Raw genomic sequence first — 55,476 nt, 5'->3', positions numbered from 1 at the left:
TGAGCCATGATCAAACTCTTCAGTTCAATACTGCTTGGGTTTTGAGAAAACCCTAAACTTGGCTCAGCAATCGCAAAACTTTCAAATTAATGAAAGGTAACTCTCGAATTAACGAGTGTTGCTTTGTGATGCTGATAATCAGTTGACTATCAGTCTTACCTCACAAGCACCCACACGAATTGCTTGATTCAGTTGTTAAAGAACAGTTGGTTAAGCCTTTCGTCTCAACCGAGGCGCGCATTCTACAGCAGCCTCTCTATCTGTCAAGCTGTTTTTCGAATTTGTTTCCGGAGAAACTTCTTTCTACTCAACCACTTGCGCCTTCGATCTGAACTTCTTCTCTCCAGCGGGAGGCGCATTCTACAGCGTTCAAAACCGCTGTCAACACCTCTTTTCTACCGCTTTCGATCCATTCGACCGAACCACCAACAGGACTAAACCACCACCCTGTCGACCGGCGCGCATTCTACACGCCAGATCCAGCTTTGCAAGCCCTTCATTCAACTTAACTTATTGATTAACAAGAAGTTTTTGAAGCGCTTCATCGCTGAAGTGGCGCGCATTCTACATCCAGCAGAATGCGCGTCAAGCTTTAATTGCAGTTTTATTACTCAGCCTTGAGGGTGATACGCGCAAAGGCCTTCTTGCCGGCCTGACAGACATGAGCAGAACCCAGCTTGAACAGGAAGGTGCGATCAACCGCTTCACCATCGACGCGCACGCCCCCCGAGCCCAACAGGTCGCGGGCAACCGCAGCATTTTTCACCAAGCCTGCCTTATTAAGGACGGACGAGATCGGCATATCTTCAGCCGATACCAGTTCGACCTCGGGCAGATCTTCCGGCAGCTCGCCATCCTTCATACGGTTGCCAGCGGAACGGTGAGCATTGGCCGCAGCCTCTTCACCATGAAAGCGCGCCACAAGCTCTTCGGCCAGCTTGATCTTGATATCACGCGGGTTCGCGCCCTGCTCGACATCGCGCTTGAACTGCTCGATCTCCTCCATGGAGCGGAAGCTGAGCAGCTCGAAGTATCGCCACATCAGCGCATCAGGCATGGACACGAGTTTGTTGTACATCACACCCGGCGCTTCCTGGATGCCCACGTAGTTGCCCAGAGACTTGGACATCTTCTTCACGCCATCGAGACCTTCCAGCAACGGCATGGTGACGATGCACTGCGACGCTTGCCCATAGGCTCTCTGCAACTCGCGCCCCATCAGCAGATTGAACTTCTGATCGGTGCCGCCCAGCTCGACATCGGCCTTCAGCGCTACGGAGTCATAGCCCTGCACCAGCGGATAGAGAAACTCGTGAATGGCGATCGGCTGGTTGCTGCTGTAGCGCTTATCGAAGTCATCACGCTCCAGCATGCGCGCCACCGTGTACTGCGACGTCAGACGAATGAAATCGGCAGGCCCCATCTGGTCCATCCAGGTGGAGTTGAAGGCCACCTCGGTCTTGGCCGGGTCGAGAATCTTGAAGACCTGCTGCTTATAGGTCTCGGCATTATCCAGAACCTGCTCACGGGTCAACGGCGGACGAGTAGTGCTCTTACCGCTGGGGTCGCCGATCATTCCGGTGAAATCCCCAATCAGGAAGATCACCTGGTGGCCGAGCTCCTGGAACTGACGCAACTTATTAATAAGGACGGTATGGCCGAGATGCAGATCTGGAGCAGTCGGGTCGAAACCCGCCTTGATCCGCAGCGGCTGACCACGCTTGAGCTTTTCGACCAGCTCAGCCTCAACCAGAACCTCTTCCGCACCGCGCTTGATCAGCGCCAGCTGCTCTTCAACCGACTTCATAAAATGACTCACAATGACCTTGTTCAAAAGGGAACCAACCATACAAGAACGCCGACAAATCACAAGTTTTGCTCAGCGTAAGGCAGACCATGCTCCGATCATCATCTGCAGGGTTGCCTCCCGGCGGTTTTGGTTATATTTTATACAGTTAGTGCATATTCATCATGCTCTTCTTTTAATCTTCATCTTTTCACTTCAAAAAGCAGCCCTATGACCTCTACATCTAAAGCGCCGCCACTCTATCCAAAGACCCATATTCTTGCAGCGAGCGGCGTGGCCGCGCTGCTCAGCCTTGCCCTCCTGGTTTTTCCTTCGCGTGAAGTCGAGGCACAGAAAACCTTCATAGACCTGGATCTGGGCAACGATGCCGAGATGGTGCTGCAGGAAAAGGATGACCTCCGAGCGGGACTACCAGTACCAGGCGCCGCCTCGCCATTCGCCGAGATCGAGCAAGGCACCGACACCGCCGAAAACAGCGCACAAGACGCTGACGAAGACCTCCTAGAAACAGCTGACTCCTCTCCTCCCGCCGATCCCAACCACCACAACATCACGGTCAGTAATGGCGATACGCTTTCCACCGTGTTTGCCAAGGTCGGCTTGAGCGCCAACGACCTGCATGAGGCTCTGAACAGTAATAAAGAGGCCAAACAATTCAGCCGCCTTAAAGTGGGCCAGGTGCTGGATTTCGAGCTGAACGAAGACGGCAAGCTGAAAAGCCTGCAGAGCAAGCTCAGCGACCTGGAAACCATTCGCCTGAGCCGTACCGATAAAGGCTTCGATTTCCAGCGCGATCAGGTCAAGCCTGAGGTGGTCACCGCTTACAGCCGTGGCGTGATCAACAGTTCGCTGTTCCTCTCCGCCAAACGTGCAGGCCTGTCGCATAGCCTGACCATGGACCTGGCCAACGTATTTGGTTACGACATCGACTTCGCCATGGATATTCGCGAAGGGGACGAGTTCGAAGTGATCTACGAAGAGAAGGTGGTCAACGGCAAACGTGTCGGTACCGGCAATATTCTCTCGGCGCGCTTCACCAACCGCGGCAAGACTTACACCGCCGTGCGCTACACCAGCAAGCAAGGCATCACCAGCTACTACAACGCCAATGGCGAGAGCATGCGCAAGGCATTCATCCGTACGCCGGTGGACTTCGCTCGCATCAGCTCGCGCTTCTCCACTGGGCGCAAGCACCCGATCCTGAACAAGATTCGCGCGCACAAGGGTGTCGACTATGCCGCGCCACGTGGCACGCCGATCAAGGCTGCCGGTGACGGTCGCGTAACACTGGCAGGTCGCAACGGAGGCTACGGCAATACCGTGATCATCCAGCACGGCCAGCGCTACCGTACTCTTTATGCCCATATGCAGGGTTTTGCCAAAGGTGTTCGCAATGGTTCGAACGTCAAGCAAGGCCAGATCATCGGTTACATTGGCACCACCGGGCTCTCCACCGGCCCTCACCTGCACTATGAATTCCAGGTCAACGGCGTACACGTAGATCCACTCAGCCAGAAGCTGCCGATGGCCGACCCGATTGCAGCGAGCGAAAAGCAACGCTTTATGCAACTGAGCAAGCCGCTGATGGCGCGCATGGACCAGGAAAAGACCACCATGCTAGCCGCTAACCAGCAGTAAGCCGTGCCCCTCTATATTGGTGTGATGTCCGGCACCAGCCTGGACGGGCTGGACATCGCGCTGATCGATCAGGATCAGCGCCCCAAACTCCTCGCAACGCTCTACCGCCCCATGCCAGAACAACTACGTAGCGACCTGCTGGCGCTGTGCACCTCGGGCGATGATGAGCTGGCGCGCGCAGCTATCGCAGAACAGCGCTGGGTCGAATTGGCCGCTGCCGCCATCAACGAACTCCTGCAGCAACAGAACCTTACCGCACAGCAGATTCGCGCCATCGGCAGCCATGGCCAGACCGTGCGCCATGAGCCTGCACGCGGCTTCACCATTCAGATCGGCAACCCGGCACTGCTGGCCGAGCTCACCGGGATTTGCGTGGTCGGCGATTTTCGTCGCCGCGATGTGGCAGCCGGCGGCCAAGGCGCTCCCTTGGTGCCTGCTTTTCACCACGACCTGTTCGGCAACAGCCAACGTCATGTCGCCGTGCTCAATGTCGGCGGCTTCAGCAACCTCAGCCTGCTTTCGCCCGGCCAGGAGGTTCTGGGATTCGACAGCGGCCCTGGTAACGTTCTGCTCGATGCCTGGATTCAGTATTGCCAGGGCCTGACCTATGACCGTGACGGCGCCTGGGCATCCAGCGGCAAGGTAGACGCCGCGCTACTGTCGCGACTACTGAGCGATCCCTTCTTCGCCACCCAGGGTCCGAAGAGTACCGGCCGCGAGCTATTCAACCTCGACTGGCTGCTGGCCCATTTGCATGGATCACCGCGCCTGGCCAACGAAGATGTACAGGCGACCCTGGTAGAACTCACCGCACACAGCATCGTCAGCGCCTTGCGCAACGCGCAAGCTCACACCGGCGTCCTGCTGGTGTGTGGCGGCGGCGCTCACAACGCTTGTCTGATGAAGCGCCTGAGCGAGATGCTGCCTGAAACCGAAGTCAGCAGCACCGCAGCTGCAGGTGTTGACCCGGACTGGGTCGAAGCCATGGCCTTCGCCTGGCTGGCGCATTGCGCCCTTGAGGGCATTGCTGGCAATCGCCCGAGCGTGACCGGAGCCAGCGGCCTGCGCGTGCGCGGCGCCATCTACCCGGCCTTAAAACGAAAACGCCGCGCTAGAGCGCGGCGTCTGTAATCAGGCGAAGCATTCAGATCGAGAAGGACGACCCGCAACCACAGGTGGTGGTGGCGTTGGGGTTCTTGATCACGAAGCGCGAACCTTCCAGCCCCTCCTGATAGTCCACCTCGGAGCCCGCCAGATACTGGAAGCTCATGGCATCGACCACCAAGCTTACACCTTCACGCTCGACGATGGTGTCATCCTCGGCTACTTCCTCATCGAAGGTGAAACCGTACTGAAAGCCCGAGCAGCCGCCGCCCGTGACGAACACGCGCAGCTTCAGGCGCGGATTGCCCTCTTCATCGACCAGGTTCTTCACCTTGCCGGCCGCGCCCTGGGTGAAGTGCAAGGGGGCAGGGGTGAAGGTTTCGACGCTCATTCTGGACTCCCGGCGCTATGCGCCATACTGCTTTGGGCGTGCATTATCCGCTTGCCCGACGAAATTGGTCAACTATTGCTCGATTTCCAGCGTCGCCGGAAGCTCGAGTGGCCGCTCACCATCCTTGAGGTGACAGAGGCGCCCTTCGATCTGCGCCCCCATGGCCATCTCCATCAGGCCGTAATGCAGGTTACCGCGAACCCGGGAGCGCGAGCCTAGTTCCAGATGGCCGCTGGCGAACACATCACCATTCACCTCGCCATCGATCACTATATGGGGTGCACGTATCTCACCTTCAACCAGGCCGCCCGCGCTCACGCGCACCAGACCTTCGGTAGCCAGCAGATTACCGGTGACCCGACCATCCACTTGCACTGCGCCCTGAAAGCGCATGTCGCCTACCAGCTCAGCGCCAGCGGCAATCAGGCTGGTCTTACCGCTGAAACGCTGCAAGTCGGGTTTGGTCTTGTCTTTACTCCACATGAGTGGCTATCGCTCCTGATTTTATCCATTCGAATGTACGGCTCAGCGGCTTGTCGCCCTCGACCTCCGCCTGAACCTTGACCTGACGCGGCTCGAAGCCCTCAGGTAGTTGTAGTTCGCCAAAACGACCCGCCTCGGGGAAGGACTGGAAGTGCCTGAAAGAGAACGCAATGCTGCTCTCGCTGACCTCATCGGACAGCGCCGCCAGCTCCAGCGCAGCCGGCTTACCGTTTTGCTGCCCCTCGATCGTAATGCGCAAACGCCCCTGCAATGCCTCATCACTGGCGCCGACTCGGCTCATCAGCAATTTGTAGCGGAATCGTAACGGCACGTCCGTGGCTTGCAACTCAAAGGCGCGAATGCGGATGCCTTCACGCCGACTGGCAGGTGCCAGCACACCTTTGTAGAAGGCCAGGTCCTGCTGTTGCTTGAAGATCTGCTCCTCCAGCAACTTGATGGTGCGACGATTCTGCTCCATGGCTTGCTGAGTGACTTTGTCGCTACTACCGACCACAGCCAGACGCTGGCGTAGCAGTTCCAGCTCCTGCTCCTGTTCGGCAACGCGAGTCAACAACGCATATGGCTCTTCGGCTGCCTGCGTAGGCTGCACTTGTGGCCAGTACCAACCCAGGGCAAAGGCCGCCGGCACAGCGAGCACCAGCAGCAGTTGCAGCCAGCGACGCCTGCGCTCACGGCGCGGATCGCTGAGGCGGACCTCCCAGCCAGGTATCACGGCAGCAGGGCCGCGTGCGACAGGCCGAGGCGCTCGTCGAGACCGAAAAGAATGTTCATGTTCTGCACCGCCTGACCGGATGCGCCCTTGACCAGGTTGTCGATCACCGAGAGCACCACCACCAGATCGCCGCCTTGCGGACGGTGCACGGCGATGCGGCAAACATTGCCTCCGCGCACGCTACGGGTTTCCGGGTGGCTGCCCGCCGGCATGACATCGACGAACGGCTCGCCGGCGTAACGCTTCTCGAACAGCGCCTGAAGATCGACCGAGGTATCGGCCACGCGTGCATAAAGGGTCGAGTGAATGCCGCGAATCATCGGCGTCAGGTGCGGGACGAAGGTCAGGCCAACATCACTACCAGCAGCCTGGCGCAGCCCCTGGCGAATCTCCGGCAGGTGGCGATGGCCCTTGACCGAGTAGGCCTTCATGCTTTCACCTGCCTCGCAGAACAGCGAGCCGACGCTGGCGCCACGGCCCGCGCCGCTGACGCCGCTCTTGCAATCGGCGATCAGGCTGCCGGCATCCGCCAGCCCGGCTTCGAGCAGCGGGATCAGACCGAGTTGAGTCGCGGTCGGGTAGCAACCGGGGACGGCGATCAGGCGCGCGGTCTTGATCGCCTCTCGGTTGACCTCGGGCAGACCATATACCGCCTCACTCAGCAGCTCGGGCGCGCCATGAGGCTGGCCGTACCACTTGGCCCACTCCTCGGCGTCCTGCAAACGAAAATCGGCGGACAGATCGATCACTCGCGTGCCTGCGGCCAGCAGTTCACCCGCCAGCGCGTGAGCCACGCCGTGGGGGGTGGCGAAGAACACCACGTCACAGGCGCCCAACGTGGCTACGTCCGGCACGCTAAAGGCCAGATTCGGATAGTGACCGCGCAGGTTGGGGTACATCTCATCAACGCGCAGGCCGGCCTCGGAACGGGAAGTGATCACGGTCACCTCTGCCTGCGGGTGTTGCGCCAGCAGACGCAGCAGTTCGACACCGGTGTAGCCCGTGCCGCCGACGATACCGACCTTGATCATCACATGCCCCTTTGCAAAAGCCATTGGAAAGCTGCCGATGATAAAGCCGCATCGGCCAAGCTCCAACCACGGAGGTGACGCAGGGCGTCAGCTGCCTCTACTATCGAGGCCATTTTTCAGCGCGGGAAGCGAAAATGCTCTATCTCTGGCTCAAGGCTCTGCACATCATCGCCATGGTCTGCTGGTTCGCCGGCCTGTTCTATCTACCGCGTCTGTTCGTCTATCACGCCATGAGCAGCGACGCCGCCAGCCACGAACGATTCTGCATCATGGAGCGCAAGCTGTATCGCGGCATCATGATGCCGTCGATGATCGCCACCCTCGGTCTGGGCATCTGGTTGCTCAGCCTCAACTCGGCGTACTACTTCACGCAAGGCTGGATGCACGCCAAGCTTACGCTGGTGGTGGCCCTGGTGATCTATCACCACCTCTGCGGGGCTCAGCTCAAGCGCTTTGCTCGCGGCGAGAACAGCCGCAGTCACGTGTTCTATCGTTGGTTCAATGAAGCCCCGGTACTGGCACTGCTGGGCATCGTCATCCTGGTCGTTGTCCGCCCCTTCTAAGGAACTCGCCATGTCTCTGCCTGCCCTGCTCGAAGAACGCCTGCACCTGCCTTTGGTAGCTGCACCGATGTTTCTGGTGTCCAACCCGGCGCTGGTCAGCGCCTGCTGCAACGGCGGCATTGTCGGCAGCTTTCCGGCGCTGAACCAGCGCGAGAGCGCCGGTTTCGCCGCCTGGCTCGACGAGATCGAAGCCAGCCTGGCGACCAACGCCGCACCCTACGCCGTCAACTTGATCGTGCATGACAGCAACCCACGCCTACAGGCGGATCTGGCCATCTGCGTCGAACGCCGCGTGCCAATCGTCATCACCAGCCTGGGCGCGGTGAAGGAAGTGGTCGATGCCGTGCACAGCTATGGCGGCCTGGTGTTCCATGACGTGACAACCCGCCGCCATGCCGAAAAAGCTGCCGAGGCTGGCGTGGATGGCCTGATCGCAGTGGCAGCTGGCGCTGGCGGCCACGCCGGCACCTGGAGCCCCTTCGCCCTGCTGGCCGAGATTCGTCAATTCTTCGACAAGACCGTGCTGCTGTCAGGCTGCCTCAACCACGGCCACGAGATCCTCGCGGCACAACTGCTCGGTGCCGACCTGGCCTATATGGGCACCCGCTTTATCGCCACCCAGCAAAACAATGCCTCCGAAGACTACAAGCACATGATTCTCGGTGCCCGGGCCGCCGATATCATCCATACGCCGGCTGTGTCCGGTGTGCCGGCAAGCTTCATGCGCCAGAGCCTGCAGCAGGCCGGCTACGACTTGAAGCAGCTGCAGAACAAGGCCGATATCAACTACGGCGAGAAGCTCAAGCCGATGGATGAAGAAGCCAAGGCCTGGAAGACCGTCTGGTCGGCCGGCCAGGGGGTCGGTGGCATTGACGACCTGCCATCGGTGGAGGAGCTGATAGCGCGCCTCGACCGCGAATATCGCGCCGCACTCTCGCGCAGTCAGCAGTTGGGGCAATACTGGCCGCGATGAAACGCCGCCACCTGCTCGGTCTAAGCGCGCTCGGTCTACTCGGCGGTTGGGCGTTGCGCCCAACTGATCGCGGTCGTGAGCATGACGCCTACTTCGCCGAGCTCAACCGGCAGTTGCAGCGCGATAGCGACGGCATCCCTACCCTGCTGCTCGACCTTGATCGCCTAGACGCCAACGCCGACCTGCTGGCCGCAAGACTGGGCGGCCGCCTCCAGCTGCGCCTGGTCGCCAAGTCGCTGTCCAGCACCGGCCTGCTGGAATACCTGGCCAAGCGCCTGCAGACCCAGCGTTTCATGGTCTTTCATCAGCCACAGCTCAATCGCCTGGCCAGGAGCTTTCCACAGGCCGATCTGCTGCTTGGCAAACCTTTGCCGGTAGCTGCAGCCCTGAACTTCTATCGCCAGCTTGCGTATCATCTGGATTTCGATCCCGACCACCAGGTGACTTGGCTGATCGACAGCCAGCAACGTCTGGTGCAGTACAGTGAGCTGGCCAAGGCGCTGGGGCGACCGCTGCGCATCGCACTGGAAATCGACGTTGGCCTGAAGCGTGGAGGTTTCGCCACGCCGCTGGCATTGGCTCAGGCGCTACAGCTGCTTCGCCAGCAGCCGGCACTGCGACTGCAAGGGCTGATGGGTTATGACGCGCACGTCGCGCACAGCCCGCCCTGGCAGAACCCGTTGCGAGCATTCAGCGAGACCGATGAGCGCTATCGACTATTCATCAGCAGCGCCCAGCAATTCAGCGATCTTTGGCCGGCAAAGCCGCTGCTCAACGGTGCTGGCAGCCTGACCTACCCGCTGCACAGCCAGCAGGAGACTTCGCTCAATGAAGTCGCTGTCGGTTCAGCCCTGCTCAAGCCCGCGGAGTTCGACACGCCACTGCTGGAGGAGCATCAGCCAGCCCTGTGGATCGCCAGCCCCGTGCTCAAGGCGGTCGACGGCGCCCTGCCCTATCTGCAACCGCTGCAACCTTTGATCAGTGCCTGGAACCCCAACCGCGAGCATGCGTACTACCTCTATGGCGGTCGCTGGCCGGCGCAGCCTGTTTCACCTGCGGGGCTCGACTACGACGACCTGTATGGCCGTAGCGCCAATCAAGAGCGCCTGATCGGTGGTAACGGTGCACAACTGACGAGCAACGACTGGGTATTTCTGCGCCCAGCGATCAGCGAAGGCGTGTTGGGTGATTTCAGCGAAATACGTCTACTACGCCGCGGCCAACTGGTCGGCCGCTGGAGCACAATAGGCAACGCCTGAAAAATGCCAGCCCATGGCGCCTCAGGCCGCTTGTATATTGGCCACGCGGCACTCTAGGCTTATGCCTCGCCTGAGTTGACCAGGCACTTTGCTCCCCCACCCTTCCCGCCGACAAGGAAGCTCGCATGAACCCACCGCGTTACAAGATCGTGTTCGACGGCCAACTGATGCCCGAGGCGTCATTGGAAATGGTCAAGACAAACCTGGCACGCCTGTTCAAGAGCGACCTTGCTCGTATCGACGGTCTGTTCAATGGAACGCCGGTGGCGCTCAAGCGTGATCTGAGCGAAAGCGAGGCAGGGCAGTACCTCAGCGCCCTGCAGAAGGCGGGTGCCAACGTGCGCATAGAGCTGGATCAGGCCGCCAGCCTGAGCCTGGTGCCGACCGAAGCTGAAACCGAGCAGGCTGCGGACGCGGCCACACCGCACATGACCTGTCCCAAATGTGGTCATCAGCAGGCCAAGGCGAGCGAGTGCTCCGCCTGCGGCATCATCATCGAGAAATACCTCGCCCGTCAGGCTCAACTGGCCGAAGCTGCTCCAGCCACAGCGCCTGCCGCAGCGACTGCATCGCCCTATGCGCCGCCACAGGCGAATGTCGCCGAACAATTGCCGCAGTACTCCGAGCTCAAGGTCCTCGGCGTCAGCGGCCGGATCGGCCGCGTGCGTTACCTCGGCTGGCTGATGGCGATGACACTGTGCTTCATCCCGATCATGTTGATCGGTACCGGCATTGCAGCGATGTCCTCGACCCTGGCCATGCTGGCGCTGGGCATCGTCAGTATTGCCGCGGTGGTGATCGGTATCTTCATCGGCGTGCAGCGTCTGCATGATATCGGTTGGTCCGGCTGGTTGCTGCTGGTGCACCTGATCCCGGTAGTCGGCAGCGTGTTCGCCCTGCTGATGCTGATCATCCCGGGCACTCAAGGCGTCAACCGCTACGGCCCGCCACCGCCCCCCAACAGCACCGCAGTCAAGGTACTGGCCTGGTTGTTCCTGCTCATCCCCATCAGCGGCATCGTCGCTGCCATCGCCATTCCCCAGTATCAGGGCTATGTCGAGCGCGCCGCCGAGTATCAGGAGCAGTAATTCCCGACCATGCGCAGCTATGCATTGATCACCGGCGCGTCCAGCGGCATTGGCCTGGCCTTGGCCGAAGCCCTGGCACGCCGGGGGCGCAACCTGATCCTGGTGGCGCGCCGGCGTGATGCGCTGGAAAGCATCGCCTGCGAGCTGGCCCAGCGCTTCGGCGTCGAGGTGCTGTTTCGACTCTGCGACCTGAGCGAGCCGCTGCAACTGTCCGGCCTGTTGCTGGAGCTTGAGGAAGGCCAGTGGCACGTCGACCTGCTGGTGAACAACGCCGGCCTTGGCTGCGCAGGTCCGTTCCTGGAACAGGACTGGAGTCGCGAGCTGGAGCAACTGGAAGTCAACGTGCTGGCGTTGACCCGCCTGTGTCACGCACTCGGTCAGCGCATGGCCGAGCACGGCAGCGGGCAGATTCTCAACGTCGCCTCGGTCGCGGCCTTTCAGCCCGGCCCCTGGATGAGCAGCTACTACGCCAGCAAGGCCTATGTACTGAATTTTTCCGAGGGTTTGCGCGAGGAGCTGAGAGGCCGCGGCGTGCGTGTATCAGTACTCTGCCCTGGCCCGACCCACAGCGCCTTCTTCCGCGCCGCGCAGATGGACGTCGCGCGGATCGCCGGCAGCAAGCTGATGATGAGCGCGGAGGAAGTCGCGCTGATCACGGTTCGCGCACTGGAAAAGAACCGCGCCATCATCATTCCCGGCTGGCGCAACCGCCTGCTGGCCCTGAGCCCACGCCTCGGACCGCGCTGGCTGGTGCGCAAGCTCAGTGGTCGCCTGACCCGTCCCTTCACCGGCGCCTGATTGGCTGTTCAGCCGGCATTGACCGTCCGCCCATCGGCCCACTCCCGCAGCGCCATCAATCGCTCTGCCATCACCACCGACAGCGGCGCCGTGCTTTGTAGTGCGCGTAGCAGCAAGCCCTGATCGACCGCCTGCTGCTGCGCCTGACCTGCGTAGAGCGCACTGACCACCGCCTGCTCGATCTCGGCGCCGGAGTAGCCCTCGCTGGCAGCAGCCAGTTGCGCGAGATCGAAGGTGCCTGGCTCCAGTTCACGGCGCTGCAGGTGGATACGGAAGATGTCGGCCCGCACCTCGGCACTGGGCAGGTCGACGAAGAACAGTTCGTCGAAGCGCCCCTTGCGTACCAGCTCGGGCGGCAGACGGTCGATGGCATTGGCCGTGGCCACCACGAACACTGGAGCCTTACGCTCGGCCATCCAGGTCAGCAGGGTGCCGAGTACCCGCTGGCTCACGCCGCCATCGTGGTCGCCACTGGCAAGCCCTTTCTCCACCTCGTCCATCCACAGCACGCAGGGTGCCATCTGTTCGGCCAGACGCAGCGCCTCGCGCAGGTTGCGCTCGGTCTCGCCGAAGAACTTGTTGTACAGGCAAGCGAAATCCAGACGCAGTAGCGGCAAGCCCCAGAGTCCGGCCACTGCCTTGGCCGCCAGGCTCTTGCCGCCGCCCTGTACCCCGACCAGCATCACGCCTTTCGGCGCATCGAGGAGCTTGCCCTCGAGAAAGCCAGCCTGACGTTCAGCCAGCCAGCGTTTGAGATTGACCAAACCGCCGACTTCGGCGAAGCGTGCAGTGTCGTATTCGAAGCTGAGCACGCCCTCCAGATCCAGCAACTGGAACTTGGTCTTGTTCAGTTCGGGGATGTCTTCCTGAGTGATCGCGCCGTCGTCGCAGATCACGTTGCGCGCCAGCGCGCGTGCCTCGGCATGGCTCAGGCCGCGCAGATTCTTCACCACCTGCTGCAGCGTGCGGTTATCGGTGCGCACGCGGGCGCCGCGATTGCCCTCGCTCCAACGCGTCGCCTCGTCACGTACGATGCCCAGCAGTTCGTCTTCCGACGGCAGCGCGAGACTGAAACGTGCCGCGAAACGCTGCACTTCAGCAGGCAGTTTGAGCGCATGCGACACCAGCACCAGCGTCGGCTTGTGCGCTGCCTCGCTCATGGCGATTTCCTTGAGCAAGCGCACCAGCCTGGGGTTGTCATCAAGGAAGGGATGCAGGTCGCACATCACGTAGAGGTTCGGCTGCAGATCGGCCTTGATCATGCGCAGCGCCGCTTCCGGCTCAAGGGTCGGTGACTCGTCCACCGACGCGCCACCGAAGCCCAGCCGCTGCAGGCCCTCGGTCACTGACCAGGTATGCAGGCCGAGACCGCGCTTGATCGCCAGACCAGTCAGGGTTTCCAGCACGCGCAGCTCGTCCCAGGACTCGATCACCACCAGCTTGACCTTGGAGTCCAGCACCAGCCCAAGATCATGAATATCGTTCTTCAACACCGACTCCTTGTGAGATTTGGCCAGCCAGGCACGCAGGGTTACCATCCGCGGTTTAACAGAATCGAGAACTTACAGCATGGGCCGCCTGAACACGCAGATCGTGGCCGGAGGCATCACGCCGTGCAAGTGCTGAACGCGCGTCACATCACAGTATCCATGACCATCGCGGCCGGCCTGCTGGTTAACCTGCCGGCCGTCGCCATTGAAACCATCAGCGACCCGTTGCCCAGCGGTGCCCGAGGCCCCGAGATGGTAGTGATTCCAGCTGGCGAGTTTCGTATGGGGGATGCCAGCGGTCGTGGCAATGACAACGAGCGCCCGCCACGGGCGATTGCGTTCGATCAACCGTTCGCCATCGGCCGCTACGAAGTCACCTTCGCCGACTGGCAGAAGTACGCCGACGCCAACGAATTGCCCATGCCTGACAACGAGGGTTGGGGCCTTTCGGCGCAGCGCCCGGTGATTCATGTGTCCTGGCGCGACGCTCACGCCTACACCCAGTGGTTGTCACGCGAGACTGGCGCGCGCTATCGCCTGCCAACCGAAGCCGAATGGGAGTATGCAGCGCGTGGCGGCAGCCAGAGCTACTACTGGTGGGGCGACCAGCTCGACAGTAGCGAGCAGGCGCCACGCGCTCACTGCCGCGGCTGCGCCAGCTCGCGCCTGTTACGCAACAAGACGGCAGCCGTCGGCCAGTTCCCGGCCAACGGCTTCGGCTTGCATGACACCGCGGGCAATGTCTGGGAATGGACGGCCTCGAACTTCACCCAGCGCTTCGATGGTAGCGAAACGCAGAGTGCCAGCTTGCTCGACAACAGCCCGCGCGTAGTGCGAGGCGGCGCCTGGAACAGCGGCCCGGTCTATCTGCGCAGCAGCATGCGCGACCTCAAGCAACCGCATCACCGTGACTATGCGCTGGGGTTTCGCGTGCTGCGCGAGCTGCCCTGAGCGCGGACGACCTGGCGACTTTGCAGTAAACTAGTCAGCTTGTTTCTTCTGGAGGTGCCTTATGGCCAGCGAACGCCAGTATTCCCCCGTCGACCGCCTGCTACTGCAAGCCGATGCCGCGCTGCGCACGCTGTTGCCATTCAGCGGTGCCTCGGGCCGCCCCTCGCCCGCCATCGTGCAGAACGACAGCGAGCTGAGCAGCGAGGAGTCGCGTCACGTAGCCGGTCTGATGCGCATCAACCACACCGGCGAGGTCTGCGCCCAGGCGCTCTATCAGGGTCAGGCGCTGACCGCCAAACTGCCGGAAGTGCGTAGTGCCATGGAGCATGCGGCCGACGAGGAAATCGACCACCTGGCCTGGTGCGAGCAGCGCATCCGCGAACTGGGTAGCCACCCGAGCGTGCTGAACCCGCTGTTCTATGGCCTGTCCTTCGGTGTGGGCGCCGTCGCCGGCCTGGTCAGTGATCGCGTCAGCCTGGGTTTCGTCGCTGCCACTGAAGATCAGGTTTGCAAACACCTGGATGAGCATCTGGAACAACTACCCGAGCACGACACCAAGTCGCGCGCCATCCTCGAGCAGATGCGCGTCGACGAACAGCAACATGCCAACAGTGCCATGGCAGCCGGCGGCGTGCGTTTCCCGGCACCAGTCAAGTTCGGCATGACCTTGCTGTCGAAGGTCATGACCAAGAGCACCTACCGCATCTGAAACGAACGAGGGCGCCAATCGGCGCCCTCGTCATTTCCAGCGGACCTCAGCCCAGCTCAACGATTTCGTAGTCGTGGCTGATGTCCACACCGGCACGGCCCAGCATGATCGAGGCCGAGCAGTACTTCTCCGCCGACAGCTCCACCGCCCGCTTCACCTGAGCCTCTTTCAGCCCACGGCCCTTGACCACGAAGTGCAGGTGGATCTTGGTGAACACCTTGGGCTCCTCGCCTGCACGCTCGGCATCGAGGAACACTTCGCAGCTTTCTACCGGCTGGCGGCCCTTGCGCAGAATGCTGACCACATCGAAGTTGCTGCAGCCACCGAGGCCAATCAACAGCATCTCCATCGGCCGAACACCAAGGTTACGTCCACCGGCATCGGGCGGGCCGTCCATCACCACGGCATGGCCACTACCGGACTCGCCGAGGAACAGAGCTTCACCGGCCCATTGCACACGCGCTTTCATCGTTCTTGGCTCCCAGAGTGGAAAAGTCCGGCAGATTAGCACAGCCGGGCAGCAGTCCGATGTTCGTCGGTTACGCTAAAGTTCCGCCGGGTTATGTTACCCAGGTCGCAAAAAAGACCCCACTCATAGCGTGTCTGTTAAGCTGACGTCGGATTGCTGGCACACTTGGCCGGATAACAAATAAGAAATTGCCGTTGGACAAAGGCCTTCATTTTTTCATATTCGGGACTCGGGCATGGTTGCTATTACCCTTACACCTAAAATCAAGAATCTCGACAAGCTTCTCGCGCACTGTCATCGCCGCCGCTACACCTCCAAAAGCACCATCATCTATGCAGGTGATCGCTGCGAAACCCTGTTCTTCATCGTCAAGGGCTCGGTCACTATCCTCATCGAGGACGACGACGGGCGTGAAATGATCATCGCCTATCTGAACTCTGGCGATTTTTTCGGCGAGATGGGGCTGTTCGAAAAGGATGGTTCAGAGAAGGAACGCAGCGCCTGGGTGCGCGCCAAGACCGAATGCGAAGTAGCGGAAATCAGCTACGCCAAGTTCCGCGAACTGACTCAGCAAGACCCTGAAATCCTGTTCGCCCTCGGTAGCCAGATGGCCGAGCGCCTGCGCAATACCACGCGCAAGGTCGGCGACCTGGCCTTCCTCGATGTCACCGGCCGCGTCGCGCGCACTCTGCTCGACCTGTGCAAGCAGCCAGATGCCATGACCCATCCGGATGGCATGCAGATCAAGATCACCCGCCAGGAAATCGGCCGCATCGTCGGTTGCTCGCGCGAGATGGTCGGCCGTGTACTCAAGTCGCTGGAGGAACAGGGCCTGGTGCACGTCAAAGGCAAGACCATGGTGGTCTTCGGCACCCGCTGAAACCAGCCCAATAAAAAGCCGGCTTGATCGCCGGCTTTTTCATGCGTGCTATTCGGGGTCGGTGCCGATCACGGCTGGCCGTCCGCGCTCGGGAAAGAACAGGCGCTGCAATTCACTGCCGGGACTTTCCGCGCGCATGAAGGCTTCGCCGACCAGGAAGGCGTAGACCTCGTTGATCTCCATCAGCTCAACATCGGCGCGATTGAGAATGCCACTCTCGGTGACCACCAGGCGGTCACGCGGAATGCGTGGCAGCAGGTCGAGAGTGGTTTCCAGGCTGACATCGAAGGTATGCAGGTTGCGGTTGTTGATCCCCACCAATGGTGTGTCCAACGTATTCAGCGCCCGCTCCAGTTCGGCGCCGTCATGCACCTCGACCAGCACGTCGAGGCCGACATCCTTGGCAACAGAGGCCAGCTCGGCCATGCGCACGTCATCCAGGCAGGAGACAATCAGCAGCACGCAGTCGGCGCCCAGTGCGCGCGCTTCGACGATCTGATACGGATCGACCATGAAGTCCTTGCGGATCACCGGCAGCGCACAGGCAGCACGGGCCTGCTGCAGGTACTGGTCGGCGCCCTGGAAGAAATCGATATCGGTCAGCACCGACAGGCAGGTCGCGCCTCCCGCCTCGTAACTCCGGGCGATATCCGCCGGGACGAAGTCGGCGCGCAGCACGCCCTTGCTCGGCGAAGCCTTCTTGATCTCGGCGATCACCGCCGGCTGCTTGCGCGCCGCCTGCTCCAGCAGCGCGCGGGCGAAACCTCGCGGAGCGTCGGCACTGCGTGCAGCAGCCTCGGCCTCGGCCAGGCTGACCTGGGCACGGCGCGCGGCCACTTCCTCGAACTTACGGGCGACGATCTTCTCCAGTACGGTTGGTACGCTCACCCTTCGTTCTCCTGTTTGAATACCGCGGTAAAGGACACCAGCTCCTCCAGTTTCTCGCGCGCCAGACCGGTGTGCAGGGCGTCGTGCGCCAGTTGCATGCCTTCACGCAGGCTGCTGGCATGATCCGCAGCGTAGAGAGCCGCGCCAGCGTTGAGCACGATCATGTCGGCAGCCTTCTGGCCATTATCTGTCTTGCGCCGACCGAGAGCGTCGCGAATCAGTTCCAGCGATTGCTCGGCATTGTCGACGGTCAGCCCGATCAGGCTCTGGCTCTTGATGCCGAAATCTTCGGGCTGGATACGGTACTCGCTGACCACGCCATTCTTGAGCTCGGCGACGAAGGTCGGCGCAGCCAGGCTGACCTCGTCCAGACCATCCTGCGCATGCACCACCAGCACGTGCTCGCTGCCCAGACGCTGCAGCACTTCGGCCATCGGCCGGCACAGCGCCTGGCTGAACACACCGATGACCTGATGCTTGGCGCCCGCCGGATTGGTCATCGGGCCGAGCATGTTGAAGATGGTGCGCAGGCCCAGCTCGCGGCGTGGGCCAATGGCATGCTTCATCGCGCCATGATGCGACGGGGCGAACATGAAGCCGACGCCAACGCTCTCGACGCAGCGCGCCACCTGCTCGGGCTTGAGCCCCAGGTAGACACCGGCGGCCTCCAGCAGGTCAGCACTGCCGCTCTTGCCGGACACCGCACGGTTGCCGTGCTTGGCCACCTTGCCGCCCGCCGCCGCGACGACGAAGGCCGCCGCGGTGGAGACGTTGAAGATGTTCATGCCATCGCCACCGGTGCCGCAGGTGTCGACCAGGCGCTCGGCGTCGATTTCCACTGGCGAGGCCAGCTCACGCATGACGCTGGCGGCACCGACGATTTCGTCGATGGTCTCGCTCTTCATGCGCATGCCCATGAGAAAGGCGCCGATCTGCGCGTCGGTGCATTGGCCGGTCATGATCTCGCGCATGACCGCCTGCATTTCCTCGGTGGTCAGATCGAGTTGGGCGACGATGCGGTTGAGGGCTTCCTTGATGTTCATACGCGCACGCCTCCGGTCTGCTTGAGGAAGTTGGCGAACAGTTCGTGGCCCTGCTCGGTGAGGATGGACTCAGGGTGGAACTGCACACCTTCGATGTTCAGGGTCTTGTGGCGCAGGCCCATGATCTCGTCGACCGAGCCGTCTTCATGCTGGGTCCAGGCAGTGATTTCCAGGCAATCCGGCAGGGTTTCGCGCTTGACCACCAGGGAATGATAGCGGGTCACAGTGAGCGGGTTGTTGAGGCCGGCGAACACGCCCTTGTTCTCATGGAACACCGGGCTGGTCTTGCCATGCATCACCTGGCGCGCGCGCACCACGTCGCCGCCATAGGCCTGGCCGATGCTCTGATGGCCAAGGCAGACGCCGAGGATCGGCAGCTTGCCGGCGAAATGCAGGATGGACTCGATGGATACCCCTGCTTCGGTCGGCGTGCACGGGCCGGGCGAGACGACGATGCGCTCGGGCTTGAGCGCTTCGATTTCGGCGATGCTCAGTTCGTCGTTGCGAATCACGTGCACATCGGCGCCCAGCTCACCCAGGTACTGCACGACGTTGTAGGTGAAGGAGTCGTAGTTATCGATCATCAAAAGCATGGTACGGCTCCTCTTATTCTTGGGCCTGGACGGCAGTCTGTTCGGCGAGCGCAACGGCGCGGAACATGGCGCGGCGCTTGTTCAGGGTTTCTTCCCACTCCAGCGCGGGCACCGAGTCGGCGACGATGCCGGCGCCGGCCTGCACGTGCAGTTCGCCGTCCTTGATCACCGCGGTGCGGATGGCGATGGCGGTGTCCATGTTGCCGTTCCAGGCGTAGTAACCGACCGCGCCGCCATAGACGCCGCGTTTGACCGGCTCCAGCTCGTCGATGATTTCCATCGCGCGGATCTTCGGCGCACCGGACAGGGTGCCGGCCGGCAGGATGGCGCGCAGGGCGTCCATCGAAGTCAGGCCTTTTTTCAGCTCGCCGGTGACGTTGGAAACGATGTGCATGACGTTGGAGTAGCGCTCGATGACCATCTTCTCGGTCAGTTTCACCGAGCCGATTTCCGAGACGCGCCCAGTGTCGTTGCGGCCCAGGTCGATGAGCATCAGGTGCTCGGCGACTTCCTTGGCATCGGCCAGCAGATCTTCTTCCAGCGCCAGGTCCTGCTCCTCGGTGGCGCCGCGCGGGCGAGTGCCGGCGATGGGCCGCACGGTGACCAGGTTGTCTTCGACGCGCACCAGCACTTCCGGCGACGAGCCGACGACGTGGAAGTCGCCGAAGTTGAAGAAGTACATGTACGGCGTCGGGTTGATGCAGCGCAGCGCACGGTACAGGTCGATGGGCGCGGCCTTGAACGGAATCGACATGCGCTGGGAAATCACCACCTGCATACAGTCGCCAGCGAGGATGTAATCCTTGATGGCGCTGACCGAGCGTTCGTAATCCTCGCGGCTGAAGCTGGAGCGGAACGCCGGCTCCGCGCCTGCCGGCTTGTTCAGATCCACACCCAGACGCGGTGTGAACGGCTGACGCAGCTTGTGCAGGATGTCCTGCAGCTGCTGCTGACCACGCTCGAAGGCATCGCTCTCAGCCGGATCGGCCAGCACGATGGCGTGCATCTTGCCGGCCAGGTTATCGAACACCACCACGGCATCGGAGACGTTGAGCAGGATGTCCGGCGTGCCCAGCGCGTCGGGGTTCACCCCGGCGGCCAGTTTGGGCTCGACGTAACGCACGCTGTCGTAGGCGAAGTAGCCGACCAGGCCGCCATTGAAGCGCGGCAAACCAGCAATGGTCGGCACCTTGTAACGCGCCTTGAACTGCTCGACGAAGGCCAGCGGGTCGGCAGATTCGTGGCGCTCGACTTCGACGCCGTCGGTGGTGATCACCACGTCATGACCGTGCACACGCAGCACGGTGCGTGCCGGCAGGCCGATGATCGAGTAACGGCCCCATTTTTCGCCGCCCTGCACGGACTCCAGCAGGTAGGAGTTGGGCGCATCGGCCAGTTTCAGGTAGATCGACAGCGGCGTGTCGAAGTCGGCGATGGTTTCGCAGGCAAGCGGAATGCGGTTGTAGCCTTCAGCGGCTAAACGCAGGAATTCTTCATGGGTCATGATCAGCCTCATGGCTCGGGGTAAACGGTCGGGTGCAAACGGGCCGCGCAGCGGCGGCAGGACGAGATCAGGCGCGCCAGCGCCAACGGGCCAGGGCCTTGATCACTTTCATCCAGAGTTTGCAGCTAACCACCACGGTGCGATCTCGACAGGCGGGGGAATAATGAGAGCGGCCAAGGTAGCAGCTACACGCCAAGCGCTGCAAGCGGGGCAAAGCGTTAGCTTGGTAGGAGCGGATTTATCCGCGATCTCGATCGCCAGTTGCGCGGATAAATCCGCTCCTACAAAACAGCTGAAGATTCGTCAGAGCAACTCGGCGAGGCTATCGACCACCAGGTTCGGTTTTTCTTCGGCAATCGGGCGGCCATGGTTATAGCCATAGCTCACTGCGACGCAAGGCACGCCGGCTGCGTGGGCGGCCAGCACATCGTTGCGCGAGTCGCCGATGAACAGCGATTGCGCCGTAGTGACATCAGCCAAGCGCATCACCTGCAACAACGCAGCCGGGTCTGGCTTCTGCTGCGGCAGGGTGTCGCCGCCGATGATCCAGCGGAAATAGCCGCCCAGGCCGACCTGCTCCAGCAATGGCGCGACGAAACGCTCCGGCTTGTTGGTCACCACCGCCAGTTCCACGGCTGCAGTGCTGAGCGCCTCGAGCAGCTCGTGCACACCGGGATAGAGCGCGGTCAGGTTATGACAGTCGGCGTAGATATCGAGAAAGCGCGCCAGCGCCTCTTCCGTCTCGGCTTCACCCACGGCGGCGTGATCCAGACCACCGGCCAGGGCACGGCGCACCAACACCCGTGCGCCATTGCCAACCCAGTCACGGACCTTTTCAACGCCAGCAGGTGCACGCCCCATTTCGACCAGCATGCGGTCGACGGCTTCGGCCAGATCCGGCACCGAGTCGATCAACGTGCCGTCCAGGTCGAACATCACCAGGCGCGGCAACTCACCGCCGCATAGCTCGCGCAGCGGTTTCATCCACGCACCTGGGCCAGTTCGGCGCGCATGGCATCGATCACCGCCTTGTAGTCCGGCTGGTTGAAGATCGCCGAGCCGGCGACGAAGGTGTCGGCGCCCGCCTCGGCGATCTCGCGGATGTTCTGCACGTTGACGCCGCCGTCGATCTCCAGACGGATCTCGCGACCGCTGGCGTCGATCAGCGCGCGGGCTTCACGCAGCTTGTCGAGGGTGCCTGGAATGAACTTCTGCCCGCCGAAGCCGGGGTTGACGCTCATCAGCAGAATCATGTCGACCTTGTCCATCACGTACTTGAGCACATCGAGCGGGGTGGCCGGATTGAACACCAGGCCCGCCTTGGCGCCGCCCGCCTTGATCAGTTGCAGCGAGCGGTCGACGTGTTCGGACGCTTCCGGGTGGAAAGTAATGTAGCTGGCGCCAGCTTCAATGAAGTCGCCGATGATGCGATCCACAGGCTTGACCATCAGGTGCGCGTCGATGGGCGCAGTGATGCCGTACTTGCGCAGCGCCGAGCAGACCATCGGACCGATGGTCAGGTTGGGCACGTAGTGGTTGTCCATGACATCGAAATGCACGATGTCCGCCCCGGCGGCGAGCACGTTGTCCACTTCCTCACCCAGACGGGCGAAGTCGGCGGAAAGGATCGACGGGGCGATGGCGAAGGGTTGCATGGCGCACCTCTAAGGGCTTGGGTCACGGTGGCGCGCATTGTAACGGCTGCGGCGCCCTTGATCGACAAGCGCAGGAGACAGGACAGAGACCGTAGGAGGCGTTTTAGCGGCGAGCTTCTGGCTTTTATCGCGGCTAAAGCCCCTCCCACAATAGCAACCTGATTCAGATACCGCCGAGGCAGAGGTACTTGATCTCCAGATACTCATCCAGGCCGTACTTGGAGCCTTCGCGGCCAAGCCCTGAAGCCTTCATACCGCCAAAGGGCGCCACTTCGTTGGAGATCAGCCCGGTATTGATACCCACCATCCCGTACTCCAGCGCTTCGGCGACACGGAAGGTGCGCCCCAAATCGCGGGTGTAGAAATAACCGGCCAGGCCAAACTCTGTGTCATTGGCCTGACGTACCACTTCGGCCTCATCACTGAAGCGGAACAACGGCGCCAGCGGGCCGAAGGTCTCTTCACGGGCCACGCGCATATCCACGGTGACGCCAGTGATGACCGTGGGCTCGAAGAAATGCCCGCCCAACGCGTGCGCCATGCCGCCCTGCAACACCTTGGCGCCCTTCTCCAGCGCATCGGCCAGATGCGCCTGTACCTTGGCCACGGCATTGCCGTCGATCAACGGGCCAATGACCACGCCGGCTTCGTCTCCAGGGCCGACCCGCAGCTTGGCCACGGTCGCGGCCAGTTTCTCGGCAAAGGAGTCGTAGACGGCGTCGTGCACATAGATACGGTTGGCGCAGACGCAGGTCTGCCCGGCGTTGCGGTACTTGGCTACCAGTGCACCCTCGACCGCAGCATCGAGATCGGCATCCTCGAAGACAATGAATGGCGCATTGCCACCCAGTTCCAGCGAGAGCTTCTTCAGGGTCGGCGCACATTGCTCCATCAATTTGATGCCGACACCGGTGGAGCCGGTGAACGACAGCTTGCGCACGATGGGGTTGGCACACAGCTCGGCACCCACTTCACGGGAACGCTCGGCATCAGCCGGCAGTACGCTGAACAGCCCGGCAGGAATCCCCGCGCGCTCGGCCAGCACCGCCAGCGCTAGAGCACTGAACGGTGTCTGCGGCGCCGGCTTGAGCACCATGGCGCAGCCGGCGGCCAGTGCCGGACCTGCCTTGCGGGTGATCATCGCCGCCGGGAAATTCCAGGGCGTGATCGCTGCGGTCACGCCAATGGGCTCCTTGGTCACGATCAGGCGCTTGTCCGGCTGATGGCCGGGAATGGTGTCGCCGTAGACGCGCTTGGCCTCTTCGGCGAACCACTCGATGAAGGATGCCGCGTAAAGCACTTCGCCACGGGCCTCGGTCAGCGGCTTGCCCTGCTCGGCCGTCATGATCCGCGCCAGATCCTCCTGGTTGGCCAGCATCAGCTCGTACCATTTGCGCAGCCGCGCCGCGCGCTCCTTGGCCGTCAACGCACGCCAGGCGGGTTGGGCAGCCTGCGCCGCCTCGATGGCCTGACGGGTCTGCGCGCCACCGATGTTCGGCACGACGCCCAGCGACTCGCCGTTGGCAGGATTGAAGATTTCAGTCACATCGCCATTGCTGGCGTCGCACCACTGGCCGTCGATATAGGCCTGGTGGCGCAGCAGATCGGGATCGTTCAGTTGCATGATTTTCTCCTGCTGCCGAGGGAATAGATCACCCCTCGGCTGAATTAGGGGTTGAAGGCCTCACTCGGTGGGCGGCAGATCCTTGGTGAAGGTCTGGTCGTTCTCGCCGCGGAACATCCGTGCTCCGTAGATCAGCGCACACAGACCAACGCCGATGGCGAAGGCCCAGCCGGCGCCCTTGATCGCCAGCACCGCGCCGATCACCCCGGCGATGCCCAGGTCACGCTGGCTGCGTGCCTCCATGATGCCCAGGCGCACGCTGACGTAGCCCTGGATCAGCAGGGTCAGTGCCAGCGCCACACCGAGAATCGGCTGCACCAGCGTCACCACCGGCAACAACAGCAGACCGGTATTGGTGCCCCAACGGAACGAGCCAACCCCGCCGTAGATCGACTTCATCGCCTTGGCGCCGCCCTTGAAGCGCTCGGTGATTACAACCTGCATGGCCGACCATTGCGGGCCACACATGGCCACGTCCGGCCCGAATATGCTCATGAAGGCATTGCGTCCGCCAAAGATCAGGTGCGAGCGGTTGGGGTTGAAGTCGACCTTCTCGTCACGCCGCACGTGGTCGGCTTCGCCGAGGATTGCCTTGGCGCCAAGCACGTCGCCGAACACCACCAGATAGGCGGCGAACACGGTGGGAATGGCGGTGACGAACATCATCAGTGGCGGCATGCCGAGGCCGAACACGGTGTATTCGTTCCACAGGGTGACAAAGTCCGGCTGGCTGATGCCCCACTCGATGCTAGGCCAGGGTGCCTCGCCGAAAATCGGCGCGACGATCACCGCCAGCAGGATGATCGGGAAGATGCCCAGCTTGGCGAAGTTCCACCAGAAGCGGTTGCGCTTCTTCAGCTCCTGGAAATGGATGGAAAACACCAGGTAAAAGGCGATACCGATGGCGATGGAAATGGTCCAGGGGAAGCTATCGAAACGACCACCTTCCTTGAATACCGTCACCACCGCACTAAGGCCGGCGCCCATGATGATGCCGGCCTTGAGCGCCGAGGGCACCAATGACACCACCTTGCGCGCCATGCCCGTCATGCCCAGGCCTATCGAGAACACCCCGAGCATCAACTGGAAGGCAATCAGCGCATGCACCCGCTCAGGGCCCTCCGGGAACTGGCTGCAGTAGGCCATCAGCAGTGGGATCGCCGGGGTGATCCAGCCCGGAACGACCGGGTCACCCAGCAGGTGGTGAGTCAGGTACAACAGGCCATTGAGCATGACCACTGCCAGCGCCACCTCGAAGGGCATGCCGAGGAACTCGGTCATCAGCGGAATCGCCGCCAGATCCACCGCGCACATGAGCAGGCCCTGCATGTAGTCGGATATCTCGAAGCGGTAATGAATGAAAGGCAGACGCACCTTGAATGGCCCCACCGGCCAGTAGGGGGCTTCCACACCAAGGTCTTGTTGATGCAGTTCGGACATTTGAGTCACCCAGCTTTATTAGAGTTGTATTTCAGCCGGCCCCAGCACCCTGGGGCCTTTCATCTTCGTTGCGGTAATCAGTAGGCAGCGCGGTAGATCTGTTCGATATCGCCAGCCGTCAGGCGCCGCGGATTGTTGCGCATCAGTCGATCGATCTTGCTCGCCTCCTCGGCCATGGCCGGGATGGCGTCTTCCGGCACACCGAAGCTGCGCATGCCCTTGGGGATGTCGACGTCGGCGCACAGCTCGGCCATGGCCTCGACGGCCAGGTCAGCGGCGGCCTTGTCGCTCAGGCCATGGGTTTGCACACCGAGAGCAGCGGCAATCTCGGCCATGCGCTCGACGCAGGCCAGCTTGTTCCAGGCCATCACGTAGGGCAGCAGCAAGGCATTGCTGACGCCATGAGCGATGTTGAAACGTCCGCCCAGGGGATACGCCAGCGCATGCACCGCGCCCACGCCGGCATTACCGAAGGCCATGCCGGCCATCAGGCTGGCGGTCGCCATGTCTTCGCGAGCGAGTAGGTCAGCCGGATTGGCATAGGCCTTGGGCAACGCCTTGGCGATCAGCTTGATGGCGCCGATGGCCAGGGCGTCGGTGATCGGCGAAGCATTGACCGACAGGTAGGACTCCACCGCGTGCACCAATGCATCGACGCCACTGGCGGCGGTCACGCCACGCGGGCAGGTCAGGGTCATCAGCGGGCTAACCAGAGCGACGTCCGGCAGCAGGTAATCGCTGACGATGCCCTTTTTCAGCTGCGCCTTCTTGTCGGAGAGGATCGACACATTGGTCACTTCCGAGCCGGTGCCAGCAGTGGTCGGGATGGCAATCAACGGCGGGCCCTTGCGCTTGATCTGGTCAACGCCGAACAACTCTTCCAATGCACCGTCATGCCCGACATAGCCAGCCACGGCCTTGGCGATGTCGATGGCGCTGCCACCACCGACACCGATCAGGCCATCGTGACCGCCGTCGCGGTACACCTTGGCGCAGGCTTCGACGATGGCGATTTCCGGTTCCGGCTCGACACCGTCATAGATGCCATAGCGGCGCTCACCGAGTTGCTTGAGGACATGCTCGACCGTACCGGACTTGATCAGGATGGCGTCGGTAACGATCAGCGGATTGGTGATATTCAATCGAGGCAGTTCGAGCGCCAGTTGCTCCACGGCACCCTGGCCGGTCAGCAGCTTGTTGGCGATCTTGAATGCGGCAGTGTTCATCAGCAGGCCCCTTATGCGTTGTTATGCTGAACGGGTTCGGGCTTGCTATAGCCATTCCTGTGCCAGCTTGCTGAAAGCTGCGAATTAGAAGGCTTGCGTCGATTTGTCACAGCACGCAGCGGGTTACGCTTGATCAGAAAACCAATCAGAAGAGCCTTTTACGATCCATTTCCCAATCAACCCTGTTCCCAGCGCTTCATCTTCTGCACCAGCGTCGCCTGGCTCAGACCGAGCACCTTGGCCGCTTCACGGGTGGTCTTGTGCTGCATCAGCGCACGGCGGATGAGGCGCCGCTCGAGGTTCTCCACCTGCTTGCGCAATGGCAGCAGGTCGTCGACATCGCTGCGGGCGACGCGCATTTCCTCCGGCAGATCGCACAGTTCGATGCGTTCACCACTGCAGGTCACCACCAGGCGCTCGACCAGATTGATCAGCTCACGGATGTTGCCGGGCCAGGCGTAGTCGGTCAGCGCGTCGAGCGCCTCGAGCTCCCAGCTCAGCACTCGACCATAACGCTGATTGAATTCGGCCAGGTAGAAATCCAGCAACGGCTGAATTTCCTCGGGGCGCTCGCGCAGCGCCGGAATGTGGATCGGCACGACGTTGAGGCGGTAGTAGAGGTCGGCGCGAAAGCGGCCCTCGGCGACCATCGTGCGCAAGTCGTGGTGGGTGGCGGTGATGATGCGTACATCCACCTCCTTCAACTCCAGACCACCGACCGGGATGAAGCGGCTCTCCTCGATCACCTTGAGCAATTTGACCTGCAATGGCAGCGGCAGATCGCCGATCTCATCGAGGAAAACCGTGCCCTGATGCGCCAGTTCGAGCAGGCCGCGCTTGCCCTTGCTGCCGGCGCCGGTGAACGCGCCTGGCACATAGCCGAACAACTCGGCCTCGATCAGGTTCTCCGGCAGCGCACCGCAGTTCAGCGCCAGAAAGGGCTGCGCCGCGCGCGGACTGCTCTTGTGGATGTACTGGGCGATCAGAGTCTTGCCGACGCCGGTTTCCCCTTGCAGCAGCACCTTCACGTCACTGGCCGCGACCTGCCGCGCCTGCATGAAGACGCGTCCTGAAGCGGGCTTGTCGGCGACCGGCGAGGCATCGAGCAGGTCGTCACGCTGACCGGCATGCAGCTTGGCCGTGCTGTTGCGCAGCTGCTTCAGTTGCTGCAGCTCGTCGCGCTCGTGCTTCATGCGCAGCAGCTCGGTCATGTCGCGCACGGTGCTGACCACGTAGCGCACGCGTCCATCGGCGGCGAAGATCGGCGTACCACTGACCAGCAGGCGTTTGCCCTGGCTGACGCTCTGCATCAGCGACAGCGCTTTGCCTTCCTTGAGCACGCGCAAGGACACCGACTGCGAGATCACACCCTGCTCTACCAGCGCCTGCATATGCTGGCCGACGACGTCCTCGGCACGCAGCCCGGTCAGACGCTCATAGGCACTGTTGACCTTTAGGGTGATGCCATCGGCGTCGGTGATGTAGACGCCATCGTGCAACGCGTCGATCAGCTCACGAAAACCGGGATCATCGAAGTCCATCTGGCTGCCTTGTTGGGTCAGGAGAAACTACACATTCTACGCCCGGAAATGAGCAAGGCCTCGCCGGTTTCCCGGCGAGGCCTTGAACATGCAACTGCGGCGATTTATTCCGGCGTCGAAGTACGCAGTTTCTCGCTGCGCCCACGCAGCCACTCCAGAGTCAGCAGCAGCAACACCGAGAAGCCGATCAGCAGGGTCGCGGCGGCGGCGATGGTCGGCGACAGGTTCTCGCGGATGCCGCTGAACATCTGCCGCGGCAGGGTGGCCTGCTCGGGGCCGGCGAGGAACAGGGTCACCACCACTTCGTCGAACGAGGTGGCGAAGGCGAACAACGCACCCGAAATTACGCCCGGCGCAATCAGCGGCAGGGTCACTCGGCGAAACGCCGTCAGCGGCGAGGCCCCGAGGCTGGCGGCGGCACGCACCAGGTTGTGGTTAAAGCCCTGCAGCGTGGCCGACACGGTGATGATCACGAACGGCACGCCGAGCACGGCATGCACCAGGATCAGCGACAGGTAGCTGTTGCCCATGCCCAGCGGCGCGAAGAACAGGTAGCTGGCGACACCGATGATTACCACCGGGACGATCATCGGCGAGATCAGCAGGCTCATCACCAGCGCCTTGCCACGGAACTCGCCACGGGTCAGGCCGATGGCCGCCAGGGTGCCGAAGACCATGGCCAGCATTGTGGCGGCCGGGGCGATGATCAGGCTGTTCTTCAGCGAACGCATCCAGTCAGCGGACATGAAGAAGTCCTCGTACCAGCGCAGTGAGAAGCCCTGCAGCGGGTAAACAAGGAAGGTGCCGGAGTTGAACGACAGCGGCACGATCACCAGCACAGGCAGGATCAGAAACAGCAGCACCAAGCCGCAGAGAATGCGCAGGCCGTAGTACCAGAGGCGCTCGACGGGTGACATGTAAGGGCTGAGCATGGCTGTGACTCCATTTAGCATTTAGCTCCCCTCTGCCGCTGACGGCAGAGGGTTATCAGATTGGCCTGCACGGCAGGCCTTTTAACCCAGGCGCAGTTTGCTGGCGCCGACCAACCAGCTGTACACCACGTAGAGCACAAGCGTCGCGGCCAGCAGCAGACCGCCTAGGGCTGTGGCCATGCCCCAGTTGATGGTGGTGTTGGTATAGAAGGCGACGAAGTAGCTGATCATCTGGTCGTTCGGGCTGCCCAGCAGCGCCGGGGTGATGTAGTAGCCAATCGACAGAATGAACACCAGCAGGCAACCCGCACCGACACCGGCCAAGGTCTGCGGGAAGTACACCCGCCAGAAGCTGGCGAACGGATGGCAGCCAAGCGATACCGCCGCACGCATGTAGCTGGGCGAGATGCCCTTCATCACGCTGTAGATCGGCAGGATCATGAACGGCAGCATGATGTGGACCATGGCCACGTACACACCGCTGCGGTTGAACACCAGTTGCAGTGGTTGCTCGATGATGCCCAGCGATATCAGCGCGCTGTTGATCAGCCCTCCGGACTGCAAGAGCACGATCCAGGCCGCGACGCGCACCAGGATCGATGTCCAGAACGGCAGCAACACCAGAATCATCAGCAGGTTGCCCTGCCGCGTCGGCAGGTTGGCCAGCAGGTAAGCCAGCGGATAGGCCAGCACCAGGCAGATGGCGGTGATCACCAGGCTCATCCAGAAGGTACGGGCGAAGATGTCCAGGTAGATGGCCTGATCCGGCGTGGCCTGGGCCAGTTCGCCGAGGTCGTCGATGCGGTGATCGAGCGCGGCCAGCAGGTAGTACGGCGTGACCGACGACGCATTGCGGCGGATCACCTGCCAATAGGCAGGGTCGCCCCAGCGCTCGTCCATATCAAGGAAAGCGTCCTGATAGGACGCCGGCTCCTCGCGGAGCGGCAGCTTGCGTGCGGTCGCGCTGACCAGGCTACGGAAGCCCGCCAGCTCCATGTTCAGGCGCTTGGACAGATCGCCAAGGCTCTGATTGCGCCGTGCCTCGAGCATATCGCTGGCAATCGCCCGGTATACCGCCTCATCCGGCAGGCCGCGACCATCCCAGGCAGCAATCGCCTCGACGGTGCGCGGCAGGCTGCCGACCACTTCCGGGTTGTCCACACTGCGAATGAGCAGTGCGCCGATAGGCAGCAGGAAGGTCAGCAGAAGGAACAGCAACAACGGCAGGATCAGCGCCTTGGATTTCAGGCGATTGAAACGCTCGGCACGGGCCAGTCGCTGCTTCAGGCTCGGCCCGGGCAAATCATTGGCAGGCAGTACGGCGGCCATGGGCAACTCCGCAAGCAAGAAAGGAATTCAGACGGCCCCGCCATGAGGCGGGGCCGGATAGGCGACTTAGCGCGCGGCCCAGGCGTTGAAACGCTGCTCCAGCTGCTCGCCGTAGTCAGCCCAGAAGGTCACATCGATGGCCACCTGGTTGGCGATGTTTTCCGGGGTGGTCGGCATCAGGTTCAGACGCTCCGGCGCCAGCAGCTCGATGGCCTGCTTGTTGGCCGGGCCGTAGGCGATATTCTCCGAGTAGGTCTTCTGCGCTTCGGGCTTGACCGAGTACGCGATGAACTCCTTGGCCAGTTCGGCATTCTTGGCGCCACGCGGGATGGCCCAGGAGTCGAAGTCGTAGATACCGCCGTTCCATACCACCTGCAGGTTGCTCTCGCCCTGCACGGCAGCGATGCGGCCGTTGTAGGCCGAGCTCATCACCACGTCGCCGGAGGCCAGGTACTGCGGCGGCTGGGCGCCAGCTTCCCACCACTGGATGTTCGGTTTCAGCTCATCGAGTTTCTTGAATGCGCGATCCTGACCTTCCTTGGTGGCCAGCACCTTGTATACGTCCTTGACCGGCACGCCATCGGCCATCAGGGCGAATTCCAGGGTGTACTTGGCGCCCTTGCGCAGGCCGCGCTTGCCCGGGAATTTCGCTACATCCCAGAAATCGGACCAACTGGTCGGCGCCGCGCTGAGTTTGTCGGCGTTGTAGGCGAGCACCGTGGACCAGACGAAGAAGCCCACGCCGCACGACTGGATGGCGCCGTCGATGAAGTTGGACTCATCGCCGAACTGGGCCGGATCGAGCTCCTCGAACAGGCCTTCGTCACAACCGCGGGCCAGTTCCGGCGACTCCACCTCCACCAGATCCCAGCTCACGCTGCGGGTGTCGACCATGGCTTTGACCTTGGCCATTTCACCGTTGTATTCGCCGCCGAGCACCTTGTTGCCGGTTTCCTTCTCGAAGGGTTCGTAGAACGCCTTGACCTGCGCCGCCTTGTTCGCGCCGCCGAAGGATACCGCTGTCAGATCCACCGCCAGTGCCGGCATGGCACAGCTAACGCCCAGGGCCAACGCCGCGAGCTTCAGGGATTTCGTCATTCTTATCAGCTCCTCTGTGTTACGGGGTAAAGGTGAAGCACTGCGCGAAAGACTCACTCGATGTGGAGTGGATCCAGCGCGCGGACATGCTCGACAGACCAGCCGAGCGGAACCAGGTCACCAACCGTCAGCGCCGGATCGAGCTCGGCGACGGGTTGCTTGACGTAGAAATCGGACTTGCCGCAGACCTCCAGGCGGATACGCACGTGGTCGCCCAGGTAGATGAACTCGGCGATACGCCCGGAGAAACGATTCGGGCAGGACTCGCTGTGGCCATTGAGGCGGATACGCTCAGGGCGAATCGACAGGCTCACCGCCTCACCGACGGCACCGACGTTGACCGCCGTGGCGCGCACTTCTTCACCGCGCGCCAGGCGCACCACGCACTGCTCGCCATCGCGGCTGACCAGCTCGCCAGCCAGACGATTGTTCTCGCCGATGAACTGGGCGACGAAGGTGTTGTGCGGCGCTTCGTAGAGTTCGCGCGGCGGCGCGATCTGCTGGATCTCGCCCTGATGGAACACGGCCACGCGGTCGGACATGGTCAGCGCCTCGCCCTGATCGTGGGTGACGTAGACCACGGTTACGCCCAGGCTCTGGTGCAGGTGCTTGATCTCCATCTGCATGTGTTCGCGCAGTTGCTTGTCCAGCGCGCCGAGCGGTTCGTCCATCAGCACCAGCTGCGGCTCGAACACCAGCGCACGGGCCAGGGCCACACGCTGCTGCTGGCCACCGGAAAGCTGGCCCGGATAACGGTTGCGGAAGCTGTCGAGCTGCACCATGGACAGGGCACGTTTGACCCGTTCGCTGATATCGGTGCGCGACATGCCACGCACGCTCAGCGGGAAGGCCAGGTTCTCCGCCACCGTCATGTGCGGGAACAGCGCGTAGTTCTGGAACACCATGCCGATGTCGCGTTTGTGCGGCGGCAGTTTGTTCAGCGAGCGGCCATCGAGGAGGATTTCGCCAGCGGTCGGCGTCTCGAAACCGGCCAGCATCATCAGGCTGGTGGTCTTGCCGGAACCGGACGGGCCGAGCAGGGTCAGAAACTCACCCTTGCGGATATCCAGGTTGAGGTCTTTGACGATCAGCGTTTCGCCGTCATAGCTCTTCTGTACGCCACGGAAGCTCACCAGTACATCGTTTGCCATCACACCACACCCTTGTTCTTGTCTCAGGCCGATGAGCCAAGATTAGGTCGGCGAGACAGGGCGAAAAATCGGGCGGGATGACAAGCTGATATCAGGCGCGAGGAGAATCTCGTGTAGGGATCGCCCTACAAATTCCGAGTGATCGCATCGGTTATACAGCGCATGAAAACCGTGGGAGCGGCTTCAGCCGCGAAGCTCCGGTGGGCGATTCATCGTGGCTGAAGCGGAGTGCCGCCCAGCCGCTCCTACGAAAGCGGCCGATCAGACCAGGCGGTGCTCCATGGCGTAACGCACCAGATCGGCCATCGAATGCGCGCCGAGCTTCTGCATCAGGCGCGCCTTGTGCGTACTCACGGTCTTGTTGCTGATCGCCAGGTGCAGGGCGATATCGTTGACGCCCTCACCCCGCACCAAACGCTCGAACACCGAGAACTCGCGCTCGGACAATTGCGCGTGGGGCGGGCGCGAGTCGGTCAGGCCAACCTCGAAGACCATGCGGTCGGCCAATGCCGGGTCGATATAACGACCACCACTGGCCACCTTGCGAATCGCAGTGATCAGCAGCGCCGGGTCGCTGTCCTTGGTGGCGTAGCCGGCAGCGCCAGCCTTGAGCGCACGCGCCGCCATCTGCGCCTCGTCGTGCATCGACAGCACCAGAATCGCCGGCGCTTCGTTCAGCGCGCGGATACGCGGAATGGCCTCCAGACCGTTGACGCCGGGCATGGAGATATCCAGCAGCACCACGTCGCAAGGCGTGCGCCGCAGTACCTCGATCAGCTGCTCGCCATTGCAGGCTTCGCCAGCCACCTCGAGATCACGCGCCATGCCGATCAGTTGCTTGATGCCTTCCCGCACGATGGTGTGGTCTTCGGCCACCAGTACCCGAATCACGCTGCGATCTCCTCTTCCAGATTGATGCGCGCGCACAGGGTAGTGCCCTCGCCCGGCTGGCTGTCAATCTGCAACTGGCCACCGAGCATGAGCATGCGCTCCTGCATGCCGACCAGGCCGAAGGATTGTCCCAGCTTGCGCAGCGCCGGATCGAAGCCCTTGCCATCGTCGACCACCGACAGACACAGGCTGCCGCCCTCCTGCCATAGACGCACCTCGACGCTGTGCGCGCCAGCGTGGCGCATGACGTTGGTCAGCGCCTCCTGAAGGATGCGGAACATGCCGATGGCCTGGGCGTCCGGCAAGCGCGGCAGGTGCTCCGGCACATCAACCAGGCAGGGAATCTGCGTGCGTTCCTCGAAGCGCCGCACCTGCCACTCGATGGCCGAGGCAATGCCAGCATCGAGAATCGGCGGGCGCAGCGCCGTGGCCACATCACGCACCAGCTGGAATAACTGGGCGATCAGGCGCTTCATGCTGTTGAGGCGTTCATCCAGTTCGGGAATCTGCCCGGCGCAAACCAGCTCGCACATGGCCGTCTCCAGCTTGAGCACGGTCAGCACCTGGCCCAGCTCGTCGTGCACCTCACGAGCGATGCGCGCCTTTTCTTCCTCACGCACGCTTTCCAGGTGCGCCGACAATTCGCGCAGACGCGCCCGCGAATCGGCCAGTGCCAGCTCGGCCAGCTTGTTCTCGGTGATGTCCCAGAGGATGCCATCCCACACCACCCGACCATTACCCAACGGCCGCGCAGTGGTGCGGATGTCGGCCCACAGCACCTCCTGCTCGGCAGTGAGGATGCGTCCCTGCCAGTACCAGTCGCTCTCGCCCTCCAGCGCCAGGGTCTGGCTGTTCAGGTAGCTGCTCAGATCCTGCGGGTGCACCAGGCTGCGGATGCCACGCTCCTCACGTTGCAGATCCTGCGCTGGCCAGCCGACCATCTCCTGACTGGCCTCGCTGATGTAGGCGAAGTTGACCACCGCTCCCGGCCCGGCCCGTTCCAGACGAAACACCAGGCCAGGCACGTTACCGGCGATACCCTTGAAGCGCGCCTCGCTCTCCTCCAGCGCTGCACGGGCACGGCGGCGCTCGGTAACGTCGCTGAGAAACACCACCAGGTACTCGGCCTGGCGATAGCGCAGAAAACTCAGCGAGACGTCAGCCGGCATACGGCTGCCATCGGCACGCAGGCAGTCGACCTCGAAGCTGGATGAACCCTCGTCCTGCTCGCGCACGCGCTTCCACAGGTTGAGCCAGCGGTCCATATGCAGGCCGGGCTCCAACTGACTCAATGGCTTGTCCACCAGCTCGCCAGGGGCGTAGCCGAGCATGCGTTCGGCGGCGCGGTTGGCGTAGCGCAGGTGACTGTCCCAGTTGACCCAGAGAATGCCCACCGTGCTGTGGTCGATGGAGAACTGGCTCAGGCGCAATGCCTCGGCGGCCTGCTGATGGCGATCCAGTTCGCCGCGTGCAGCCAACAGCCCACGCTCCAGCGAACGTGTCTGCTGCCGCTGCCGATAAAGCGCTGTCGCACCGAGCATCAGAATCAGGGCGAAAAATAACGCCAGGGTCTTCCAGAAGCCGACGAAGTCGGTGGATTGTGGATAGCGCAGCGGCATCCAGGTGTCGCGCAACTCCTCCAGCTCACGAGCAGGCAGCGCTTGCAGAGTCCGGTCGACAATACCGGACAGAAGCGGCTGGTCACGCCGCGTAGCCAGGCGCAGCAGCTGCGGCAAGCCAATATCACCGACGATGCTCAAGCTGGAGAAACGCGACTCGCGCAACAGCAGGCTGAGGCTCGCTTCATCCAGCACGGCGTAGCTGACTTCCTGGTTGAGCACCAGCAGCAAGGCGGCGCGCTCCGACGGCGTCGCACGCAGACGCAGGTTGGTGTGGGTGCGCTCCAGGTATTCGGCAGCCTGGCTCGGCGTGCGCAACGCGACCGTCTGCTCCAGCGGCAATTGATCGAGATCCACCGCACCGCTGCCACTGCGCTCGCCAACTACCAGATGCGGCACACGCAGGTAGGGCATGGAGTAATGCCAGATACGCAGACCAGCCGGCGTCTGCTGCAGGCCTGGCGCCAGGTCGACTTCACCGGCGTTGGCGGCCTGATCCAGCGCCTCCTGGCTCGCATACAGGCGCCACTCGGGCGCAACACCCATGCCTTCGAGCAAGCGTTGCATCAGTTCGACATTGGCGCCCGTCAGCTGCCGGTTCTGCCCGCGCTGCACCCAGGGCGCCTGCTGGATCAGGCCCACGCGCAACACTGGATGCTCCTTGAGCCAGGCACGCTGCTCGGCGTCGAAAGTCGGACGCAATGGCATACGCGCACTCTCGGCCCAGACGCCGGATGCAGCCACTATCAACAGGAAAGAGAGGAAACGGAGAAGGGACTTCATGCACGGTGAATCCGCTGACGCGATTGCTTACCTTACTCCAGTCTTTCGCTAATGGCCTGACAAAAGCGAAGCTCGGCATTAGGCTCTGTAGCAGACTCCAAGGAGCTTCATCGATGCGCCTGAACTCACTCGCACTGCTCGGTTTCTGCCTGCTCTGCGCCACCACGAGCTGGGCCCAGGAACCGACCGGGGATGCCCAGAGCGCCACGCCTGGCGAAGCCGATACGCCGGCCTCGAACGAGCGGCCGTCTCTACCCGAGCGTAGCGTCAGCGATGCGCTGACGCTGGAGCAGCGCCTGGACAAACGTGAGCAGCAGATGCTGCAGGCCGGCGTCGAAAGTTTCCTCGCACTATGGCTGCCGGCCAACGTCGGCGAACCCAGCGGTGCGGTGATTCTGCTACCCGGGGACGTGGAAAACGCCGACGGCGCCGCCGCAGTGGGCCCGCTACGACGCAAATTGCCTGACGCCGGCTGGCACAGCCTGAGCCTGACACTGCCGGACCCGGACGGAGACCCGCTGCCGCTGCGCGATGCAAGCGTCGAAACCGCAGCGGCGCCCGCTGACCCGGCAAGTACCGAGGCGCCCCCCGCGGCCGATAGCCCTCCACAAGCACCGGAGGCAACAGCAGCACAGGCCACGGACAGCGGCACAATCAGCCCGGATCAACGGCGCCAGGCCCATGTCGAACGCGTGATGGCGCGCATCGATGCCGCCATCGCCTTCGCCAGCCAACAGCAGGCCAAGGAAATCGTCCTGCTTGGCCACGGCAGCGGCGCCTACTGGGCCGCGCGCTACCTGAGCGAACGCAAACCCGCGAATATCCAGAACCTGCTGATGGTGGCTGCAGACTTACCGGCAGGATTCGCCCCGCCACTGGACGAACTGGTCACCCAACTGCCGGTGGCTACTGGCGACTTTTTCTACAAGGATCAGGCCACCGACCGCACAGCCGCCTTGAAACGCCTGCAAGCCAGCAAGCGGGCAAAGCTGCCCACCTATGTACAGGTAGCGATGAAGGCACTGCCGGGCAACCTGGATGTCCAGGAGGAGCAGCTGTACCGCCGTCTACGTGGCTGGTTGAAACTGCATATTCGCGCTGCGGGCGGCTAACGAATTCCGCGACGCTGGCGAATCAACGCATAGGCCTGGTGCAGCTGACGCGTGGTGTCGGTGGCCTCGCGAATGCGCTCAGGTGAGGCGCCCGAGCCAGCCAGTTTGTCCGGATGATGCCGGCTGAGCAGGCGCCGGTAAGCGCGCTTGATCTGCTCAGGCTCGCTGCCTTCATTGACACCTAGCAGCCGCAACGCCTCCTGATAACTGCCGCCCGCCGGCGCAGGTTGCTGGCTGCGACGTGGCGCGTACTCCTCACCCAGGCTATCGAGTCGGGCGCTGTCCCAGCCGAGCCACTTGCCCCAGAGCAGGATCAACTCATGCTCGCTGGGCGACACTCGCCCATCGACCCAGGCCATGCGCCAGCAAGCTCGCAGCATGGTATCGGCACGCTCGCGCTGACGCTGCAGCGGCGCACGCAGGTTGTCCCGTCCGGTCTTGCCGCGGGCGAAGGCTTCGATGGCACGGCGCTGGGCAGCGGCATCCAACCCCAGCCGCTGCATTTCCGAACGCGCCTGCTGGATATGGCTCTGTACCACCCGGCCGTCACTCTTGGCCAGACGTCCCAGCATCAGAAACAACAAGTCGTCATCCGTCGGCGCAGCACGACCGCCCAGACGCTCACGCAGATTGTCCCAGCCATGCAGGCGCAGACGACGGTCCAGCACCTGCCCAAGTAGACCGCCAAGCAGTGCCCCCGGAATACTGGCCAGGGCGAGCCCAGCCGCAGCACCGAGCAGGGTGGCCGGCCACAACACCTAACGAGCCTCCTGCAGCAAGCGCTCGACTTCAGCCAAACGCTCGTGCGTACCGACGTCGACCCAACAGCCGCCATAGTGCTCGCCACTGACCTGTCCTGCCGCCATGGCCTCACGCAGCAGTGGCGCCAGCTTGAAGGCGCCTGGCACAGAGCCGGCGAACAGACGCGGATGCAGCACGGCGAGACCGCTGTAGGTCAGCCTTTCACCTGTCGCCTCGCCGTCATGGACCTCACCTGCCGCGAGAATGAAATCGCCCTGCGGGTGATGGGCCGGGTTATCCACCAGCACCAGATGCGCCAGCCCGACACGCGGCGGGCGCAGCGCGGCGAAGGCGTAGTCGGTGAAGACATCGCCATTGACCACCAGAAATGGCTCAGCGCCCAGCAGCGGCAACGCCTTGAAGATGCCGCCACCGGTCTCCAGCGGCTCGCCTTCGGCGGAATAGACGATACGCACGCCAAAGCGCGCGCCATCGCCCAGGTAATCCTCGATCTGCCGGCCTAGCCAGGCATGGTTGATCACCAGCTCGGTGAAGCCCGCAGCCGCCAACGCCCGGATGTGGTACTCGATCAACGGCACACCCGCCACCTTTACCAGCGGCTTGGGCGTATGCAGGGTCAATGGTCGCATGCGCTCGCCCTTGCCCGCCGCGAGGATCATCGCCTTCATGCACGTGCCCCTTCATCTTTCGCCAGGCTGGCGAACAGCTCACTCAGCTCGGCAAGCTCCGGCCGACGCGCCAAAACGGCCTCTATATAAGAGAAGAAACGCGGTACGTCGCCCAGGTACTTGGGCTTGCCATCGCGGTGACAGATGCGCGCGAAGATGCCGATGACCTTGAGGTGGCGCTGCACGCCCATCAGGTCGCTGGCCCGTAGAAAATCGTCGAGCGATGCCTGCACCGGAATACCCGCCGCCTTGGCGCGCTCCCAATACCCGTGCAGCCAGTCCTGCACGCGCGCCTCGGGCCAGCTGAGGAATGCATCCTTGAACAGACAGGTGATGTCGTACGTGACCGGGCCGTTGACGGCATCCTGAAAATCCAGCACGCCGGGGTTGGGCGCGCTCTGCATCAGGTTGCGCGGCATGAAGTCGCGATGCACCACCACCTTGGGTTGTTCCAGGGCGCTGTCGATCAGCAACCGACTGATGCGCTGCCAGGCGGCCTCCTGCTCGGCGGTAAAGCTGTGCCCCAGGTGACGCTGCACGTACCACTCGGGAAACAACTGCAACTCACGGCGCAGTAACGCCTCATCGTAATGCGGCAGATGGCTGTCGAGCGGCAAGCGCTGCTGCTGCAGCAAGGCCTCGATGGCATCGTCGAACAATTGGTCGGCGTTGTGCTCGTTGATCACGTCCAGATAGGTCTGGCGGCCCAGGTCATCGAGAATCAGGAAGCCCTGCTCAAGATCGGCAGCCAATACCTGTGGCACATGCACACCTGCACTAGCCAGCAAGGCCGCAATACGGACGAACGGCTCGCAGTTCTCCTGGGGCGGTGGCGCGTCCATCAGAATCAGGCTGCGCTCACCGGCCTGCCAGCGAAAATAGCGGCGAAAGCTGGCGTCGCTGCTGGCGGGAGTGAGCTCGGCCTCCGGGACCGCTCCCCAGTCGCGTGCTGCGCACAGGAGGGGCAGTTGCTCGGCGAGCCATGTTTGCAGCTGTTGCAGACGTACATCGTGTTCAGACATCAAGGGGTCTCCGACGGCGCTAGCCGTTGCGCCGGTCATGCTTTATTATCCAGCATCTTTTTCAGCCCATCGAGAGGCGTGCGGCCCCTGGGCCGATAGCGCGCAGGAAGCCCGGACTAACAAGATGGCAGTAAAATACCCCGCGTTCCGCAAGAAATTCCCGCTGCTGGTCACCGGCAGCCTCCTGGCCTTACAGCCCGCGTTCAGCCTACAGTCCTTTGCCGCCGAGCAATACGATTGCCAGGCATCGCCCACGGGCGGCTGGGCCTGCGCGCCGAAATCAGCGGCCAGCGCCCTGCCTCCGCGCCCGGTGCACAGCCGTGATGCTGTCAGCACCGGTGGTGCCAGCAGCGAGGCGGTAGCCAAGCAGGATGCCGCCCCGGTGCTGGTCACCGAGAGCAAGGGCCGCGCCCTCGCCTCGCGCAGCCCCGATTACAGTCACTTGGACTGGGTCCCGCGCGATAAGTTGACTGCCGCGCAACTGGCCGAGGCCGGTCCTTACTGTGCAGGCGCCTACGTCGAGCCGCTGCGTCCGGGCATGGATGACACCACGCCGCTGGACGAGTCGCCGATGTACGTTTCCGCCAAGGCCTCGCGCTTCGAGCAGGAAAAGCAGATCGCCACCCTCGCCGGTGACGTCGTCCTGCGCCAGTCCGGCATGCAAGTCGAGGCTGACGAAGCCAGCCTGCACCAGACGGAAAACCGTGGTGAACTGGTCGGCAACGTACGCCTACGCGACAAGGGCATGCTGGTGGTCGGCGACCGCGCCGAACTGCAACTGGATAACGGCGAAGCGCGTATCGACAACGCCGAATACGTGATGCATCAGGCTCACGTGCGCGGTAGCGCGCTCTACGCCAAGCGCGAAGAGACCGCGATCATCCGCCTCAAGGATGGTACCTACACCCGTTGCGAGCCGGGCGACAACGCCTGGCACCTGAAGGGCAACAACGTCACCCTGAACCCGGCGACCGGCTTCGGCACCGCGACCAACGTGACGCTGCGGGTCAAGGACATTCCGGTGTTCTACACCCCGTACATCTACTTCCCGATCGACGACCGTCGCCAGTCCGGCTTCCTGCCGCCGAGCATCGGCACGTCGAGCAGCAACGGCTTCTCGCTGCAAACGCCGTACTACTTCAACCTGGCGCCGAACTACGACGCCACGCTGTACCCGACCTACATGGCCAAACGCGGCCTGCTGATGGAAGGTGAGTTCCGCTACCTGACCGAGAGCAGCGAAGGCCAGGTCGGCGGCGCATGGCTGAACGACAGCGAAGACGAGCGAAAGCTGCAGTCCGAGTACGAAGACCAGCGCTGGATGTACAGCTGGCAGCACAAGCAGGGCCTGAACTCGCGCCTGCTCGCCGAAGTCGACTACACCGATATCAGCGACCCGTACTACTTCCAGGATCTCGATACCGATCTGGGCATCGACAAGCAAACCTACGTAGACCAGCGCGGCACGCTGACCTATCGCGGTGACAGCTATACCGCACGCCTGAACGTGCATGCATACGAACTGGCTAACATCACTGATGTGACGCCGTATGATCGTCTGCCGCAGATCACCCTGGATGGCAAACTGCCGTTCAATCCGGGTGGCCTGGACTTCACCTATGGCACCGAATACGTGCGCTTTGATCGCAACCTGCGCTCGGGCTTCTTCACTGACAAAGACGGGGTAACCGGCCGGCCGCAAGACCTCTGGTACGACGAACGCTTGACCGGCCTTTCGAGGGCCGATGGTGAACGACTGCATCTCGAACCAGGCGTGAGCTTGCCGCTGGACTGGAGCTGGGGTTTTGTCAAACCTCAGGTCAAGTACCTGCAGACCAACTACGACATCAGCCTGGATCAGCAAGGCAAAGATACGCTGCTGGCTGAGCAGAATTACAAGGGCACACAGAGCCGCGGCGTCGGCCTGTTCAGTGTAGACAGCGGCCTGTATTTCGACCGCAACACCCAACTATTCGGCAAGGATTTCCGCCAGACCCTGGAACCGCGTGCGTTCTACCTCTATGTGCCGGAAGAAGACCAGACCGACATCCCGGTGTTCGACACGGGCGAGCCGACCTTCAGCTACGCCTCGCTGTGGCGTGAAAACCGCTTCAGTGGCAAGGATCGCATCGGTGACGAGAACAAGTTGTCACTGGGCGTGACCAGCCGTTGGATCGAGTCGAACGGCTTCGAGCGCCAGCGCTTCAGCATCGGCCAGGCGTTCTACTTCGAAGACCGCAAAGTTCAACTGCCGGGCATCGACTACCGTACCCGCCAGGACGCCACCTCCGACGTGTCGCCTTATGCGCTGGAGTACCTGTATCGCTTTAACCGCGACTGGCGCTTCTCCTCGACCTTCAACTGGGATCCGGACCAGCATGCCACCCGTTCGGGCAGCGCAATGTTCCACTACCAGCCGGAAGACAATCCGAACAAGATCGTCAACTTCGGCTATCGCTATCGTAACGACACCGTACGTTACGACCGTGATAGCGGCCAGTGGACCACTAACCCGGACTATGGCACTCCGGGCAGCCCCTATTACATCAAGGACTACTACAAGATCGACCAGCATGACTTCTCCGTCATCTGGCCGCTGGCTCCGCAGTGGAGCCTGATCTCGCGCTGGCAGTACGACTATGGCCGCAACCGTACTCTCGAAGCCTTCGGTGGTTTCGAATACGACAGCTGCTGCTGGAAGCTGCGCCTGATCAACCGCTACTGGATCGATTACGACGAAGTCAGCCTCGACCCATCGCGCAACGACGAGCCGGACCGCGGCATCTTCCTGCAGATCGTCCTCAAGGGCCTCGGCGGCGTTGTTGGCAACAAGGTGGAAACTTTCCTCGACCAAGGCATTCAAGGTTACCGTGAACGTGAAGACCAAGCTTTCTGATCGCCTGCGCCCCCTGCTGTTGGGCGCAGCACTGCTGGCGGCAACGGCTCAGGCCCAGGTTCGCCCACTGGATCGCGTCGTGGCCATCGTCGACAACGACGTGGTCATGCAGAGCCAACTCGACGCCCGCCTGCGTGAAGTGCAGCAAACCATCGACAAGCGCGGCGGCTCCCTGCCTCCTGGCAACGTACTCAGCCAGCAGGTGCTCGAGCGCCTGATCATCGAGAACATCCAACTGCAGATCGGCGACCGCTCCGGCATTCGCATCACCGACGAAGAACTGAACCAGGCCATGGGTACCATCGCTCAGCGCAATGGCATGAGCCTGGAGCAGTTCCGTGAAGCACTGGCACGCGACGGCCTGTCCTATGCCGATGCGCGTGACCAGGTGCGTCGCGAGATGGTCATCAGCCGTGTGCGCCAGCGCCGCGTGGCCGAACGCATTCAGGTTACCGATCAGGAAGTGCAGAACTTCCTCGCCTCCGACCTGGGCAAGATGCAGCTGTCGGAAGAATTCCGTCTGGCCAACATCCTTATTCCGGTTTCCGAAGGTGCGTCCTCCAGCGAAATACAGACGGCCGACCGTCAGGCACAGGAGGTTTATCAGCAACTGCAGCAAGGCGCGGACTTCGCCCAACTGGCTGTCTCTCGCTCTGCCAGCGAGAACGCCCTGGAAGGCGGTGAAATGGGCTGGCGTAAAGCGGGTCAGCTGCCTCCGCCGTTCGACAACATGATCAGCCAACTGAACCCGGGCGAGGTTACCGAGCCGGTGCGTACGCCAGGCGGTTTCATCATCCTCAAGCTGATCGAGAAGCGCGGCGGCGACACCCAGGTGCGCGACGAAGTGCACGTGCGCCACATCCTGATCAAGCCCAGCGAAATTCGCAGCGAAGAAGAAACCCGTCGTCTGGTCGAGCGCCTGTATCAGCGTATCGTCGATGGCGAGGATTTCGCTGAGCTGGCGAAGAGCTTCTCCGAGGACCCGGGCTCTGCGCTCAACGGCGGCGACCTGAACTGGATCGACCCGAACGCCCTGGTCCCCGAATTCCGCGAGGTGATGAACAACACCCCCGGCGGCGAGCTGTCCAAGCCGTTCAAGAGCCCTTACGGCTGGCACGTGCTGGAAGTCATGGGCCGTCGCGCCACTGACAGCAGCGCGCAATTCCGCGAGCAACAAGCCGTTAACGTGCTGCGCAACCGTAAGTACGACGAGGAGCTGCAGGCCTGGCTGCGCCAGATCCGCGACGAAGCCTACGTCGAGACCAAGCTGTAACTGCGTCATCGCGTACGAAAGCCCGGCCCTGTGCCGGGCTTTTTCGTTATTGGCCCGGCAGCGTAAACTGACGGCCCCGCGCCCACACAGAGAGCGACCATGACTGCGCAGCAATGCTTTGCCCTCACCCCAGGCGAGCCCGCCGGCATCGGCCCCGATCTCTGCCTGCTGCTGGCCCAACAGGCCCAGCCTGCGCCACTGGTCGCCATCGCCAGTCGCGAGCTACTGGCAGAGCGCGCGGAGCGATTGGGGCTGAGTATCGAATTGCTGATCGTTGACCCACAACGATTGCCAGGCAAACCGGCAGCAGCAGGCGCTCTCTATGTCTGGGACACGCCGCTGGCAGCTCCCGCAACCCCAGGCAAACTGACGCCCGCGAACTCCGCCTACGTGCTGGAAACCCTCACTCGCGCAGGCCAAGGCTGCCTGGACGGAACCTTCGCCGGCATGATCACCGCCCCCGTGCACAAAGGTGTGATCAACGAAGCTGGTATCGCTTTCTCCGGCCACACCGAGTTTCTCGCCGAGCTGACCCACACCGAGCAGGTGGTGATGATGCTGGCAACCCGCGGCTTACGTGTGGCGCTGGTCACCACCCATTTGCCCCTGAAGGACGTTGCAGCCGCTATCACAGCCGAGCGCCTGGAACGCGTCACGCGCATCCTGCATACAGATCTGCAAGGTAAATTCGGTATCGCCCAACCGCGCATTCTGGTCTGCGGGCTCAACCCCCACGCCGGCGAAGGCGGCCATCTGGGTCGCGAGGAAATCGAGATCATCGAGCCGACGCTGGAACGTCTGCGCACGGAAGGCATGACCCTGATCGGCCCGCTGCCTGCCGATACCCTGTTCACCCCCAAGTATCTCGAACAGGCCGATGCGGTATTGGCCATGTACCACGACCAGGGCCTGCCGGTGCTCAAGTTCAAGGGCTTCGGCGCCGCGCTGAATGTCACCCTGGGTCTGCCGATCATCCGCACCTCGGTAGATCATGGCACCGCGCTGGACCTGGCCGGCACTGGCAAGGTCGACATCGGCAGCCTGCAGGTGGCGCTGGAGACCGCCTACCAGATGGCCGCCAGCGGTACGACATAAGCCGCTGAGGCCACGGCCCGCGCCCCCGACGCCATTCGCTGGTAGACTGTGCGACTTTCTTTTTTGCATCCAGCCTCGAGCAACACGACTCGGGGCGTTGCGCGGAGCCGTACATGTCCGAATACCAACACCGCGCGCGCAAGCGCTTCGGCCAGAACTTCCTGCATGATGCCGGGGTAATCGACCGTATCCTGCGCGCCATTCGCGCCAAGGAAGATGAACGCCTGCTGGAGATCGGCCCAGGTCAGGGCGCCATTACCGAGGGTTTGCTCGGCAGCGGCGCGCAGCTCGACGTGATCGAACTCGACCTCGACCTGATCCCCATCCTGCAAAACAAGTTCGGCGACAATCCGCGTTTTCGCCTGAATCAGGGCGACGCGCTGAAATTCGACTTCGCCCGCCTCGACGCGCCACCACGCAGCCTGCGCGTTGTCGGCAACCTGCCCTACAACATCTCCACGCCGCTGATTTTCCACCTGCTGGATAACGCACCGCTGATTCGCGACATGCACTTCATGCTGCAAAAGGAAGTGGTCGAGCGCATGGCCGCAGGCCCGGGCGGCGGCGATTGGGGGCGGCTGTCGATCATGGTGCAATACCACTGCCGCGTGGAACACCTGTTCAACGTCGGCCCCGGCGCTTTCAACCCGCCGCCCAAGGTCGACTCGGCCATCGTGCGCCTGGTGCCGCATGAGACCTTGCCGCACCCCGCCAAGGACCACCGCTTGCTCGAACGCGTCGTGCGCGAAGCCTTCAATCAGCGCCGCAAGACCCTGCGCAACACGCTCAAGCAGTTGATGCCAGCCGATGCCATCGAGGCCGCGGGGGTCGACGGCAGCCTGCGCCCCGAGCAACTGGATCTGGCCGCCTTCGTCCGCCTGGCCGACCAACTGGCTCTACAGCCCTCTGCTGCGCAGGACTAAACTGCAATCACGCCCAACGGATCATTCGCATGTCCGACCCTCGTTATCAGATCGACGTCAGCGTCACCACCCGCTATCTGGCAGCGCAGTCGCAGCCGGAGCAGAGCCGCTACGCGTTCTCCTACACCGTGACCATCGTCAATAACGGCGAGCTGCCGGCTCAGCTGTTGTCGCGCCACTGGATCATCACTGACGGCGACGGTCGCGTGCAGGAAGTGCGCGGCGCCGGCGTGATCGGCCAGCAACCGCATATCGAGCCCGGCGCCAGCCACACCTACAGTAGCGGAACGGTCATGACTACCCAGGTCGGCACCATGCAGGGCAGCTACCAGATGCTCGCCGAAGACGGCAAACGCTTCGATGCGAGCATCGCGCCGTTCCGTCTGGCTGTGCCAGGGGCCCTTCACTGATGGCGGTGTATGCCGTCGGCGACCTGCAGGGTTGCCTCAAACCGCTCCAGTGCCTGCTCGAGCAAGTGTCTTTCGATCCCACGCATGACCAGTTGTGGCTGGTGGGCGACCTGGTCAACCGTGGCCCGCAGTCGCTGGAAACCCTGCGCTTCCTCTACTCCATCCGCCAGGCGGTCACCTGCGTGCTGGGCAACCACGACCTGCACTTGCTGGCGGTGGCGCACAACATCGAGCGCCTGAAGAAGGGCGATACCCTGCGCGAGATTCTCGATGCGCCGGATCGCAACGACCTGCTCGACTGGCTGCGCATGCAGAAACTGGTGCACCACGACGCCGAGCGCAAGGTGACCTTGGTGCATGCCGGCATCCCGCCGCACTGGACACTGAGCAAGGCGCTGCGCCGCGCCGCTGAAGTCGAAGAGGCACTGCGTGACGATGCTCGTCTGCCGCTGTTTCTCGATGGCATGTACGGTAACGAGCCGGCCAAGTGGAACAAGGAACTGCACGGCGTGACCCGCCTGCGGGTGATCACCAACTATTTCACCCGCATGCGCTTCTGCAAGGCCGACGGCACCCTGGACCTCAAGAGCAAGGAAGGCGTCGGCAGCGCACCGTCCGGCTTCGCACCCTGGTTCAGCTACCCACAGCGCAAGATGCGCGGCGAGAAGATCATCTTCGGCCACTGGGCAGCACTGGAGGGCAACTGCCCGGAACCAGGCCTCTACGCGCTGGATACCGGCTGCGTCTGGGGCGGCGCGATGACCCTGCTCGATGTCGATAGCGGCGCACTTCACCGCTGCACCTGTCCCAAAGAATAAGCCCGCCACCCACCTGGTAAAGGTCCCCGAACATGAGCGAATTCAAGCGTATCTCCCCGCAACAGGCGCAAGAACTGCGCAACCAGGGCGCCGTCGTGGTCGACATTCGCGACCCACAGAGCTTCGCCAATGGTCATATCAGCGGCTCGCGCCACCTCGACAACCACTCGCTGCATGACTTCATCACTCAGGCCGACCTCGACGCGCCACTGATCGTTTCCTGCTACCACGGCAACTCCAGCCAGGGAGCCGCGGCCTACTTGGTCGGTCAGGGTTTTTCCGAGGTTTATAGCCTCGATGGTGGTTTCGAGTTGTGGCATGCCACCTACCCGAGCGAAACCGCGCAAAGCAGCGAAGAATAAATTTCTTCAGCCGGCAGGCCGCGCCCGCTCTGGCCTGCCGCCCTTTCCCGACGCACGGTAACATCCCGTTATCGTTGTCCCGCCCTTGACGCTCTGCAGAACGAACTATTCTGTTACTCAGGCCATCCCACTGAAGGTAGAGCCGGCAAACCGGCATCGGGCCATCGGTAACGACTTTTGGGTTTTGGGGGATTCTTCCCGACTTGTATCCGAGCCGGGGTTACCCAGCACCTGCACGCACGACCGATCCCGAGCCAGCTTTCAGCATCGAGCGAGGTGAAGTCATGAGCATTTTCAGTCACTTCCAACAACGTTTCGAGGCGACCCGCCAGGAGGAGTACTCGCTGCAGGAGTACCTCGAACTGTGCAAACAGGATCGCAGCGCCTACGCCACTGCGGCCGAACGCCTGCTGATGGCCATTGGTGAACCGGAGTTGCTGGACACCTCCAGCGACTCTCGGCTGTCACGCATCTTCTCCAACAAGGTCATCCGCCGCTATCCGGCCTTTGCCGACTTCCACGGCATGGAGGAGTGCATCGACCAGATCGTCTCCTACTTCCGCCATGCTGCTCAGGGCCTGGAAGAGAAGAAGCAGATCCTTTATCTGCTCGGCCCGGTGGGTGGCGGTAAATCCTCGCTGGCCGAGAAGCTCAAGCAACTGATGGAGAAGGTGCCCTTCTACGCCATCAAGGGCTCGCCGGTATTCGAGTCGCCATTGGGGCTGTTCAACGCCACCGAAGACGGCGCCATTCTCGAAGAGGACTATGGCATCCCGCGCCGTTACGTCAGCTCGATCATGTCGCCGTGGGCCACCAAGCGCCTACAGGAGTTCGGCGGCGACATCAGCCAGTTCCGCGTGGTCAAACTCTACCCCTCGATCCTCAATCAGATCGCCGTGGCCAAGACCGAGCCGGGCGACGAGAACAACCAGGATATCTCCGCCCTGGTCGGCAAGGTGGACATCCGCAAGCTGGAGGAGTACCCGCAGAACGACGCCGATGCCTACAGCTACTCGGGTGCGCTGTGCCGGGCCAACCAGGGCCTGATGGAATTCGTCGAGATGTTCAAGGCGCCGATCAAGGTACTGCACCCGCTGCTGACCGCCACCCAGGAAGGCAACTACAACAGCACCGAAGGCCTCGGCGCGATCCCCTACAGCGGCATCCTGCTGGCCCACTCCAACGAGTCCGAGTGGCACAGCTTCCGTAACAACAAGAACAACGAAGCCTTCATCGACCGTATCTACATCGTCAAGGTGCCCTACTGCCTGCGTGTGACCGACGAGATCAAGATCTACGACAAGCTGCTGATCAACAGCTCGCTGGCCAAGGCCCATTGCGCGCCGGACACCCTGAAGATGCTTGCCCAGTTCTCCACCCTGTCGCGCCTGAAAGAGCCGGAGAACTCCAACATCTACTCGAAGATGCGCGTCTACGACGGCGAGAACCTCAAGGACACCGACCCGAAAGCCAAATCGATCCAGGAGTACCGTGACAGCGCCGGCGTAGACGAGGGCATGAACGGTCTGTCGACCCGCTTCGCCTTCAAGATCCTGTCCAAGGTGTTCAACTTCGACCCGCACGAGGTGGCCGCCAACCCGGTACACCTGCTCTACGTGCTGGAGCAGCAGATCGAGCAGGAACAGTTCCCTGCCGAAGTACGCGAGCGCTACCTGCGCTACATCAAGGAATACCTGGCACCGCGCTACATCGAGTTCATCGGCAAGGAAATCCAGACCGCTTACCTGGAGTCCTACAGCGAGTACGGGCAGAACATCTTCGACCGCTACGTGCTGTACGCCGACTTCTGGATTCAGGATCAGGAATACCGCGACCCCGAAACCGGCGAGATCCTCAACCGCGTCGCCCTCAACGAGGAGCTGGAGAAGATCGAGAAGCCGGCCGGCATCAGCAACCCGAAGGACTTCCGCAACGAGATCGTCAACTTCGTGCTGCGCGCCCGCGCCAACAACAACGGCAAGAACCCCACCTGGCTCAGCTACGAGAAACTGCGGGTGGTGATCGAGAAGAAAATGTTCTCCAACACCGAGGACCTGCTCCCGGTCATCAGCTTCAACGCCAAGGGCAGCAAGGAGGATCAGCAGAAGCACAACGACTTCGTCAAACGCATGGTCGAGCGCGGCTACACCGAGAAGCAGGTGCGCCTGTTGTCGGAGTGGTACCTGCGGGTTCGCAAGTCTCAGTAAGCCCTGTCCGGCGCGCGCCGCGTGCCGGGTCATTCGCTGCCTGCCTGTGGCTATGGGCGGGCAAGAACCTGTTCAAAGCCTCGCGAGCTAGAGCCATGCAATACCGATGGCGGCCCCACAAAAACAGGCGAGGACCGGTCGGAGTCGCGGTCGACTTTACGAGCGATAAATGAGCAGTCCGAGCCTGTTTTTAACGCAGCAGGGCCGAAGCGCAGCAGAGTTTGAACGGGTTCGAAGGAGACGTCATGAGCTACGTGATCGACCGACGCCTAAATGGCAAAAACAAGAGCACGGTGAACCGCCAGCGCTTTTTGCGGCGTTACCGTGAGCACATCAAGAAGGCGGTGGAGGAAGCAGTCAGCCGACGCTCCATCACCGACATGGAGCACGGCGAGCAGATCAGCATTCCCGGCCGCGATATCGACGAGCCGGTGCTGCATCACGGTCGCGGCGGCAGGCAAACCACCGTTCACCCAGGCAACAAGGAATTCACCACTGGCGAACGCATCCCGCGCCCTCAGGGTGGCGGCGGTGGGCGTGGCAGCGGCAAGGCGAGCAACTCCGGCGAAGGCATGGACGAGTTCGTGTTCCAGATCACCCAGGAGGAATTCCTCGACTTCATGTTCGAGGATCTGGAGCTGCCCAACCTGGTCAAGCGCCACCTCACTGGTGCGGAAACCTTCAAGACCGTACGCGCCGGCATCAGCAACGAAGGCAACCCCTCGCGTATCAACATCGTCCGCACCCTGCGTTCGGCTCACGCGCGGCGTATCGCCCTGTCCGGCTCCAGTCGCGCCAAGCTGCGCGAAGCCAAGGCCGAACTGGAGCGACTGCGACGTGAAGAACCAGACAACTTCGGCGATATCCAGGCGATTCAGGAGGAAATTGAACGACTCAGCGCGCGCATCCATCGCGTGCCGTTTCTCGACACCTTCGACCTCAAGTACAACCTGCTGACCAAGCAGCCCAATCCCAGCTCCAAGGCAGTGATGTTCTGCCTGATGGACGTGTCCGGCTCGATGACGCAGGCCACCAAGGACGTGGCCAAGCGCTTCTTCATCCTCCTGTACCTGTTCCTCAAGCGGAACTACGACAAGATCGACGTGGTGTTCATCCGCCACCACACCAGCGCCAAGGAGGTAGACGAGGAGGAGTTCTTCTACTCCCGCGAGACCGGCGGCACCATCGTATCCAGCGCCCTGAAGCTGATGCAGGAAGTGATGGCCGAGCGCTACCCGATCAACGAGTGGAACATCTACGCCGCCCAGGCGTCGGACGGCGACAACTGGAACGACGACTCACCGGTATGCCGGGATATATTGATCAACCAGATCATGCCGTTCGTGCAGTACTTCACCTACGTCGAGATCACCCCACGTGAGCACCAGGCGCTGTGGTTCGAGTACGAACAGGTGGCCGAGGCCTTCGCCGACAGCTTCGCCCAGCAGCAACTGGTGTCCGCCGCGGACATCTACCCGGTGTTCCGCGAACTGTTCCAGCGTCGCCTGGTGAGCTGAGGGCCAAGCCATGAATGCCAGCACGAGAAAGCGCGAACCAATCTCCACCGGCTCGGAATGGACCTTCGACCTGATCCGCCAGTACGACAAGGAAATCGCCCGCATCGCCGAGCGCTATGCGCTGGACACCTACCCCAACCAGATCGAGGTGATCACTGCCGAGCAGATGATGGATGCCTACGCCTCGGTGGGCATGCCGCTTGGCTACCACCACTGGTCATACGGCAAGCATTTCCTTTCCACCGAGAAAGGCTACAAGCGCGGTCAGATGGGCCTGGCCTACGAGATCGTGATCAACTCCGATCCGTGCATCGCCTACCTCATGGAGGAAAACACCATCTGCATGCAGGCGCTGGTGATCGCCCACGCCTGCTACGGCCACAACAGTTTCTTCAAGGGCAATTACCTGTTCCGCACCTGGACCGACGCCAGCTCGATCATCGATTACCTGGTGTTCGCCAAGCAGTACATCATGCAGTGCGAGGAACGTTACGGCATCGACGCAGTGGAGGAGTTGCTCGACTCCTGCCACGCCCTGATGAACTACGGCGTCGACCGCTACAAGCGCCCCTACCCCATCTCCGCCGAGGAGGAGCGGCGCCGGCAGAAGGAGCGCGAGGAACACCTGCAGAAGCAGATCAACGACCTGTGGCGCACCATCCCCAAAAATGCCGACAAGGGCGGCGAGAAAGACAACAAGCGCTTCCCCGCCGAACCGCAGGAAAACATCCTCTACTTCCTGGAAAAGCACGCGCCCCTGCTGGAGCCCTGGCAGCGCGAGGTGATCCGCATCGTGCGCAAGATCGCCCAATACTTCTACCCGCAACGCCAGACCCAGGTGATGAACGAAGGCTGGGCCACGTTCTGGCACTACACGCTGATGAACGACCTGTACGACGAGGGCCTGGTCACCGACGGTTTCATGATGGAGTTCCTGCAGTCGCACACCAGCGTGGTCTACCAGCCGCCGTTCGACAGCCCCTACTACAGCGGCATCAATCCCTACGCGCTGGGCTTTGCCATGTACCGCGATATCCGTCGTATCTGCGAGGAGCCCACCGAGGAGGACAAGCACTGGTTCCCGGACATCGCTGGCAGCGACTGGCTGACCACGCTCAAGTTCGCCATGAACAGCTTCAAGGACGAGAGCTTCATCCTGCAGTTCCTCTCGCCCAAGGTGATTCGCGACTTCAAGCTGTTCGGCATCCTCGACGACGACCAGAAGGACGAGCTGCTGGTACCGGCCATCCATGACGAACCAGGCTACCGCACCATCCGCGAGCTGCTCGCCGCACAGTACAACCTGGGCAACCGCGAGCCCAACGTACAGATCTGGAACATCGACCGCCGCGGCGACCGCTCGCTGACCCTGCGCCATCAGCAGCATGACCGCAAACCACTGGGCGACTCCACCGGCGAGGTGCTCAAGCACCTGCATCGGCTATGGGGCTTCGATATTCATCTGGAGGTCTGCCAGGGCGATCAGTTGATCACCACCCAGCATGTGCCACCACGCGGCAGCTCGGAGGGCGACAACGAATACCCGCGGCTGGACCTGATCATTCCGCCGATTTGATCGGCAGCTGGAGCACACGCCCAGCTGCGTGCCGTGGGCACGCCTTGGCGCGATAAGCCTGCGCGCATGACGCGCCCCATCTCGATCTTCGGTATCCTCTGCGCTCAGTGGAGGAACACACATGCAGATCTACACAGTCGGCGGCGCGGTACGTGATCGCCTGCTCGGCCGTCCCATCAGTGAAGTGGACTGGGTCGTGGTCGGCGCCAGCGCCGAACAGATGCTCGAACTCGGCTATCGCCCGGTGGGCGCCGACTTTCCGGTATTCCTGCACCCGCAAACGGGCGAGGAATACGCCCTGGCCCGCACCGAGCGCAAGAGCGGGCGCGGCTATGGCGGCTTCACCTTCCACGCCAGCCCCGACGTCACCCTGGAACAGGACCTGATCCGCCGCGACCTGACCGTCAACGCCATGGCCGAGGACGATCACGGCAACCTGATCGATCCCTATGGCGGCCAGCAAGACCTCGAGGCCCGCATCCTGCGCCACGTTTCCCCGGCATTCGCCGAAGATCCGCTGCGTGTTCTGCGCGTCGCCCGCTTCGCCGCGCGCTATGCGCCGCTTGGTTTCAGCGTGGCGCCGGAAACCCTCGAGCTGATGCGCCAGCTGGCTGATTCCGGCGAACTGAGCCACCTCACTGCCGAGCGCAGCTGGAAGGAAATATCCCGCGCATTGATGGAGCCGCGCCCGGATGTGTTCGTCCAGGTGCTGCGCGACTGCGGCGCACTGGCCGCCCTGCTGCCGGAAGTGGACGCTCTATTCGGTGTGCCGCAACCGCAAGCTCATCACCCGGAAATAGATACCGGCGTGCACGTGCTCAGCGTGCTGCGCCAGTGTGCGGAGCATGACCAGCCGCTGAACGTGCGCTGGGCCAGCCTGCTGCATGACGTGGGTAAAGGTCTGACGCCCGAGGATGAGTGGCCACGGCATATCGCCCATGAACACAAGGGGCTGCCACTGATCCAGGCGATCAATGAACGCTGCAAGGCACCCCGTGACTGCGCCGAGTTGGCACTGCTGGTCGGCGAGTTCCACACCCACGGCCACCGCGCGTTGGAGCTGCGCCCGTCAACGTTGCTGGAACTGCTGCAACGCTTCGACGTGTTCCGCCGCCCGCAACGTTTCGCTGAGTTCGTCGCCGCCTGCGAGATGGATGCCCGCGGACGCCTGGGCCTGGAGCAACGCGACTATCCACAGGCCGCTTACCTGATGGGCGCCGCCGAGGCCGCACGGCAAGTGCCGGTCAAACCGCTGCTGGAGAAGGGATTCAAGGGTGCAGAGCTGGGCGAGGCGCTCAATCGCGAGCGCCTGCAGGCGCTCAAGGCCTACAAAGAGCAGCACGCCTCGTAGGAGCGGCTGGGCGGCATTCCGTTTCAGCCGCGAAACTCCGCGACCCGCCTTTTCGCGGATAAATCCGCTCCTACCGATCAACGCCAAACCGTAGCCCGGACGCAATCCGGGGCGATTCTGAGGCCGCCCCCCCGGATTGCATCCGGGCTACGCAGAAGCCAGCAACTCCGCCGGCGTCAGCTCGGCGCCACGCCACTGGAAAGCAGCAGGCCACAGCTGCTGATCGATCTGCGCCGAAGCCCACAACTGCGCGAACGAACGGCCGTCGACTGGGTGACACACGTCCGGCACCAGCAAGGCCAAAGGCCAGAGCACGAAGGCGTTCTTGAGAATTTCCGCGCGCGGCAGGATCAGGCCATTGAAATTGCCGACCTGCTCGCCATACAGCAGCACGTCGATGTCCAGCGGCAAACCCTTGCGGTCCGGCGCGTAGCGGCCATTGTCGGCTTCGATGAATTTCAGCCGGCGGTCCAGCTCCAGCAGCGGCAGTTCCGTCTCGCCGACCACCACCAGATTGAAGAAGTTACCGCTCTTGATGCCCACCGCATGGCTCTCGAATACCGGCGAGCAGCGCATGTCGCTGAGCAGCCCCGTCAATGCGTCGAGGCCCGCGACCAGGTGAGCCTCGCGCTCGATATTGCTGCCGAGGCCGAGAAAGACGCGTGTCAGAGGCATCCGCGCTCGATCTCCACGCCTACGCCGCCGCGTGCGGCTGGCACCGCGCCGGGCTTGGTCAGCTTCAGACGCATCCAGGGAATGTTGAACTCCTCCATCAGGGTCTGCACCAGGCGTTCAGCGAAAGTCTCGACCAGGATGAATTGCGACTCGGCCGCGAAGGCCTGAATGCGCGTGGAGACGCTGGCGTAGTCGAGCGCCAGGTTGAGGTCGTCGCCGGCTGCCGCTGGGCGGTTATCCCAGCCCATCTGCAGGTCCAGACGCAGGCACTGGCGAATGTCGCGCTCCCAATCGTAGGCGCCGATCACCGTGTCGACTTCCAGCCCCTCGATAAATACTCTGTCCACCGCACTCTCCGCGCCACGACAAGGGCGCTGCACCTCGTTAGAATCGGCCCACCCCATGCCCTGGAATGGCCACCATGTTCTGGCTTCTGGCAATCCTTGCCTACCTGCTCGGTTCGTTGTCCTTCGCCATCCTGCTCAGCCAACTTGCAGGCGGGCCAGACCCGCGCGCCAGTGGTTCGGGCAACCCCGGCGCCACCAACATGCTGCGCGTCGCCGGCAAGAAGCTCGCCGTGATGACGCTGATCGGCGACCTGCTCAAGGGCCTGCTACCAATCCTGATCGCCAAGCTGCTTGGCCTGAGCCTGCATCAGCAAGCCTGGATCGGCCTGGCTGCCGTGGTCGGCCATCTATACCCGCTGTACTTCCGCTTTCGCGGCGGCAAGGGCGTAGCCACTGCCGCCGGCATGCTGCTTGGCCTCTATCCACCGGCGGCCCTGCTCGCTCTGGCGGCCTGGGCGCTGGTATTTCTGCTGACCCGCACCAGCTCGCTGGCCTCGCTGATCGCTACGCCGCTGACGCTGCCGCTGCTGGCCTGGCAACAACCGGCTGCCTTGCTGCCAGCCTGCGTGCTGACCGGGCTGATCGTCTGGCGCCACCGTCACAATCTGCGCGACCTTTTCGCCGGACGCGAACGGCGTTTTTGACTGAAAAACAAAACCTGTAGGAGCGGGGGGGGGGGGGGGGGCGCGCAAAAAAACATATGACAGACCGGCCAACACAAGACGAAAAAACAAAAAATAAAAAATCAAAAAAAAAACACGACCACACGGAAACAAGA

51 protein-coding genes are annotated in these 55,476 nt (G+C 62.4%); 23 read left to right on the top strand and 28 right to left on the bottom strand.

The annotated features are described in order from the left end of the window. Positions 1 to 607: 607 nt before the first annotated feature. Entirely contained in the window at positions 608 to 1,807 is a 1,200-nt protein-coding gene (gene tyrS / locus EGJ86_RS09485; protein WP_125834917.1) for a tyrosine--tRNA ligase, read from the bottom strand. A gap of 210 nt (positions 1,808 to 2,017) precedes the next feature. Here tyrS and EGJ86_RS09480 point away from each other — a divergent pair, with 210 nt between their 5' ends. Together EGJ86_RS09480 and EGJ86_RS09475 are read left to right on the top strand one after the other, a co-directional pair. Continuing rightward, the gene (locus EGJ86_RS09480) at positions 2,018 to 3,445 is read left to right on the top strand and encodes a peptidoglycan DD-metalloendopeptidase family protein (RefSeq protein ID WP_125834916.1); all 1,428 of its coding nucleotides are present in this window, start codon (positions 2,018 to 2,020) and stop codon (positions 3,443 to 3,445) included. A gap of 3 nt (positions 3,446 to 3,448) precedes the next feature. Further along, entirely contained in the window at positions 3,449 to 4,576 is a 1,128-nt protein-coding gene (locus EGJ86_RS09475) for an anhydro-N-acetylmuramic acid kinase (protein ID WP_125834915.1), read from the top strand. A gap of 13 nt (positions 4,577 to 4,589) precedes the next feature. Here the strand turns inward: EGJ86_RS09475 and erpA are convergent, their stop codons facing one another. From erpA to argC, 4 genes are all read right to left on the bottom strand, one after another. Continuing rightward, on the bottom strand, positions 4,590 to 4,940 hold the full coding sequence (gene erpA / locus EGJ86_RS09470; protein ID WP_099525802.1) for an iron-sulfur cluster insertion protein ErpA: 351 nt from the start codon (positions 4,938 to 4,940) through the stop codon (positions 4,590 to 4,592). A 72-nt stretch (positions 4,941 to 5,012) separates the two neighbouring features. Beyond that, a complete protein-coding gene (locus EGJ86_RS09465) occupies positions 5,013 to 5,423 on the bottom strand; it encodes a polymer-forming cytoskeletal protein (RefSeq protein WP_099525803.1) in 411 nt (136 codons plus the stop codon). Then, complete coding sequence (locus EGJ86_RS25080) at positions 5,413 to 6,156, bottom strand: DUF6776 family protein (protein ID WP_256672400.1); 744 nt, start codon at positions 6,154 to 6,156, stop codon at positions 5,413 to 5,415. The genes EGJ86_RS09465 and EGJ86_RS25080 overlap by 11 nt, the downstream gene beginning before the upstream one ends. Continuing rightward, on the bottom strand, positions 6,153 to 7,187 hold the full coding sequence (gene argC / locus EGJ86_RS09455) for an N-acetyl-gamma-glutamyl-phosphate reductase (protein ID WP_125834914.1): 1,035 nt from the start codon (positions 7,185 to 7,187) through the stop codon (positions 6,153 to 6,155). The genes EGJ86_RS25080 and argC overlap by 4 nt, the downstream gene beginning before the upstream one ends. Positions 7,188 to 7,321: 134 nt before the next feature. On the opposite strand from argC, the gene hemJ reads away from it, so the two are divergent. From hemJ to EGJ86_RS09430, 5 genes are all read left to right on the top strand, one after another. Continuing rightward, positions 7,322 to 7,750: a protoporphyrinogen oxidase HemJ gene (gene hemJ, locus EGJ86_RS09450; protein ID WP_017362984.1), complete on the top strand. Its 429-nt coding sequence runs from the start codon at positions 7,322 to 7,324 to the stop codon at positions 7,748 to 7,750. 10 nt (positions 7,751 to 7,760) lie between these two features. Further along, a complete protein-coding gene (locus EGJ86_RS09445; RefSeq protein WP_125834913.1) occupies positions 7,761 to 8,723 on the top strand; it encodes a nitronate monooxygenase family protein in 963 nt (320 codons plus the stop codon). Continuing rightward, the gene (locus EGJ86_RS09440) at positions 8,720 to 9,982 is read left to right on the top strand and encodes an alanine racemase (RefSeq protein ID WP_125834912.1); all 1,263 of its coding nucleotides are present in this window, start codon (positions 8,720 to 8,722) and stop codon (positions 9,980 to 9,982) included. Before EGJ86_RS09445 ends, EGJ86_RS09440 begins: the two co-directional genes overlap by 4 nt. 125 nt (positions 9,983 to 10,107) lie before the next feature. Next, complete coding sequence (locus EGJ86_RS09435) at positions 10,108 to 11,070, top strand: DUF805 domain-containing protein (RefSeq protein ID WP_125834911.1); 963 nt, start codon at positions 10,108 to 10,110, stop codon at positions 11,068 to 11,070. Positions 11,071 to 11,079: 9 nt separating this feature from the next. Beyond that, positions 11,080 to 11,868, top strand: coding sequence for an SDR family oxidoreductase (locus tag EGJ86_RS09430; RefSeq protein ID WP_125834910.1), 789 nt, complete (start codon positions 11,080 to 11,082; stop codon positions 11,866 to 11,868). Between the two features lie 8 nt (positions 11,869 to 11,876). Here EGJ86_RS09430 and EGJ86_RS09425 read toward each other — a convergent pair whose 3' ends face one another. Beyond that, positions 11,877 to 13,358, bottom strand: a complete 1,482-nt coding sequence (locus EGJ86_RS09425; RefSeq protein WP_125834909.1) for an AAA family ATPase — start codon at positions 13,356 to 13,358, stop codon at positions 11,877 to 11,879. Positions 13,359 to 13,481: 123 nt separating this feature from the next. Between EGJ86_RS09425 and EGJ86_RS09420 the strand changes: the two genes are divergently transcribed. Together EGJ86_RS09420 and coq7 are read left to right on the top strand one after the other, a co-directional pair. After that, positions 13,482 to 14,309 carry a formylglycine-generating enzyme family protein gene (locus EGJ86_RS09420; RefSeq protein ID WP_125834908.1) on the top strand — a complete coding sequence of 276 codons (828 nt, stop codon included), beginning with the start codon at positions 13,482 to 13,484 and terminating at the stop codon, positions 14,307 to 14,309. Positions 14,310 to 14,370: 61 nt separating this feature from the next. Further along, entirely contained in the window at positions 14,371 to 15,018 is a 648-nt protein-coding gene (gene coq7, locus EGJ86_RS09415) for a 2-polyprenyl-3-methyl-6-methoxy-1,4-benzoquinone monooxygenase (RefSeq protein ID WP_099525810.1), read from the top strand. 46 nt (positions 15,019 to 15,064) lie between these two features. Here the strand turns inward: coq7 and EGJ86_RS09410 are convergent, their stop codons facing one another. Next, positions 15,065 to 15,487 (bottom strand): OsmC family protein, encoded by a 423-nt coding sequence (locus tag EGJ86_RS09410; protein ID WP_017675647.1) that lies wholly within the window; start codon positions 15,485 to 15,487, stop codon positions 15,065 to 15,067. Positions 15,488 to 15,722: 235 nt separating this feature from the next. Here EGJ86_RS09410 and crp point away from each other — a divergent pair, with 235 nt between their 5' ends. Continuing rightward, positions 15,723 to 16,367: a cAMP-activated global transcriptional regulator CRP gene (gene crp, locus EGJ86_RS09405; protein WP_106733180.1), complete on the top strand. Its 645-nt coding sequence runs from the start codon at positions 15,723 to 15,725 to the stop codon at positions 16,365 to 16,367. Between the two features lie 48 nt (positions 16,368 to 16,415). On the opposite strand, the gene trpC is transcribed toward crp, so the two are convergent. From trpC to EGJ86_RS09320, 16 genes are all read right to left on the bottom strand, one after another. Next, positions 16,416 to 17,255, bottom strand: coding sequence for an indole-3-glycerol phosphate synthase TrpC (gene trpC, locus EGJ86_RS09400; RefSeq protein ID WP_125834907.1), 840 nt, complete (start codon positions 17,253 to 17,255; stop codon positions 16,416 to 16,418). After that, positions 17,252 to 18,298, bottom strand: a complete 1,047-nt coding sequence (gene trpD / locus EGJ86_RS09395) for an anthranilate phosphoribosyltransferase (RefSeq protein ID WP_125834906.1) — start codon at positions 18,296 to 18,298, stop codon at positions 17,252 to 17,254. The genes trpC and trpD overlap by 4 nt, the downstream gene beginning before the upstream one ends. Further along, the gene (locus EGJ86_RS09390; protein ID WP_125834905.1) at positions 18,295 to 18,891 is read right to left on the bottom strand and encodes an aminodeoxychorismate/anthranilate synthase component II; all 597 of its coding nucleotides are present in this window, start codon (positions 18,889 to 18,891) and stop codon (positions 18,295 to 18,297) included. Before EGJ86_RS09390 ends, trpD begins: the two co-directional genes overlap by 4 nt. Positions 18,892 to 18,904: 13 nt before the next feature. Continuing rightward, complete coding sequence (gene trpE / locus EGJ86_RS09385; protein WP_125834904.1) at positions 18,905 to 20,395, bottom strand: anthranilate synthase component I; 1,491 nt, start codon at positions 20,393 to 20,395, stop codon at positions 18,905 to 18,907. A 303-nt stretch (positions 20,396 to 20,698) separates the two neighbouring features. Then, positions 20,699 to 21,379 carry a phosphoglycolate phosphatase gene (locus EGJ86_RS09375; RefSeq protein WP_125834903.1) on the bottom strand — a complete coding sequence of 227 codons (681 nt, stop codon included), beginning with the start codon at positions 21,377 to 21,379 and terminating at the stop codon, positions 20,699 to 20,701. Continuing rightward, entirely contained in the window at positions 21,376 to 22,050 is a 675-nt protein-coding gene (rpe, locus tag EGJ86_RS09370) for a ribulose-phosphate 3-epimerase (protein ID WP_070886142.1), read from the bottom strand. Before rpe ends, EGJ86_RS09375 begins: the two co-directional genes overlap by 4 nt. Before the next feature lie 163 nt (positions 22,051 to 22,213). Further along, positions 22,214 to 23,674 (bottom strand): NADP-dependent succinate-semialdehyde dehydrogenase, encoded by a 1,461-nt coding sequence (gene gabD / locus EGJ86_RS09365; RefSeq protein ID WP_125834902.1) that lies wholly within the window; start codon positions 23,672 to 23,674, stop codon positions 22,214 to 22,216. 60 nt (positions 23,675 to 23,734) lie between these two features. Then, positions 23,735 to 25,114: a hypothetical protein gene (locus EGJ86_RS09360; protein ID WP_125834901.1), complete on the bottom strand. Its 1,380-nt coding sequence runs from the start codon at positions 25,112 to 25,114 to the stop codon at positions 23,735 to 23,737. 77 nt (positions 25,115 to 25,191) lie between these two features. Further along, on the bottom strand, positions 25,192 to 26,340 hold the full coding sequence (locus EGJ86_RS09355; RefSeq protein WP_125834900.1) for an iron-containing alcohol dehydrogenase: 1,149 nt from the start codon (positions 26,338 to 26,340) through the stop codon (positions 25,192 to 25,194). A 176-nt stretch (positions 26,341 to 26,516) separates the two neighbouring features. After that, on the bottom strand, positions 26,517 to 27,881 hold the full coding sequence (locus EGJ86_RS09350; protein ID WP_125834899.1) for a sigma-54-dependent Fis family transcriptional regulator: 1,365 nt from the start codon (positions 27,879 to 27,881) through the stop codon (positions 26,517 to 26,519). A gap of 104 nt (positions 27,882 to 27,985) precedes the next feature. Next, complete coding sequence (locus EGJ86_RS09345; RefSeq protein ID WP_099525820.1) at positions 27,986 to 28,813, bottom strand: ABC transporter permease; 828 nt, start codon at positions 28,811 to 28,813, stop codon at positions 27,986 to 27,988. Positions 28,814 to 28,894: 81 nt separating this feature from the next. Then, entirely contained in the window at positions 28,895 to 30,142 is a 1,248-nt protein-coding gene (locus EGJ86_RS09340; protein ID WP_125834898.1) for an ABC transporter permease, read from the bottom strand. 66 nt (positions 30,143 to 30,208) lie between these two features. Then, a complete protein-coding gene (locus tag EGJ86_RS09335) occupies positions 30,209 to 31,240 on the bottom strand; it encodes an ABC transporter substrate-binding protein (protein WP_125834897.1) in 1,032 nt (343 codons plus the stop codon). A gap of 53 nt (positions 31,241 to 31,293) precedes the next feature. Then, the gene (locus EGJ86_RS09330; protein WP_125834896.1) at positions 31,294 to 32,391 is read right to left on the bottom strand and encodes an ABC transporter ATP-binding protein; all 1,098 of its coding nucleotides are present in this window, start codon (positions 32,389 to 32,391) and stop codon (positions 31,294 to 31,296) included. A gap of 261 nt (positions 32,392 to 32,652) precedes the next feature. Next, positions 32,653 to 33,282: a response regulator transcription factor gene (locus EGJ86_RS09325; protein ID WP_074679617.1), complete on the bottom strand. Its 630-nt coding sequence runs from the start codon at positions 33,280 to 33,282 to the stop codon at positions 32,653 to 32,655. Further along, positions 33,279 to 35,684 (bottom strand): PAS domain S-box protein, encoded by a 2,406-nt coding sequence (locus EGJ86_RS09320; RefSeq protein ID WP_125834895.1) that lies wholly within the window; start codon positions 35,682 to 35,684, stop codon positions 33,279 to 33,281. The genes EGJ86_RS09325 and EGJ86_RS09320 overlap by 4 nt, the downstream gene beginning before the upstream one ends. A 113-nt stretch (positions 35,685 to 35,797) precedes the next feature. Here EGJ86_RS09320 and EGJ86_RS09315 point away from each other — a divergent pair, with 113 nt between their 5' ends. Next, positions 35,798 to 36,796, top strand: a complete 999-nt coding sequence (locus EGJ86_RS09315; RefSeq protein WP_125834894.1) for an alpha/beta hydrolase family protein — start codon at positions 35,798 to 35,800, stop codon at positions 36,794 to 36,796. Here the strand turns inward: EGJ86_RS09315 and EGJ86_RS09310 are convergent. The 3 genes from EGJ86_RS09310 to EGJ86_RS09300 are packed head-to-tail and all read right to left on the bottom strand — an operon-like array spanning position 36,793 to position 39,248. Then, positions 36,793 to 37,554, bottom strand: a complete 762-nt coding sequence (locus tag EGJ86_RS09310; protein WP_125834893.1) for a DnaJ domain-containing protein — start codon at positions 37,552 to 37,554, stop codon at positions 36,793 to 36,795. The genes EGJ86_RS09315 and EGJ86_RS09310 overlap by 4 nt on opposite strands. Further along, a complete protein-coding gene (gene murU, locus EGJ86_RS09305) occupies positions 37,555 to 38,226 on the bottom strand; it encodes an N-acetylmuramate alpha-1-phosphate uridylyltransferase MurU (protein ID WP_125834892.1) in 672 nt (223 codons plus the stop codon). It abuts the gene before it with no gap. After that, the gene (locus EGJ86_RS09300) at positions 38,223 to 39,248 is read right to left on the bottom strand and encodes an aminoglycoside phosphotransferase family protein (RefSeq protein ID WP_125834891.1); all 1,026 of its coding nucleotides are present in this window, start codon (positions 39,246 to 39,248) and stop codon (positions 38,223 to 38,225) included. Before EGJ86_RS09300 ends, murU begins: the two co-directional genes overlap by 4 nt. A 124-nt stretch (positions 39,249 to 39,372) precedes the next feature. On the opposite strand from EGJ86_RS09300, the gene EGJ86_RS09295 reads away from it, so the two are divergent. From EGJ86_RS09295 to EGJ86_RS09245, 11 genes are all read left to right on the top strand, one after another. Further along, complete coding sequence (locus EGJ86_RS09295; protein WP_125834890.1) at positions 39,373 to 42,144, top strand: LPS-assembly protein LptD; 2,772 nt, start codon at positions 39,373 to 39,375, stop codon at positions 42,142 to 42,144. Then, complete coding sequence (locus EGJ86_RS09290; protein ID WP_125834889.1) at positions 42,125 to 43,417, top strand: peptidylprolyl isomerase; 1,293 nt, start codon at positions 42,125 to 42,127, stop codon at positions 43,415 to 43,417. The genes EGJ86_RS09295 and EGJ86_RS09290 overlap by 20 nt, the downstream gene beginning before the upstream one ends. Before the next feature lie 99 nt (positions 43,418 to 43,516). Continuing rightward, positions 43,517 to 44,512 (top strand): 4-hydroxythreonine-4-phosphate dehydrogenase PdxA, encoded by a 996-nt coding sequence (gene pdxA / locus EGJ86_RS09285; protein ID WP_125834888.1) that lies wholly within the window; start codon positions 43,517 to 43,519, stop codon positions 44,510 to 44,512. A gap of 113 nt (positions 44,513 to 44,625) precedes the next feature. Next, a complete protein-coding gene (gene rsmA / locus EGJ86_RS09280; protein ID WP_106733200.1) occupies positions 44,626 to 45,435 on the top strand; it encodes a 16S rRNA (adenine(1518)-N(6)/adenine(1519)-N(6))-dimethyltransferase RsmA in 810 nt (269 codons plus the stop codon). Between the two features lie 29 nt (positions 45,436 to 45,464). Next, complete coding sequence (gene apaG / locus EGJ86_RS09275) at positions 45,465 to 45,845, top strand: Co2+/Mg2+ efflux protein ApaG (RefSeq protein ID WP_017675673.1); 381 nt, start codon at positions 45,465 to 45,467, stop codon at positions 45,843 to 45,845. After that, positions 45,845 to 46,663: a symmetrical bis(5'-nucleosyl)-tetraphosphatase gene (locus EGJ86_RS09270; protein WP_125834887.1), complete on the top strand. Its 819-nt coding sequence runs from the start codon at positions 45,845 to 45,847 to the stop codon at positions 46,661 to 46,663. Before apaG ends, EGJ86_RS09270 begins: the two co-directional genes overlap by 1 nt. A 32-nt stretch (positions 46,664 to 46,695) precedes the next feature. Beyond that, the gene (gene glpE / locus EGJ86_RS09265) at positions 46,696 to 47,025 is read left to right on the top strand and encodes a thiosulfate sulfurtransferase GlpE (protein ID WP_106733202.1); all 330 of its coding nucleotides are present in this window, start codon (positions 46,696 to 46,698) and stop codon (positions 47,023 to 47,025) included. 284 nt (positions 47,026 to 47,309) lie between these two features. Then, positions 47,310 to 49,232: a PrkA family serine protein kinase gene (locus EGJ86_RS09260; RefSeq protein ID WP_106733203.1), complete on the top strand. Its 1,923-nt coding sequence runs from the start codon at positions 47,310 to 47,312 to the stop codon at positions 49,230 to 49,232. Between the two features lie 245 nt (positions 49,233 to 49,477). Continuing rightward, positions 49,478 to 50,749 carry a YeaH/YhbH family protein gene (locus tag EGJ86_RS09255; RefSeq protein ID WP_106733204.1) on the top strand — a complete coding sequence of 424 codons (1,272 nt, stop codon included), beginning with the start codon at positions 49,478 to 49,480 and terminating at the stop codon, positions 50,747 to 50,749. A gap of 10 nt (positions 50,750 to 50,759) precedes the next feature. Further along, on the top strand, positions 50,760 to 52,325 hold the full coding sequence (locus tag EGJ86_RS09250) for a SpoVR family protein (RefSeq protein WP_125834886.1): 1,566 nt from the start codon (positions 50,760 to 50,762) through the stop codon (positions 52,323 to 52,325). Positions 52,326 to 52,446: 121 nt separating this feature from the next. Then, complete coding sequence (locus EGJ86_RS09245; protein WP_125834885.1) at positions 52,447 to 53,676, top strand: multifunctional CCA addition/repair protein; 1,230 nt, start codon at positions 52,447 to 52,449, stop codon at positions 53,674 to 53,676. 147 nt (positions 53,677 to 53,823) lie between these two features. Here EGJ86_RS09245 and folK read toward each other — a convergent pair whose 3' ends face one another. Then, positions 53,824 to 54,351 (bottom strand): 2-amino-4-hydroxy-6-hydroxymethyldihydropteridine diphosphokinase, encoded by a 528-nt coding sequence (folK, locus tag EGJ86_RS09240; RefSeq protein ID WP_125834884.1) that lies wholly within the window; start codon positions 54,349 to 54,351, stop codon positions 53,824 to 53,826. Next, entirely contained in the window at positions 54,342 to 54,698 is a 357-nt protein-coding gene (gene folB, locus EGJ86_RS09235) for a dihydroneopterin aldolase (protein WP_037000169.1), read from the bottom strand. Before folB ends, folK begins: the two co-directional genes overlap by 10 nt. A 74-nt stretch (positions 54,699 to 54,772) precedes the next feature. On the opposite strand from folB, the gene plsY reads away from it, so the two are divergent. Continuing rightward, entirely contained in the window at positions 54,773 to 55,342 is a 570-nt protein-coding gene (gene plsY / locus EGJ86_RS09230) for a glycerol-3-phosphate 1-O-acyltransferase PlsY (RefSeq protein ID WP_125834883.1), read from the top strand. Positions 55,343 to 55,476 lie beyond the last annotated feature (134 nt).

Origin of the sequence: Pseudomonas sp. o96-267, from assembly GCF_003935465.1 — a bacterium.
Classification (GTDB): domain Bacteria; phylum Pseudomonadota; class Gammaproteobacteria; order Pseudomonadales; family Pseudomonadaceae; genus Aquipseudomonas; species Aquipseudomonas sediminis.
This window is presented reverse-complemented; position numbering and strand designations above follow the sequence as displayed.

Coding starts and splice junctions, on each gene's coding strand:
- tyrS (WP_125834917.1), bottom strand. CDS start 1,807: ATGAAGTCGGTTGAAGAGCAGCTGGCGCTGATCAAGCGCGGTGCGGAA.
- EGJ86_RS09480 (WP_125834916.1), top strand. CDS start 2,018: ATGACCTCTACATCTAAAGCGCCGCCACTCTATCCAAAGACCCATATT.
- erpA (WP_099525802.1), bottom strand. CDS start 4,940: ATGAGCGTCGAAACCTTCACCCCTGCCCCCTTGCACTTCACCCAGGGC.
- EGJ86_RS09465 (WP_099525803.1), bottom strand. CDS start 5,423: ATGTGGAGTAAAGACAAGACCAAACCCGACTTGCAGCGTTTCAGCGGT.
- argC (WP_125834914.1), bottom strand. CDS start 7,187: ATGATCAAGGTCGGTATCGTCGGCGGCACGGGCTACACCGGTGTCGAA.
- hemJ (WP_017362984.1), top strand. CDS start 7,322: ATGCTCTATCTCTGGCTCAAGGCTCTGCACATCATCGCCATGGTCTGC.
- EGJ86_RS09445 (WP_125834913.1), top strand. CDS start 7,761: ATGTCTCTGCCTGCCCTGCTCGAAGAACGCCTGCACCTGCCTTTGGTA.
- EGJ86_RS09440 (WP_125834912.1), top strand. CDS start 8,720: ATGAAACGCCGCCACCTGCTCGGTCTAAGCGCGCTCGGTCTACTCGGC.
- EGJ86_RS09435 (WP_125834911.1), top strand. CDS start 10,108: ATGAACCCACCGCGTTACAAGATCGTGTTCGACGGCCAACTGATGCCC.
- EGJ86_RS09430 (WP_125834910.1), top strand. CDS start 11,080: ATGCGCAGCTATGCATTGATCACCGGCGCGTCCAGCGGCATTGGCCTG.
- coq7 (WP_099525810.1), top strand. CDS start 14,371: ATGGCCAGCGAACGCCAGTATTCCCCCGTCGACCGCCTGCTACTGCAA.
- EGJ86_RS09410 (WP_017675647.1), bottom strand. CDS start 15,487: ATGAAAGCGCGTGTGCAATGGGCCGGTGAAGCTCTGTTCCTCGGCGAG.
- crp (WP_106733180.1), top strand. CDS start 15,723: ATGGTTGCTATTACCCTTACACCTAAAATCAAGAATCTCGACAAGCTT.
- trpD (WP_125834906.1), bottom strand. CDS start 18,298: ATGAACATCAAGGAAGCCCTCAACCGCATCGTCGCCCAACTCGATCTG.
- EGJ86_RS09390 (WP_125834905.1), bottom strand. CDS start 18,891: ATGCTTTTGATGATCGATAACTACGACTCCTTCACCTACAACGTCGTG.
- trpE (WP_125834904.1), bottom strand. CDS start 20,395: ATGACCCATGAAGAATTCCTGCGTTTAGCCGCTGAAGGCTACAACCGC.
- EGJ86_RS09375 (WP_125834903.1), bottom strand. CDS start 21,379: ATGAAACCGCTGCGCGAGCTATGCGGCGGTGAGTTGCCGCGCCTGGTG.
- rpe (WP_070886142.1), bottom strand. CDS start 22,050: ATGCAACCCTTCGCCATCGCCCCGTCGATCCTTTCCGCCGACTTCGCC.
- gabD (WP_125834902.1), bottom strand. CDS start 23,674: ATGCAACTGAACGATCCCGATCTGCTGCGCCACCAGGCCTATATCGAC.
- EGJ86_RS09360 (WP_125834901.1), bottom strand. CDS start 25,114: ATGTCCGAACTGCATCAACAAGACCTTGGTGTGGAAGCCCCCTACTGG.
- EGJ86_RS09355 (WP_125834900.1), bottom strand. CDS start 26,340: ATGAACACTGCCGCATTCAAGATCGCCAACAAGCTGCTGACCGGCCAG.
- EGJ86_RS09350 (WP_125834899.1), bottom strand. CDS start 27,881: ATGGACTTCGATGATCCCGGTTTTCGTGAGCTGATCGACGCGTTGCAC.
- EGJ86_RS09345 (WP_099525820.1), bottom strand. CDS start 28,813: ATGCTCAGCCCTTACATGTCACCCGTCGAGCGCCTCTGGTACTACGGC.
- EGJ86_RS09340 (WP_125834898.1), bottom strand. CDS start 30,142: ATGGCCGCCGTACTGCCTGCCAATGATTTGCCCGGGCCGAGCCTGAAG.
- EGJ86_RS09335 (WP_125834897.1), bottom strand. CDS start 31,240: ATGACGAAATCCCTGAAGCTCGCGGCGTTGGCCCTGGGCGTTAGCTGT.
- EGJ86_RS09330 (WP_125834896.1), bottom strand. CDS start 32,391: ATGGCAAACGATGTACTGGTGAGCTTCCGTGGCGTACAGAAGAGCTAT.
- EGJ86_RS09320 (WP_125834895.1), bottom strand. CDS start 35,684: ATGAAGTCCCTTCTCCGTTTCCTCTCTTTCCTGTTGATAGTGGCTGCA.
- EGJ86_RS09315 (WP_125834894.1), top strand. CDS start 35,798: ATGCGCCTGAACTCACTCGCACTGCTCGGTTTCTGCCTGCTCTGCGCC.
- murU (WP_125834892.1), bottom strand. CDS start 38,226: ATGAAGGCGATGATCCTCGCGGCGGGCAAGGGCGAGCGCATGCGACCA.
- EGJ86_RS09300 (WP_125834891.1), bottom strand. CDS start 39,248: ATGTCTGAACACGATGTACGTCTGCAACAGCTGCAAACATGGCTCGCC.
- EGJ86_RS09295 (WP_125834890.1), top strand. CDS start 39,373: ATGGCAGTAAAATACCCCGCGTTCCGCAAGAAATTCCCGCTGCTGGTC.
- pdxA (WP_125834888.1), top strand. CDS start 43,517: ATGACTGCGCAGCAATGCTTTGCCCTCACCCCAGGCGAGCCCGCCGGC.
- rsmA (WP_106733200.1), top strand. CDS start 44,626: ATGTCCGAATACCAACACCGCGCGCGCAAGCGCTTCGGCCAGAACTTC.
- apaG (WP_017675673.1), top strand. CDS start 45,465: ATGTCCGACCCTCGTTATCAGATCGACGTCAGCGTCACCACCCGCTAT.
- EGJ86_RS09270 (WP_125834887.1), top strand. CDS start 45,845: ATGGCGGTGTATGCCGTCGGCGACCTGCAGGGTTGCCTCAAACCGCTC.
- glpE (WP_106733202.1), top strand. CDS start 46,696: ATGAGCGAATTCAAGCGTATCTCCCCGCAACAGGCGCAAGAACTGCGC.
- EGJ86_RS09260 (WP_106733203.1), top strand. CDS start 47,310: ATGAGCATTTTCAGTCACTTCCAACAACGTTTCGAGGCGACCCGCCAG.
- EGJ86_RS09255 (WP_106733204.1), top strand. CDS start 49,478: ATGAGCTACGTGATCGACCGACGCCTAAATGGCAAAAACAAGAGCACG.
- EGJ86_RS09250 (WP_125834886.1), top strand. CDS start 50,760: ATGAATGCCAGCACGAGAAAGCGCGAACCAATCTCCACCGGCTCGGAA.
- EGJ86_RS09245 (WP_125834885.1), top strand. CDS start 52,447: ATGCAGATCTACACAGTCGGCGGCGCGGTACGTGATCGCCTGCTCGGC.
- folK (WP_125834884.1), bottom strand. CDS start 54,351: ATGCCTCTGACACGCGTCTTTCTCGGCCTCGGCAGCAATATCGAGCGC.
- plsY (WP_125834883.1), top strand. CDS start 54,773: ATGTTCTGGCTTCTGGCAATCCTTGCCTACCTGCTCGGTTCGTTGTCC.